At 65.5% G+C, this 56,067-nt stretch carries 52 protein-coding genes, 1 other RNA gene and 1 pseudogene (1 of these 54 only partly in view); 26 read left to right on the top strand and 28 right to left on the bottom strand.

The annotated features are described in order from the left end of the window. The first annotated feature begins 87 nt into the window (after positions 1-87). The 7 genes from ACOJB8_RS25045 (at position 88) to ACOJB8_RS25015 (ending at position 7,803) form a co-directional block, all read left to right on the top strand. Positions 88-1,890, top strand: a complete 1,803-nt coding sequence (locus tag ACOJB8_RS25045; RefSeq protein WP_475014849.1) for a tetratricopeptide repeat protein — start codon at positions 88-90, stop codon at positions 1,888-1,890. A 99-nt stretch (positions 1,891-1,989) separates the two neighbouring features. Further along, a complete protein-coding gene (locus tag ACOJB8_RS25040; protein WP_069268435.1) occupies positions 1,990-2,946 on the top strand; it encodes a LysR family transcriptional regulator in 957 nt (318 codons plus the stop codon). 201 nt (positions 2,947-3,147) lie between these two features. Further along, positions 3,148-4,434, top strand: a complete 1,287-nt coding sequence (locus ACOJB8_RS25035; RefSeq protein WP_069268469.1) for a Glu/Leu/Phe/Val family dehydrogenase — start codon at positions 3,148-3,150, stop codon at positions 4,432-4,434. Between the two features lie 246 nt (positions 4,435-4,680). Further along, entirely contained in the window at positions 4,681-5,574 is an 894-nt protein-coding gene (locus ACOJB8_RS25030) for a glutamate/aspartate ABC transporter substrate-binding protein (RefSeq protein WP_069268436.1), read from the top strand. Between the two features lie 89 nt (positions 5,575-5,663). Further along, a complete protein-coding gene (locus ACOJB8_RS25025) occupies positions 5,664-6,404 on the top strand; it encodes an amino acid ABC transporter permease (protein ID WP_475014847.1) in 741 nt (246 codons plus the stop codon). Then, a complete protein-coding gene (gltK, locus tag ACOJB8_RS25020) occupies positions 6,404-7,081 on the top strand; it encodes a glutamate/aspartate ABC transporter permease GltK (protein ID WP_069268438.1) in 678 nt (225 codons plus the stop codon). The genes ACOJB8_RS25025 and gltK overlap by 1 nt, the downstream gene beginning before the upstream one ends. Further along, the gene (locus tag ACOJB8_RS25015) at positions 7,078-7,803 is read left to right on the top strand and encodes an amino acid ABC transporter ATP-binding protein (protein ID WP_028209421.1); all 726 of its coding nucleotides are present in this window, start codon (positions 7,078-7,080) and stop codon (positions 7,801-7,803) included. The genes gltK and ACOJB8_RS25015 overlap by 4 nt, the downstream gene beginning before the upstream one ends. A 71-nt stretch (positions 7,804-7,874) precedes the next feature. Here ACOJB8_RS25015 and ACOJB8_RS25010 read toward each other — a convergent pair whose 3' ends face one another. After that, positions 7,875-8,783: a class II glutamine amidotransferase gene (locus tag ACOJB8_RS25010; RefSeq protein WP_368616746.1), complete on the bottom strand. Its 909-nt coding sequence runs from the start codon at positions 8,781-8,783 to the stop codon at positions 7,875-7,877. 77 nt (positions 8,784-8,860) lie between these two features. After that, positions 8,861-9,112, bottom strand: coding sequence for a hypothetical protein (locus tag ACOJB8_RS25005; RefSeq protein ID WP_475014844.1), 252 nt, complete (start codon positions 9,110-9,112; stop codon positions 8,861-8,863). Between the two features lie 36 nt (positions 9,113-9,148). Between ACOJB8_RS25005 and pyrC the strand changes: the two genes are divergently transcribed. From pyrC to rnpB, 3 genes are all read left to right on the top strand, one after another. After that, positions 9,149-10,204: a dihydroorotase gene (gene pyrC, locus ACOJB8_RS25000; RefSeq protein ID WP_475014843.1), complete on the top strand. Its 1,056-nt coding sequence runs from the start codon at positions 9,149-9,151 to the stop codon at positions 10,202-10,204. Further along, positions 10,201-11,151, top strand: coding sequence for a DUF3025 domain-containing protein (locus tag ACOJB8_RS24995; RefSeq protein ID WP_475014841.1), 951 nt, complete (start codon positions 10,201-10,203; stop codon positions 11,149-11,151). Before pyrC ends, ACOJB8_RS24995 begins: the two co-directional genes overlap by 4 nt. A 70-nt stretch (positions 11,152-11,221) precedes the next feature. Beyond that, an RNA gene (gene rnpB, locus ACOJB8_RS24990) (RNase P RNA component class A) lies at positions 11,222-11,632 on the top strand. 69 nt (positions 11,633-11,701) lie between these two features. Here the strand turns inward: rnpB and ACOJB8_RS24985 are convergent. Further along, entirely contained in the window at positions 11,702-12,124 is a 423-nt protein-coding gene (locus ACOJB8_RS24985) for an OsmC family protein (RefSeq protein ID WP_027795839.1), read from the bottom strand. A 634-nt stretch (positions 12,125-12,758) separates the two neighbouring features. Here ACOJB8_RS24985 and rplM point away from each other — a divergent pair. The 3 genes from rplM (at position 12,759) to erpA (ending at position 14,192) form a co-directional block, all read left to right on the top strand. Next, positions 12,759-13,187: a 50S ribosomal protein L13 gene (gene rplM, locus ACOJB8_RS24980; RefSeq protein WP_027795838.1), complete on the top strand. Its 429-nt coding sequence runs from the start codon at positions 12,759-12,761 to the stop codon at positions 13,185-13,187. Between the two features lie 11 nt (positions 13,188-13,198). After that, positions 13,199-13,591 (top strand): 30S ribosomal protein S9, encoded by a 393-nt coding sequence (gene rpsI, locus ACOJB8_RS24975; protein ID WP_028209425.1) that lies wholly within the window; start codon positions 13,199-13,201, stop codon positions 13,589-13,591. 235 nt (positions 13,592-13,826) lie between these two features. Further along, positions 13,827-14,192: an iron-sulfur cluster insertion protein ErpA gene (erpA, locus tag ACOJB8_RS24970; RefSeq protein WP_042262553.1), complete on the top strand. Its 366-nt coding sequence runs from the start codon at positions 13,827-13,829 to the stop codon at positions 14,190-14,192. A 59-nt stretch (positions 14,193-14,251) separates the two neighbouring features. Here erpA and ACOJB8_RS24965 read toward each other — a convergent pair whose 3' ends face one another. Further along, entirely contained in the window at positions 14,252-15,406 is a 1,155-nt protein-coding gene (locus ACOJB8_RS24965; RefSeq protein WP_342947649.1) for an anhydro-N-acetylmuramic acid kinase, read from the bottom strand. Positions 15,407-15,645: 239 nt separating this feature from the next. Here ACOJB8_RS24965 and tyrS point away from each other — a divergent pair, with 239 nt between their 5' ends. The 4 genes from tyrS (at position 15,646) to ACOJB8_RS24945 (ending at position 19,538) form a co-directional block, all read left to right on the top strand. Further along, complete coding sequence (tyrS, locus tag ACOJB8_RS24960; protein ID WP_342947650.1) at positions 15,646-16,911, top strand: tyrosine--tRNA ligase; 1,266 nt, start codon at positions 15,646-15,648, stop codon at positions 16,909-16,911. Further along, the gene (dtd, locus tag ACOJB8_RS24955) at positions 16,908-17,378 is read left to right on the top strand and encodes a D-aminoacyl-tRNA deacylase (RefSeq protein ID WP_342947651.1); all 471 of its coding nucleotides are present in this window, start codon (positions 16,908-16,910) and stop codon (positions 17,376-17,378) included. Before tyrS ends, dtd begins: the two co-directional genes overlap by 4 nt. Before the next feature lie 17 nt (positions 17,379-17,395). Further along, the gene (locus ACOJB8_RS24950) at positions 17,396-18,079 is read left to right on the top strand and encodes a histidine phosphatase family protein (RefSeq protein ID WP_475014838.1); all 684 of its coding nucleotides are present in this window, start codon (positions 17,396-17,398) and stop codon (positions 18,077-18,079) included. Between the two features lie 307 nt (positions 18,080-18,386). Continuing rightward, complete coding sequence (locus ACOJB8_RS24945; protein ID WP_368727218.1) at positions 18,387-19,538, top strand: branched-chain amino acid ABC transporter substrate-binding protein; 1,152 nt, start codon at positions 18,387-18,389, stop codon at positions 19,536-19,538. Between the two features lie 86 nt (positions 19,539-19,624). Here the strand turns inward: ACOJB8_RS24945 and ACOJB8_RS24940 are convergent, their stop codons facing one another. From ACOJB8_RS24940 to ACOJB8_RS24900, 9 genes are all read right to left on the bottom strand, one after another. After that, positions 19,625-20,569, bottom strand: coding sequence for an oxygenase MpaB family protein (locus tag ACOJB8_RS24940; protein WP_475014836.1), 945 nt, complete (start codon positions 20,567-20,569; stop codon positions 19,625-19,627). Positions 20,570-20,606: 37 nt separating this feature from the next. Continuing rightward, on the bottom strand, positions 20,607-21,683 hold the full coding sequence (gene ruvB / locus ACOJB8_RS24935) for a Holliday junction branch migration DNA helicase RuvB (protein ID WP_406953081.1): 1,077 nt from the start codon (positions 21,681-21,683) through the stop codon (positions 20,607-20,609). A gap of 99 nt (positions 21,684-21,782) precedes the next feature. Continuing rightward, positions 21,783-22,364 carry a Holliday junction branch migration protein RuvA gene (ruvA, locus tag ACOJB8_RS24930; RefSeq protein ID WP_069268447.1) on the bottom strand — a complete coding sequence of 194 codons (582 nt, stop codon included), beginning with the start codon at positions 22,362-22,364 and terminating at the stop codon, positions 21,783-21,785. A 107-nt stretch (positions 22,365-22,471) separates the two neighbouring features. Next, positions 22,472-23,014: a crossover junction endodeoxyribonuclease RuvC gene (ruvC, locus tag ACOJB8_RS24925; protein ID WP_028201962.1), complete on the bottom strand. Its 543-nt coding sequence runs from the start codon at positions 23,012-23,014 to the stop codon at positions 22,472-22,474. 189 nt (positions 23,015-23,203) lie between these two features. Beyond that, positions 23,204-24,769 carry a bifunctional phosphoribosylaminoimidazolecarboxamide formyltransferase/IMP cyclohydrolase gene (gene purH, locus ACOJB8_RS24920; protein ID WP_475014834.1) on the bottom strand — a complete coding sequence of 522 codons (1,566 nt, stop codon included), beginning with the start codon at positions 24,767-24,769 and terminating at the stop codon, positions 23,204-23,206. A 70-nt stretch (positions 24,770-24,839) separates the two neighbouring features. Next, positions 24,840-25,073: a Fis family transcriptional regulator gene (locus ACOJB8_RS24915; RefSeq protein WP_028216158.1), complete on the bottom strand. Its 234-nt coding sequence runs from the start codon at positions 25,071-25,073 to the stop codon at positions 24,840-24,842. After that, positions 25,070-26,137 (bottom strand): tRNA dihydrouridine synthase DusB, encoded by a 1,068-nt coding sequence (dusB, locus tag ACOJB8_RS24910; RefSeq protein WP_342947656.1) that lies wholly within the window; start codon positions 26,135-26,137, stop codon positions 25,070-25,072. The genes ACOJB8_RS24915 and dusB overlap by 4 nt, the downstream gene beginning before the upstream one ends. A 191-nt stretch (positions 26,138-26,328) precedes the next feature. Next, positions 26,329-27,618, bottom strand: a complete 1,290-nt coding sequence (locus tag ACOJB8_RS24905; protein ID WP_368683740.1) for a UbiH/UbiF/VisC/COQ6 family ubiquinone biosynthesis hydroxylase — start codon at positions 27,616-27,618, stop codon at positions 26,329-26,331. Between the two features lie 51 nt (positions 27,619-27,669). Further along, a complete protein-coding gene (locus ACOJB8_RS24900) occupies positions 27,670-29,076 on the bottom strand; it encodes an aminopeptidase P N-terminal domain-containing protein (RefSeq protein WP_475014857.1) in 1,407 nt (468 codons plus the stop codon). A 271-nt stretch (positions 29,077-29,347) separates the two neighbouring features. Here ACOJB8_RS24900 and ACOJB8_RS24895 point away from each other — a divergent pair, with 271 nt between their 5' ends. Beyond that, positions 29,348-29,959 (top strand): glutathione S-transferase C-terminal domain-containing protein, encoded by a 612-nt coding sequence (locus tag ACOJB8_RS24895; protein ID WP_069268450.1) that lies wholly within the window; start codon positions 29,348-29,350, stop codon positions 29,957-29,959. A gap of 95 nt (positions 29,960-30,054) precedes the next feature. On the opposite strand, the gene ACOJB8_RS24890 is transcribed toward ACOJB8_RS24895, so the two are convergent. From ACOJB8_RS24890 to ACOJB8_RS24880, 3 genes are all read right to left on the bottom strand, one after another. Beyond that, positions 30,055-31,662 carry an FMN-binding glutamate synthase family protein gene (locus ACOJB8_RS24890; RefSeq protein ID WP_342947658.1) on the bottom strand — a complete coding sequence of 536 codons (1,608 nt, stop codon included), beginning with the start codon at positions 31,660-31,662 and terminating at the stop codon, positions 30,055-30,057. Positions 31,663-31,908: 246 nt separating this feature from the next. Next, positions 31,909-33,105: a tRNA 2-thiouridine(34) synthase MnmA gene (gene mnmA, locus ACOJB8_RS24885; protein ID WP_368605669.1), complete on the bottom strand. Its 1,197-nt coding sequence runs from the start codon at positions 33,103-33,105 to the stop codon at positions 31,909-31,911. Positions 33,106-33,117: 12 nt separating this feature from the next. Beyond that, positions 33,118-33,612, bottom strand: a complete 495-nt coding sequence (locus ACOJB8_RS24880; protein WP_368727224.1) for an NUDIX hydrolase — start codon at positions 33,610-33,612, stop codon at positions 33,118-33,120. Positions 33,613-33,906: 294 nt separating this feature from the next. Between ACOJB8_RS24880 and ACOJB8_RS24875 the strand changes: the two genes are divergently transcribed. The 3 genes from ACOJB8_RS24875 to ACOJB8_RS24865 are packed head-to-tail and all read left to right on the top strand — an operon-like array spanning position 33,907 to position 36,874. After that, positions 33,907-35,058 (top strand): Re/Si-specific NAD(P)(+) transhydrogenase subunit alpha, encoded by a 1,152-nt coding sequence (locus ACOJB8_RS24875; protein ID WP_475014831.1) that lies wholly within the window; start codon positions 33,907-33,909, stop codon positions 35,056-35,058. Positions 35,059-35,075: 17 nt separating this feature from the next. Next, entirely contained in the window at positions 35,076-35,405 is a 330-nt protein-coding gene (locus tag ACOJB8_RS24870) for an NAD(P) transhydrogenase subunit alpha part 2 (protein WP_342947662.1), read from the top strand. A 14-nt stretch (positions 35,406-35,419) separates the two neighbouring features. Beyond that, positions 35,420-36,874, top strand: coding sequence for an NAD(P)(+) transhydrogenase (Re/Si-specific) subunit beta (locus tag ACOJB8_RS24865; protein ID WP_368605699.1), 1,455 nt, complete (start codon positions 35,420-35,422; stop codon positions 36,872-36,874). A 75-nt stretch (positions 36,875-36,949) separates the two neighbouring features. Here the strand turns inward: ACOJB8_RS24865 and ACOJB8_RS24860 are convergent. From ACOJB8_RS24860 to ACOJB8_RS24830, 7 genes and pseudogenes are all read right to left on the bottom strand, one after another. After that, positions 36,950-37,642 (bottom strand): annotated as a pseudogene (locus ACOJB8_RS24860) (helix-turn-helix transcriptional regulator); the annotation flags it as partial. A gap of 77 nt (positions 37,643-37,719) precedes the next feature. Beyond that, positions 37,720-38,109 (bottom strand): VOC family protein, encoded by a 390-nt coding sequence (locus ACOJB8_RS24855; protein WP_028201975.1) that lies wholly within the window; start codon positions 38,107-38,109, stop codon positions 37,720-37,722. A gap of 189 nt (positions 38,110-38,298) precedes the next feature. After that, positions 38,299-39,603 (bottom strand): THUMP domain-containing class I SAM-dependent RNA methyltransferase, encoded by a 1,305-nt coding sequence (locus ACOJB8_RS24850; RefSeq protein ID WP_475014829.1) that lies wholly within the window; start codon positions 39,601-39,603, stop codon positions 38,299-38,301. Positions 39,604-39,839: 236 nt separating this feature from the next. Beyond that, positions 39,840-40,547 carry a PqiC family protein gene (locus ACOJB8_RS24845; protein WP_475014827.1) on the bottom strand — a complete coding sequence of 236 codons (708 nt, stop codon included), beginning with the start codon at positions 40,545-40,547 and terminating at the stop codon, positions 39,840-39,842. Then, positions 40,544-42,157, bottom strand: coding sequence for a PqiB family protein (locus ACOJB8_RS24840; protein WP_069268458.1), 1,614 nt, complete (start codon positions 42,155-42,157; stop codon positions 40,544-40,546). Before ACOJB8_RS24840 ends, ACOJB8_RS24845 begins: the two co-directional genes overlap by 4 nt. Continuing rightward, positions 42,150-42,812, bottom strand: a complete 663-nt coding sequence (locus tag ACOJB8_RS24835) for a paraquat-inducible protein A (RefSeq protein WP_475014825.1) — start codon at positions 42,810-42,812, stop codon at positions 42,150-42,152. The genes ACOJB8_RS24840 and ACOJB8_RS24835 overlap by 8 nt, the downstream gene beginning before the upstream one ends. Further along, a complete protein-coding gene (locus ACOJB8_RS24830; RefSeq protein ID WP_083245607.1) occupies positions 42,809-43,618 on the bottom strand; it encodes a paraquat-inducible protein A in 810 nt (269 codons plus the stop codon). Before ACOJB8_RS24830 ends, ACOJB8_RS24835 begins: the two co-directional genes overlap by 4 nt. A 347-nt stretch (positions 43,619-43,965) precedes the next feature. Between ACOJB8_RS24830 and ACOJB8_RS24825 the strand changes: the two genes are divergently transcribed. After that, on the top strand, positions 43,966-44,565 hold the full coding sequence (locus tag ACOJB8_RS24825) for a YceI family protein (RefSeq protein ID WP_342947666.1): 600 nt from the start codon (positions 43,966-43,968) through the stop codon (positions 44,563-44,565). Positions 44,566-44,607: 42 nt separating this feature from the next. Continuing rightward, positions 44,608-45,177, top strand: a complete 570-nt coding sequence (locus ACOJB8_RS24820; RefSeq protein ID WP_368683851.1) for a YceI family protein — start codon at positions 44,608-44,610, stop codon at positions 45,175-45,177. Positions 45,178-45,269: 92 nt separating this feature from the next. On the opposite strand, the gene secF is transcribed toward ACOJB8_RS24820, so the two are convergent. The 5 genes from secF to queA all read right to left on the bottom strand — a co-directional run bounded on the left by secF (position 45,270) and on the right by queA (position 51,500). Then, positions 45,270-46,220, bottom strand: coding sequence for a protein translocase subunit SecF (secF, locus tag ACOJB8_RS24815; protein WP_069268461.1), 951 nt, complete (start codon positions 46,218-46,220; stop codon positions 45,270-45,272). A 15-nt stretch (positions 46,221-46,235) separates the two neighbouring features. Continuing rightward, positions 46,236-48,299: a protein translocase subunit SecD gene (gene secD, locus ACOJB8_RS24810; protein ID WP_069268462.1), complete on the bottom strand. Its 2,064-nt coding sequence runs from the start codon at positions 48,297-48,299 to the stop codon at positions 46,236-46,238. 167 nt (positions 48,300-48,466) lie between these two features. Then, positions 48,467-48,796, bottom strand: a complete 330-nt coding sequence (gene yajC, locus ACOJB8_RS24805; protein WP_042262488.1) for a preprotein translocase subunit YajC — start codon at positions 48,794-48,796, stop codon at positions 48,467-48,469. Between the two features lie 233 nt (positions 48,797-49,029). Then, positions 49,030-50,229, bottom strand: a complete 1,200-nt coding sequence (gene tgt, locus ACOJB8_RS24800; RefSeq protein ID WP_321930635.1) for a tRNA guanosine(34) transglycosylase Tgt — start codon at positions 50,227-50,229, stop codon at positions 49,030-49,032. 197 nt (positions 50,230-50,426) lie between these two features. Further along, entirely contained in the window at positions 50,427-51,500 is a 1,074-nt protein-coding gene (queA, locus tag ACOJB8_RS24795) for a tRNA preQ1(34) S-adenosylmethionine ribosyltransferase-isomerase QueA (RefSeq protein WP_475014821.1), read from the bottom strand. Positions 51,501-51,737: 237 nt separating this feature from the next. Here queA and recG point away from each other — a divergent pair, with 237 nt between their 5' ends. From recG to ACOJB8_RS24780, 3 genes are all read left to right on the top strand, one after another. Next, on the top strand, positions 51,738-54,029 hold the full coding sequence (gene recG, locus ACOJB8_RS24790) for an ATP-dependent DNA helicase RecG (protein WP_475014819.1): 2,292 nt from the start codon (positions 51,738-51,740) through the stop codon (positions 54,027-54,029). 174 nt (positions 54,030-54,203) lie between these two features. Further along, positions 54,204-55,163: a hydrogen peroxide-inducible genes activator gene (locus ACOJB8_RS24785; RefSeq protein WP_069268466.1), complete on the top strand. Its 960-nt coding sequence runs from the start codon at positions 54,204-54,206 to the stop codon at positions 55,161-55,163. 386 nt (positions 55,164-55,549) lie between these two features. After that, positions 55,550-56,067: the 5' end (the start) of a catalase gene (locus tag ACOJB8_RS24780; RefSeq protein WP_368683749.1), read on the top strand. Its footprint extends 922 nt past the window's final position; only the first 518 of its 1,440 coding nucleotides appear in the window; its start codon is at positions 55,550-55,552; its stop codon lies beyond the right edge, outside the window.

The following is a 56,067-nucleotide window of genomic DNA, read 5'->3' as shown; positions in this document are numbered from 1 at the left end:
TCGGCCTGTTAACGAGATGGCACGTTTTGAGACGGATATAGAGTGCGCTCACGTCAAAAGTTTGCGCTTAATCAAATACCTGCCGCCATGACTCCCGATGCTCCCATTCTCGCTACCGGCGAGGCCGCTGACCTGGTCGAAGCCGGCCTGGCTTGCCACCGCGCGGGCCGGATCGACGATGCCCACGCTTACTATCAGTCCGCGCTCGCGGCGCACCCCGAAGATCCCGGCGCACTGCACTATCTGGGCGTGATCGCGCTCGGCCGCGGCCAACTGCGGGATGCCGCCGCGCTGATGGATCGCGCGCTCGCGCAGAAGCCTGACAGCGCCGAATATCTGGCCAACCGTGGCGTGGTCGCGCACCGCCTTGGCGACCATGCAGGTGCCGCCGTCTTGCAGCGCAAGGCGCTGGGGCTCGCCCCCGGCTTCGCGAACGCGCACAACAATCTCGGCAATGCGCTGATGGAACTCGGCGATCTCGCGGGCGCGGCGCAGCATTATCGGCATGCGCGTTCGCTGGAGCCGCAATCCGCCCACTTCGCGTTCAACCTCGGGCGCGCGCTGGAAGCCACCGGCGAAAAAGACGCCGCACTCGCGCAGTTGCGCACCGCCGCCGCGCTCGATCCCCGCGATCCGAAGACGTTAATCCACATGGGCCGGCTGCTACGCTCAATGGAGAAGCACGCCGAAGCGGCCGCCTGCTTCGAGGCCGTGATCGCGCGCGAGCCCGACAACGCGCTCGCGCTCTTCGAACTCGGCTATGCCTACGACGCGATGCACCGCTACGAAGCGGCAATTCCGCTTTACCGGCGTGCCGCGGAACTCAAGCCCGATGGGGCGGGCATCGTCAACAATCTGGCCTTCGCGCTGACCGCGCTGGCGCGCTACGACGAAGCGGAGATCGGCTATCGCCGCGCACTGGCGCTGAACCCCGACTTGCCGGAATCGCGCTTTCAACTCGGCATGCTGATGCTGCGGCGCGAAGACTACGCCGGCGGCTGGCCGCTCTTCGAGAACCGCAAGCTCACCTCGACCGCGAGAGCCAACTACCGCAAGCTGCCGTGCCCGGAGTGGCAGGGCGAGCCGCTGCGAGGCAAGCGTTTCCTGATCTGCCGCGAGCAGGGCATGGGCGATCAGATCCAGTTCCTGCGCTATGCGAGCCTGCTGGCGCAGATGGGCGCGCGGGTTCACGCGTGGGTCGCGCCGGAACTGGCATCGCTCGCGGCGACGGTGCCGGGCGTCGCACGCGTGCTCGACGCCGCGCCGAGCGACGGCGCCATCGCCTCGCAATACGACTACTGGTGCGACGTAATGAGCCTGCCGCTGAGGTTTCCCGGCCGGCCGATCTACGCCGACACGCCATACATGCGCGCCGATCCTGTGCGGGCCGCCGCCTGGCGCGCCCGCGTGAACGCGCTGGCCGGCGCCGCGCAGCGCCGTATCGGGCTCGTCTGGGCGGGCAACCCGCGCCATCAATTCGACGCTTTCCGTTCCGTGCCGCTCAAGTCGCTTCTGCCGCTGGCCGCGCTCACCGGCAACGCCTGGTTCGCGCTCCAGAAAGGCCCTGCGGCCGCGCAACTGGAGGCGATCGCGGGTCGCTGGCCGATGGATGCGCCAGGCGACGATCTGCACGACTTCGCGGCCACGGCGGCGCTCATCGAGACGCTCGATCTCGTCGTCACGGTAGATACGTCGGTCGCGCACCTCGCCGGCGCGCTCGGCAAGCCCGTTTGGGTGCTGCTCGCCGCGCAGCCCGACTGGCGCTGGGGCAAGGATCGCGCCGATTCGGTCTGGTATCCGTCGGCGCGCGTGTTTCGCCAGTCCACGCTCGGCGACTGGCGCGGCGTGGTCGCCGAACTGGAAGCCGCGCTTTCCGGGGCTTCCCGCTAAGGCGCCCGGCCGGCGCGCCGCGCGAAATTCGCCTGTGGGCGCCCAGGCGTGCGCTCGCGGGCCTAGAATGCGGACTTCTCATCCGCTCGCTGGCCCCGCATGGAACTCAAATGGCTCGAAGACTTCGTTTCGCTCGCGGAGACGCATAGTTTCAGTCGCTCGGCCGAACTGCGCCACGTGACGCAGCCGGCTTTCTCGCGCCGCATCCAGGCGCTCGAAGCGTGGCTTGGCACCGAGCTGATCGATCGTTCGGTTTATCCAACGCGCCTCACGGCTGCGGGCCAGGTCTTCTACGAGCAGGCGCTCGCGATGCTTTCGCAGTTTCACGAGGCGCGCACCCTGTTGCGCGGCCACACGGCCACGCCCGCGGCGACGATCGAGTTCGCGGTGCCGCACACGCTTTCGCTCACGTACTTTCCGCGCTGGCTGCAGCGCATCGAGGCGAAGCTCGGCCGCATCCACACGCGCCTGCGCGCGCTGAACGTGCACGACGCCGTGCTGTCACTCGTGGAAGGCGGCTGCGACCTCGTGATGGGCTATCACCACCCGAGCCACCCCGTCACGCTCGACCCCGCGCGCTACGACACGCTGACGCTCGGCATCGAGTCGATCAGCCCGTACTCGGCGCCGCAGCGCGCGGGGCGTGCGCGTTACACGCTGCCCGGCACGCCCGATGCGCCCGCACCGTATCTCTCCTATACGCCGAACGCGTATCTCGGCCGCATGACCGAGGTGATCGTTGCCAACGCACCGGCGCGGCTCTATCTGGATCGCGTGTACGAAACGGACATGGCGGAAGGCCTCAAGGCGATGACGCTGGCGGGTCACGGCATCGCCTTCTTGCCGCACAGCGCGGTGGAAGACGCCGTGGCCCAGGGCGAACTGATCCGCCTCGACCGCGGCACGCGCGGCGTGCCGGAGGGCCAGTTCACGCTCGACATGGAGATCCGGCTCTATCGCGACAAGCTCGCGACGCAGGGCGACGATGCGCGCCAGGCGCTCGTGCGCGAACTGTGGGAGGCGGTCAGCGAGGAACTTGCGCAGGGCAGGCGCTGACGAAGCGCAAGCTGCACACACACAACAGCCACGCAAACAGTCAGGCTATTTCAGTCTGTAAGGCCTCAACACTAGCCGCGCGACACGTTTTTTCGACTTCGGGGATGTTATGCACGAAAAGCATAACGGGATGATCAAACGGCATTGGATTTCACGTGGGCGTTTTCTGACAATGGCACCACTTGTTCGATCGGAGCGTTCATGTCATCCCAACTGCAGTCGGTTCCTTCCTATCTCCACGCCGACGATCTCGGCCCCTGGGGCAACTATCTTCGTCAGGTCGACCGCGTGGCGCCGTATCTCGGCTCGCTCTCGCGCTGGCTCGAAACGCTCAAGCGTCCGAAGCGTATCCTGATCGTCGACTGCCCCATCGAACTCGATAACGGCACCGTCGCGCACTTCGAAGGCTATCGTGTCCAGCACAACGTTTCGCGTGGTCCCGGCAAGGGCGGCGTGCGTTATCACCAGGACGTTACGCTCTCCGAAGTAATGGCGCTGTCCGCGTGGATGTCGGTGAAGAACGCTGCAGTGAACGTGCCGTACGGCGGCGCGAAGGGCGGTATCCGCGTCGATCCGCGCACGCTGTCGCGTGGCGAGCTCGAGCGCGTGACGCGTCGCTACACCAGCGAAATCGGCATCATCATCGGACCGAACACCGACATTCCTGCGCCGGACGTCAACACGAACGAGCAGATCATGGCGTGGATGATGGACACCTACTCGATGAACCAGGGCCAGACGGCCACGGGCGTCGTGACGGGCAAGCCCATCTCGCTCGGCGGCTCGCTCGGCCGTCGCGAAGCCACGGGCCGCGGCGTGTTCGTGGTCGGCTGCGAGGCTGCGCGCCGCACGGGTCTTTCGATCGACGGCGCACGCATTGCCGTGCAGGGCTTCGGCAACGTGGGCGGCATTGCCGCGCGCCTGTTCCAGGAAGCCGGCTCGAAGATCGTCGCAGTGCAGGACCATACCGGCTCGCTCTACAACTCGAGCGGCATGAGCGCGGAAGCGCTGCTCGAGCACGTTGCCAAGACGGGCGGCGTGGCAGGCTTTGCGGGCGCTGAAGTCATGGCGAACGACGAATTCTGGACCGTCGAAACCGACATCCTCATTCCGGCCGCGCTGGAAAACCAGATCACAGAGAAGAACGCGGGCAAGATCCGCACGAAGATCATCGTGGAAGGTGCGAACGGCCCGACCACGACGGCAGCCGACGACATCCTGCACGACAAGGGCGTGCTCGTGATCCCCGACGTGGTGGCGAATGCGGGCGGCGTGACCGTTTCGTACTTCGAGTGGGTGCAGGACTTCTCGAGCTTCTTCTGGACCGAGCACGAAATTAACGAACGTCTGGAACGCGTGATGCGCGAAGCCTTTACGGCGGTGTGGCAAGTGTCGAGCGAGCAGAAGGTCTCGATGCGTACCGCGGCGTTCATCGTGGCATGTAAGCGCATCTTGATGGCGCGCGAAATGCGCGGTTTGTATCCCTGATCGCACCCGGTTGGCAGGCGTCGCGACGCTGCACGCGGCGCCAGGCAAGGCGCACAGCGAAGTGACGAAACCGTGACTGCACCGTGACAGGTTTTTGCGCTGCACATCAAGGCGCATAGAAGGCGGACGTCCTCCACAAGGGGGCGTCCGCTTTCGCACATTCAGGCGTTGCGCCAGGGTCACTCTTGATGCTTTCAAAAAAATTACTTTGATAAACTGGCGGCGGTTCTTGTACCGGAGAAAACAATGCAAATGAAAAAGACCGCCGCACTGCTCGCACTCCTTGGTTGCGTCGCCACCAGCGCTTTCGCGCAGGACGCGGGCACGCTCAAGAAGATCAAGGACACGGGCGTCATCTCGCTGGGGCACCGCGAGTCGTCCATTCCTTTTTCGTACTACGACGACAAGCAGAATGTGATCGGCTACTCGCAAGACTACGCGATGAAGATCGTCGAGGCCGTCAAGCAGAAGCTGAACATGCCTAACCTGAAGGTCAAGATGGTGCCCATCACGTCGCAGAACCGTATTCCGCTCGTGCAGAACGGCACGGTGGACATCGAATGCGGCTCGACCACGAACAATGCCGAACGTCAGCAGCAGGCCGCGTTCTCGAACACGATCTTCGTGATCGGCACGCGCCTCATGACAAAGAAGGATTCGGGCGTCAAGGACTTCGCCGACCTCAAGGGCAAGACCGTCGTGACGACGGCGGGCACGACGTCCGAGCGCCTGCTGCGCAAGATGAACCAGGACAAGAGCATGGGCATGAACATCATCAGCGCGAAGGACCACGGCGAGTCGTTCATGACGCTCTCCACGGGCCGCGCAGTGGCGTTCATGATGGACGACGCGCTGCTCGCGGGCGAGCGCGCCAAGTCGAACAATCCGGGCGACTTCGTGATCGTCGGCCAGCCGCAGTCGCGTGAAGCGTACGGCTGCATGATGCGCAAGAACGACCCCGAGTTCAAGAAGGTCGCCGACGACGCCATCGCCAAGGTCCAGACCTCGGGCGAAGGCGAAACGATCTACAAGAAGTGGTTCGAGTCGCCGATCCCGCCGAAGGGTCTCAACCTGAACTTCCCGATGAGCGAGGACATGAAAGCGCTGTTCAAGAACCCGAACGACAAGGCGATCGATTAACACGGCCCCGGCCGTTCGACCCGCATTTAGCGTTTAGCACGGAACGGAAGAAGCGCCGCTTCTTCCGTTCTTTTTCTTGGAGTCTCTTGATGTCCTATCACTGGAACTGGGGCATTCTGCTCAGCCCGGTCTCGACGGGCGAACCCACCACGTACCTCGGCTGGATCCTCTCCGGCCTCTGGGTGACGGTCTCGGTGTCGCTGTGCGCGTGGGTGATCGCGCTCATCGTCGGGTCGTTCTTCGGCGTGCTGCGCACGGTGCCGAACAGGTTTCTCGCGGGCGTCGGCACAGTTTATGTGGCGATCTTCCGCAATATTCCGCTTATCGCGCAGTTCTTCATCTGGTACTTCGTGCTGCCGGAAATCGTGCCGCAATCGATAGGCAATGCGTTCAAGCAATCGACGCCGGGCGTGCAGTTCTTCTCGGCGTCGGTCGTGTGTCTCGGGCTCTTTACCGCGGCGCGTGTATGCGAACAGGTGCGCTCGGGCATCAACGCGCTGCCGCGCGGCCAGCGCGCAGCCGGCCTCGCCATGGGCTTCACGCAGTGGCAGACGTACCGCTATGTGCTGCTGCCGGTGGCGTACCGCATCATCGTGCCGCCGCTCACCTCGGAGTTCCTCAACATCTTCAAGAACTCGGCGGTCGCCTCGACGATCGGCCTGCTCGATTTGTCGGCCCAGGCGCGTCAGCTCGTCGACTACACGGCGCAGACCTATGAGTCGTTCATCGCCGTCACGCTCGCTTATGTGCTCATCAACCTCGTCGTCATGACGCTCATGCGCTGGGTCGAGGCGAAGTCGCGTCTGCCCGGCTACATCGGAGGCAAGTGATGCATCATTTCGACTGGAGCGGCATTCCGGGCGCGCTGCCCACGCTGTGGACGGGCGCGATCATCACGTTCAAGATCACGCTGTGCGCGATCGTGGTCGGCATTCTCTGGGGCACGCTGCTCGCGCTCATGCGGCTTTCCAGCGTGAAGCCGCTCGAATGGTTCGCCAAGGGCTACGTCACGGTCTTCCGCTCGATCCCGCTCGTGATGGTCCTGCTGTGGTTCTTCCTGATCGTGCCGCAGGTGCTGCAAAACGTGCTGGGCCTGTCGCCCGACATCGACATTCGCCTCGCGTCCGCGATGATCGCGTTCTCGCTGTTCGAGGCCGCGTATTATTCGGAGATCATTCGTGCGGGCATTCAGGCGGTGCCGCGCGGGCAGGTGAACGCTGCATTCGCGCTCGGCATGCGCTATGGCCGGGCCATGCAATACGTAGTGCTGCCGCAGGCGTTCCGCGCGATGGTGCCGCTGTTGCTTACGCAGGCCATCGTGCTGTTTCAGGACACCTCGCTCGTGTACGTGATCAGCCTCGCCGACTTCTTCCGCACATCCACCAATATCGGCGACCGTGACGGCACGATGGTCGAGATGGTACTGTTCGCGGGCGCGTGTTATTTCGTGATTTGCGTGATCGCGTCGAGCCTCGTGAAAGGTCTTCAGAAAAAGGTCGCAAGATGATTTCAATTAAGAACGTTTCGAAGTGGTACGGCCAGTTCCAGGTGCTGACCGACTGCACGACGGAAGTGAAGAAGGGTGAGGTGGTGGTGGTGTGCGGGCCCTCGGGCTCGGGCAAGTCCACGCTCATCAAGACCGTCAACGGGCTCGAACCGTTCCAGCAGGGCGAGATTCTCGTGAACGGCGAGTCGGTGGGCGACAAACGCACCAACCTCTCGAAGCTGCGCTCGAAGGTGGGCATGGTGTTTCAGCACTTCGAGCTGTTCCCGCATCTGTCGATTACCGAGAATCTCACGCTCGCGCAGATCAAGGTGCTCGGCCGCGGCAAGGACGAGGCCACGCAAAAGGGCCTGAAACTGCTCGACCGCGTGGGCCTGCGTGCGCATGCCGACAAGTTCCCGGGTCAGCTCTCGGGCGGCCAGCAGCAGCGCGTGGCGATTGCACGCGCGCTGTCGATGGACCCCATCGCCATGTTGTTCGACGAGCCAACTTCGGCGCTCGACCCCGAGATGATCAACGAGGTGCTCGACGTGATGGTGGAGCTGGCCCAGGAAGGCATGACCATGATGTGCGTGACGCACGAAATGGGCTTTGCGAAGAAGGTCGCGCACCGCGTGATCTTCATGGACAAGGGCGCCATCGTCGAAGACGACCAGAAGGAAGCCTTCTTTGCGAGCCCGAAGTCGGATCGCGCGAAGGACTTTCTGGCGAAGATCCTGCACTGAGGCTTCACACGCTTCGAAAAAAAAGCCGCGCTCGATGATGCGCGGCTTTTTTGTTTTGGGCGTGGCCCGGCTTACTCGCCCCAGGTCTGCAGTGCGTCCACCGCTTCCGGGTCGATCTCGCGCGGCTGCCCGGCGCACGGTGCGCTGGCCGACGCGTCGAGCGACGGGTTGGCGAGCCTGTCGAGCACCTTTTGCGGCACCGGCACGCTTGTCCTGGCGATCACGTCGCCGTGCTGGAACATCAGCAGGTCGCCGGGGGCGAAGCGCGTCCAGACCTCGTTGTCGGTGAGCGGCGCGGTGGCGATCACGGCCACGCGGTCCTCGGGCGTCGTGTACTTGGCGAAGTCGATGGAGACATCGGCATCGACGAGATGGGCCGTCGAGAACGGCCAGCGTCGCACGAGATAGTAGAGATGCGTCGAACAATGCGCGAACAGCGCCTGGCCGTTCGACATCAGGAAGTTGAAGACACCGAACTGCGTGACCTCGCGCGTGAGCGACTCCAGCGCGGCGAACAGCTCGGCGAGCGGCGGCTGCGCACCGGGGAACGCCTTGCGCAAGCCTTGTAGCAGCAGGCAGAACGCGCGCTCGCTATCGGTCGTGCCAACCGGTTGGTAGACGCCCGACATCACCGGATTGAAGTCCTGAAGGTCGCCGTTGTGCGCGAAGATCCAGTGCCGGCCCCACAGCTCGCGCTGGAACGGATGACTGTTTTCGAGCGCGCAGTTGCCCTGCGTGGCCTTGCGGATGTGTGCGATGGTGTTGCGCGACTTGATGGGATAGTGCTTGACCATCTCGGCGATCGGCGAACGTGCCGAGGCCTCGTTGTCGATGAAGAGGCGGCAGGCCTTGTCCTCGAAGAACGCGATACCCCAGCCGTCGGCGTGGTGATCGGTGGCGCCGCCGCGCGCCGCGAATCCTGTGAAGGAGAACGTGACGTCCGTCGGCGCGGCGCAATTCATTCCGAGAAGTTGGCACATGGTGCTGATGGTGCGTAATGCGACTGGGACGGCTGAGGCGGCGGCTGCAGTGGTAGGCGGGACCCGCCGTCGACCCGTTACAATGATGATTTTCCAAGCATATCACCGGCCTGCGGGTCGCCAATACGAAATTTGTCGGATGCATTGCAGGCCTGCATAGAAGGGCGCGTGCCGGGGGCGATGCAGCGCGGATTGTCGTGTGTACGCGACGGTGCGGGCAATGCACAGGTTGGATCGGCATCGATCGTCGCCGCGTTTTTCCCCGTGATATGCCCGGAATTTCCGGCAGCCTGAGCGTGTTTCAAGCGAACTTGCCGCCGTTCATTCATACCGCTGTTGGTTCACTACCGCGCCTGACTCTTGCCATGAACGCCTCTTCCCCCTCGACTCTCACGCTCGCCCGCCCCGACGACTGGCACCTGCACGTGCGCGACGGCGCGATGCTCGCGGCCGTGCTGCCGCATACGGCGCGCCAGTTCGGCCGCGCGATCATCATGCCGAACCTCAAGCCGCCGGTCACGACGACCGAGCAGGCCGCCGCCTACCGCGAGCGCATTCTCGCGGCGCTGCCGGCGGGCTCGACGTTCGAACCGCTGATGACGCTCTATCTCACCGACAACACGCCGCCCGAGGAAATCCGCCGCGCGAAGGCGAGCGGCTTCGTGCACGGCGTGAAGCTGTACCCGGCGGGCGCGACGACGAATTCGGACGCCGGCGTGACCGACATCCGCAAGTGTGCGAAGACGCTCGAAGTCATGCAGGAAGTGGGCATGCCGCTGCTCGTGCACGGTGAAGTGACGAGCGCCGACATCGACCTGTTCGACCGCGAGAAGGTCTTCATCGACCGCGTGATGATTCCGACGCGCCGCGATTTTCCGGGTCTCAAGGTGGTGTTCGAGCACATCACGACGAAGGACGCCGTCGACTACATCCGCGCCGATCATGCCACGCCCGGTCTACTCGGCGCGACGATCACCGCGCATCATCTGCTCTACAACCGCAACGCGATCTTCCAGGGCGGCATTCGTCCGCATTACTACTGCCTGCCCGTGCTCAAGCGCGAGACGCATCGCGTGGCGCTCGTGGACGCGGCGACCTCGGGCGATCATCGCTTTTTCCTCGGCACCGACAGCGCGCCGCACCCGAAGGGCCTGAAAGAGCACGCGTGCGGCTGCGCGGGCTGCTACACGGCGCTGCACGCGCTCGAGCTGTACGCCGAAGCGTTCGACAATGCGGGCGCGCTCGACAAGCTCGAGGGCTTCGCGAGCTTTTACGGCGCGGACTTCTACGGCCTGCCGCGCGCGACGGAAACGGTCACGCTGCGTCGCGAGAGCTGGACGCTGCCCGCCGAAGTCGAGGCGGGCGGCACGCCCGTCGTGCCGCTGCGCGGCGGCGAGACGATCGGCTGGAAACTCGCTTGAACGAGGCGGGGCAGGGTGTGGCTGCGGGCGCAACGGTCGGCCCGACCGGGGCTGTCGATGCGCCCGCACCGATGCCCGCGCGCGCCCCGCGCCGGACCATGCCGCTGGGCAGTTTCAGCGACATCGACTGGGCCCGCCCGTGGTTCGCGCAACACGAAGCGCGCGGCCGGCGCTGGCAGCAGGCCGCGCTGGCGGGATACGCGGCGTACCTGGATGCGCTGAACGCCGATGCGCTGGCCGCCGTCCAAAGCACGGGCCGCGGCCGGCCGCTGCGCTTCATCGCCCAGGACGACCTGCCCGAAGGCTCGGCCTATGAGGCGCATATCGCGGCGACGGGCTGCGTGCCGACGCGTCACAACCTCCACGACTTCTTCAACGCGCTCGCCTGGTTCGCGTTCCCGCGCATCAAGGCGACGCTGAACGCGCGCCAGGCCGCGGCGATCGACGTGCTGGGCGTGGGCCCCACGCGCGGCGGCGTGCGCGACGCGCTCACGCTGTTCGACGAGAACGCGGTGCTCTTTGCCTCATCGGATGCGCCGCTGGTCGCGGCGTTGCGCGGCTTCGACTGGCGCACGCTGTTCGTGGCGCAGCGCGCTGGCTGGGAAGCGGCTTTCGGGGAGACGATCGGCGCGGCGCGCTGCGAAGTCCGCGTATTCGGCCATGCGCTGCTCGAAAAGATGATCTCGCCTTATGCGGCGTGCACGGCGCACGCCTGGGTGGTCGAGGTGCCGCAAGCGTATTTCACGTGGCCGCGCGCGCAACGCGACGCGTATCTGGACGAGACAGTGAGCGTCTCGCTCGCCGCCGATGCCACGCATGAAGCGCTCAATGGGCGCAGCTTTGCGCCGCTGCCGGTGCTCGGCATTCCGGGCTGGTGGGCGCAAAACGAGCACCCGTCGTTCTACGACGACACCACAGTCTTTCGCGCCGGCCGCCGGACTCGCTAAATGCCAGGCAGGCGGCAATCGATCCGGCCCCCGGCGCGGCGCGCCAGCCCGTGCTAATATCGCGCCTCGCAAAGCAGGCCAGGCAGTCGCGGCTCCGAGGTTTCGGCCAAAGAGGCGAGGAAAGTCCGGACTCCACAGGGCAGGGTGATGGCTAACGGCCATCCGTGGCGACACGCGGAACAGGGCAACAGAGAACAGACCGCCGATGGCCCGATTTCGGTCGGGATCAGGTAAGGGTGAAACGGTGCGGTAAGAGCGCACCGCGTCTGCGGTGACGTAGACGGCACGGTAACCTCCACCCGGAGCAATTCCAAGTAGGCAGGCGCGCATCTTCGGGATGCAGGATGGGGCCCCCATTCCGTCTGCGGGTAGGAAGCTTGAGCGCGTCAGCAATGGCGCGCCTAGAGGAATGGCTGCCACGCGCGGCGCGTCTTCGGACGCGGCGTGTGCACAGAATCCGGCTTATCGGCCTGCTTTGCAGCCTCATTCATGCAAAAAGCCGGCGCGGTTCTTCGCAGAACCGCGCCGGCTTTTTCTTTTGCCGCCGATATCAAGCCGCGACGATCTCGAACGTATGTGTGATCTCGGCAGTCTTGCCGATCATGATCGACGCCGAGCAGTACTTGTCGTGCGAGAGGTTGATCGCGCGCTCCACGGTGGCCGGGTTCAGGTTCTTGCCGGTCACGGTGAAGTGGAAGTGGATCTTCGTGAAGACCTTGGGGTCTTCGCTCGCGCGCTCGGCCTTGAGCGTCACGCTGCAGCCGCTCACTTCCTGGCGGCTCTTCTTGAGGATCAGCACTACGTCGTAGGCCGTGCAACCGCCCGTGCCGAGCAGCACCATTTCCATCGGCCGCGGCGCGAGGTTGTGGCCGCCGCCTTCCGGTGCGCCGTCCATGTTGACGAGATGGCCGCTGCCCGTTTCGGCTGCGAACGCCATGCCGTCCTGACCCATCCAGCTAACTTTGCATTCCATATGCGTATGCCCCTGCGCGGTTTCTTGATTCAGACGGCATTGTAGCCCGCCCCTTACTGGTATGTCCGGGGGGCACGGCGGCGCGCGCCTTATGCCACGTGCTGGAATGTTGCGTCGCGACATCCTATCGACAAGGCGGATTTCCCTTACGCAATTAGGGGTTTCGCTCTAGCTGTCCTGGATGCTTTTCGCGGGCAGGATTTTCAACCCACTGATTTTTAAGAAATTCTCTTCCAGTACGTCGTTTCGATTGGATTTCACATTGTGGTGTTAGATTTCGCAATGCAAATGTCCTTGCGCCGCACAAGGCCCATCCGTATAATTCGTCTCATTGGTTGTCGTGCTTCACGACACCTCAGCATGTCTCCTCCACCCTCCTCAAAAGAGTGGATTAAGCCCGAACAAACGCGTTCGGGCTTTTTTTCGTCTGCCGCCCTCGGCTTGTCCCGTCAGTAACGCGCCGCAAGCAATTTTTGACTCGCAACTGAATTTCCCTTTATAATCGTAGGTTCTCCGCATCCATGTCCGCGCGGAGACGGGGAAACTCGAACCAGGGAGAGCCTGCGCCGACGTCGACGAGCGTCACCATATAAGCAGGACCAAAACAGGGCACAGCATTTTTTTTGGATCGATCATGAAGACTTTTTCCGCCAAGGCACATGAAGTGCAGCGCGAATGGTACGTGATTGACGCGACGGATAAGGTTCTCGGCCGTGTCGCCAGCGAAGTGGCACGCCGTCTTCGCGGCAAGCACAAGCCTGAGTTCACCCCGCACGTCGACACTGGTGATTTCATCATCATCATCAACGCCGGCAAGCTGAAGGTCACGGGCAACAAGACCACCGACAAGAAGTACTACCGTCACTCGGGTTACCCGGGCGGTATCTACGAAACGACGTTCGGCAAGATGCAGGAACGCTTCCCGGGCCGCGCGCTCGAGAAGGCCGTCAAGGGCATGCTGCCGAAGGGCCCGCTCGGCTACGCGATGATCAAGAAGCTGAAGGTCTACGCTGACGCAACGCACCCGCATTCGGCGCAACAGCCGAAGGCGCTCGAGATCTAAGGGGAGCCCACATGATCGGTAACTGGAATTACGGTACGGGCCGCCGCAAGAGCGCCGTCGCTCGTGTCTTCATCAAGTCGGGCAAGGGCGAAATCGTCGTCAACGGCAAGCCCATCGCTGACTACTTCTCGCGCGAAACGTCGCTGATGATCGTGCGTCAACCGCTGGAACTCACGAACCACGGCACGACGTTCGACATCAAGGTGAACGTGACGGGCGGCGGCGAAACCGGCCAGGCCGGCGCAGTTCGCCACGGCATCACGCGCGCGCTGATGGACTACGACGCAACGCTCAAGCCGGCACTGTCGCAAGCTGGCTTCGTCACCCGTGACGCACGTGAAGTGGAACGTAAGAAGGTCGGTTTCCACAAGGCACGTCGCCGCAAGCAGTTCTCGAAGCGTTAATTTCGTATTGGCGCTTTGCGCCTGCGCCCCTCGCGGGGTGCAGCGCAGCTGCAAAAGCCGTCCGCGCTTCGTGCGCCGGGCGGCTTTTTCGTTTGTTTTTTCGTTTTCGTCGGCGCGCCGAACGTGTGGCGCGCAAGCTGCGACAAGCTGGAGAAACCCCTTGATTTCGTGGGCTTAAGCACGATATCGGGAAGAGCCCTACAATAGCGGCTAGAAGCTTTTTTGGAGAGTTCGAATGAGCGCTGTCACCGAAACTACCGCGACCGAAATGCCCGGTCCCTTCGTTTTCACCGAAGCAGCGGCTGACAAGGTCAAGCAACTGATCGACGAGGAAGGCAACCCGGAGCTGAAGCTGCGCGTATTCGTGCAGGGCGGCGGCTGTTCGGGCTTCCAGTACGGATTCACGTTTGACGAAACGGTCAACGAAGACGACACCGTGATGAACCGCAACGGCGTCCAGCTTCTGATCGACTCGATGAGCTATCAGTACCTCGTCGGCGCCGAGATCGACTACAAGGACGATCTGAACGGCGCGCAGTTCGTCATCAAGAACCCGAACGCGACCACCACGTGCGGTTGCGGCTCGTCGTTCTCGGTCTGATCGATTTGCTGTAATAAGAAACGGGGCTTCGGCCCCGTTTCTTATTGGTGCGCGCCTGCTTAGCGCGGATAAATCGCACCCAGCACGCGCTCGCCGGCAGCCCCGGTTACGGCCGCGAGATTGCCAGGTTCGCGTGCCACGCAGCGCATGGCGAGCCACGCGAAGGCAAGCGGCTCCACCTGATGCGGCGGGACGCCGAGCGCTTCGGTGGTCGTGACCGGTACGCCCGCCACACCGCCCGTTTCAAGCGCCTTTTGCAGCGCGGCCATCAATGCGGCATTGCGCGCGCCGCCGCCGCAGACATACACGGCACGGCAATCGCTTGCGTGACGCTCGATCTCGCGTGCCACGCTCACGGCGGTCAGGGCGACTAGCGTGGCCTGCACGTCGGCGGGTGTCAGCGACTCGAAGCCCTTGAGCTTGTCGTCGAGCCACTGGGCGTTGAAAAGATCGCGACCGGTGCTCTTGGGCGGCTGCTGTTCGAAGAACGGTTCGTCCAGCAGGGCATTCAGAAGCGGCTGATGCAGATTGCCGCTCGCGGCGAACTTGCCGTTCTCGTCATAGGGCTTGCCAAGGTGCCGTTCGGCCCAGAGGTCGAGCAGAGCGTTGGCCGGGCCGCAGTCGAAGCCACGCACGGCGCCCGTCGACGAGAGCACCGTGATGTTGCTGATGCCGCCGAGGTTGCAGACCACGCGCGTTTCTTCCTGCGAACCGAACAGCGTCGCGTGGAACGCGGGCACGAGCGGTGCACCCTGGCCGCCCGAGGCGACGTCGCGGCTGCGGAAGTCGGCGATCACGTCGATATGCGTGAGTTCCGCAAGCAGCGCCGGGTTCTGGATCTGCACGGTGTAGCCTTTCTCCGGCCGATGCCGCACGGTCTGGCCGTGCGCGCCGATCGCGCGCACCTCGGCGGGAGGCACGGTGCTTCCGCGCAGCAACTCGTGGCAGCACACCGCATAGCGGGCAGCCAGCGCGTTGCCGGCGAGCGCTTCGCGTTCGATCTCGTTCTCGCCGGGCTGCTGCAACGAAAAGAGCGCCTCGCGTAGCCCCTGTGCGAAGCCGACGAACGCCTCGGCCAGTACCACTGGCCGCTTGCCCGCCTCGAAGCGCACGGCAATGCCGTCCACGCCATCCATGCTCGTGCCCGACATCAGGCCGAAATACACGCCGTCGGCGGCGTGTGCGCTCTCGTTTCGTGCGTCGCGTGGCGCCACGTTGTGCTCCTATGTCAATGCAATTCAGTGTCCTGCGAGGCAATTATCGGCGTAATGCGTCTCGAGCGTAAGCCGAACGGCTGACTACGCACCGGCGCAGGCGAGTCTGGCACCCAATTCCCGTTCCGAGGGCGGTGCAGCCTGGCTTCGCGCGCACAAACCGCAAACCTCGGCCCGGCGAGTCGAATCACGTAAAATTGCGGCCTAGACCCAGACTTAACGACAGAACCGATCGAAGCATGAGCAACGAGTCCACCTCCAGCAACGGCGCCAGCACCGGCGCAAAAGACGCCTTTCCGGTCACCGACGAAGTCCGTCACGCGCTCGCCGTCACGAAGCGCGGCGTGGACGAACTGCTGATCGAAGAAGAATTCGAGCAGAAGCTCGCCCGCAGCGCGGCCACCGGCAAGCCGCTGCGCATCAAGCTCGGCCTCGACCCGACCGCGCCCGACATCCACATCGGCCATACGGTCGTGCTCAACAAGATGCGCCAGCTGCAGGATCTCGGCCACAACGTGATCTTCCTGATCGGCGACTTCACTTCGCTCATCGGCGACCCGTCGGGCCGCAACGCCACGCGCCCGCCGCTCACACGCGAGCAGATCGAATCGAACGCGAAAACGTATTTCGAGCAGGCCGCGCTCGTGCTCGACCGCGAAAAGACCGAAATTCGCTACAACAGCGAATGGTCGATGCCGCTCGGCGCCGACGGCATGATCAAGCTCGCGTCGCGCTACACGGTGGCGCGTATTCTCGAGCGCGAGGACTTCACCAGGCGCTTCCAGAGCGGCGTGCCCATTTCGATCCACGAATTCCTGTATCCGCTCATGCAGGGCTACGACTCGGTCGCGCTCAATGCGGACCTCGAGCTCGGCGGCACGGACCAGAAGTTCAACCTGCTCGTTGGCCGCGAACTGCAGAAGCAGTACGGCCAGGAGCAGCAGTGCATTCTCACGATGCCGCTGCTCGAAGGCCTCGACGGCGTCGAGAAGATGTCGAAGTCGAAGAACAACTACATTGGCATCAGCGAGAAGCCCAACGACATGTTCGGCAAGCTCATGAGCATTTCCGACGTGCTGATGTGGCGTTACTTCACGCTGCTCTCGTTCCGTCCGATGGACGAAATCGAAGGGTTCAAGCGCGAAATCGAAGCGGGCCGCAACCCGCGCGACTTCAAGGTGCTGCTCGCGCAGGAAATCGTCGCGCGCTTTCACTCGCAGGCCGACGCCGAGCGCGCGCTCGAAGACTTCAACCATCGCGCCAAGGGCGGCGTGCCGGACGACATTCCGTCGATCACGCTCGCGGGCGCGCCCCTCGCCATCGGCCAGTTGCTCAAGCAGGCGGGGCTCGTGCCGTCCACGAGCGAAGCGCTGCGCAACATCGAGCAGGGCGGTGTGAAGATCGACGGCGCCACCGTCTCCGACAAGGGCCTCAAGGTCGAAGCGGGCGAGTTCGTCGTGCAGGTGGGCAAGCGCCGCTTTGCGCGCGTGACGCTCACGGCATGATTGCGCTGATCCAGCGCGTGCGCCGCGCCGAAGTGCGCGTGGCGGACGGCGGCAGCGAGCGCGTGACCGGCGCGATCGGCCAGGGGCTGCTCGCGCTGGTTTGCGCCGAGCGCGGCGACACCGAGGCGAACGCCGACAAGCTGCTCGCGAAGCTGCTCGGCTACCGCGTGTTCAGCGACGCGGCGGGCAAGATGAACCTGAGCGTGCAGAATATCGACGGCAACGGCACCGCAGGCGGCCTGCTGCTCGTCTCGCAGTTCACGCTGGCGGCCGACACGAACAGCGGTTTGCGTCCGAGCTTCACGCCGGCCGCGCCGCCCGATGAGGGGCGGCGTCTGTTCGATTATTTCGTCGCCGCCGCGCGCGAGAAGCATACGAGCGTCGAGACCGGCGAGTTCGGCGCCGACATGCAGGTGTCGCTCGTCAACGACGGCCCTGTCACGTTCTGGCTGCAAGTGCGCAACTGAACCATGCGCTTTTGACTATGAACACGGAAATTCTCTTTATCCGCCACGGCGAAACGGACTGGAACCGCATCAAGCGCATCCAGGGCCATATTGACATTCCGCTCGCGGAAAGCGGCCTCACGCAGGCGCAACAACTCGGCGCCCGGCTCGCGAACGAAGTGCAATCGGGTGCTCGGCTCGACGCAATCTGGTCGAGCGATTTGTTGCGCGCGCAACAGACGGCACAGCCCATTGCCGAAGCCCTGGGTCTGCCGATTCAACTCACCGAAGGGCTGCGCGAGCGCAACTATGGCGCGTTTCAGGGCCACGGCAGCGACGAAATCGCCGAGCGCTTTCCGGACGAGTACGCGCACTGGCAAACGCGTGACCCAGGCTTTGCGCCGCCGGAAGGCGAGTCGCAGCGCGAGTTCTACCACCGTGTGCTGCACGCGCTCGAGCCGATCCTGGCCAGGCACCCGGGCGGCCGTATTGCGTGTGTCGCGCACGGCGGCGTGCTCGACTGCGTGTACCGCTTCGCGAACGGCCTCGCACTGGACGCGCCGCGCGCGTGGTCGCTCCTCAACACGAGCGTCAACGTCGTCGATTTCGAACGCGGCGAGTACGTGACGCAGGCGCGCGTCGTCGCATGGGGCGACGTGGTGCATCTGGGCGGCGTCAGCGCCGACGACGGCTTCAAACGCACGCCCGAGGCGGGGCGCTAACGTACATTTTTGGCAGCGCGGGGCCTGGCCGCGCTGTCCTGTTCTTCCTGTCTTCCCCTCCCAGCGTCGCTCGTGTGCCTCGCCAACGCCACGGCCCGATCGATTTCCTTTCCGCTTGCTTGCGGCTTCTTTCTAAAGCCCAACCACAAAGTTAAGCGTCCTGCTAACATTTGCCCTACCTTTGGGCGCGCTGGCCACCGGGCTCCAGGCCCGGCCCTGCGTTGAAGAGGGACGCGCGCGCATGACAAGCGTGAGGCCGCGTGCCGAAGGTACGGGTATTCCAAGAAAACACGCAGGAGAAAGTCCAATGACGTTCAAGCTTCACAAGCTGCTGCCGGTGAGCGCAGCGGTCATGGCGCTCGCAGCGCTGTCGGCCAGCAACACGGCGTCGGCCGACCAGGTCGTCAAGATCGGCCACGTCGGTCCGCTCACGGGCGGTTCGGCCCACCTCGGCAAGGACAACGAGAACGGCGCGCGCCTCGCCATCGAGGAAATCAATGCCAAGGGCCTGACGATCGACGGCCAGAAGATCACGCTCGCGCTCGACGCTCAGGACGACGCCGCCGACCCGCGCCAGGCCACCCAGGTCGCGCAGAAGCTGGTAGACGACAAGGTCGTGGCGGTGATCGGCCATTTGAACTCGGGCGCGTCGATCCCGGCATCGAAGATCTACAGCGACGCCGGAATCGTGCAGATCTCGCCGTCGTCGACCAATCCTTCGTACACGCAGCAGGGCTTCAAGACCACGTACCGCGTGGTCGCGACCGACGCCCAGCAAGGCCCTGCGCTCGCCGATTATGCGGCCAAGAGCCTGAACGTGAAGACCGTGGCTGTGGTCGACGACTCGACCGCCTATGGCCAGGGCCTCGCGAACGAGTTCGAGAAGACGGCGAAGTCGCTCGGCATGAAGGTGCTCTCGCACGACGCGACCAACGACAAGGCCGTCGATTTCCGCGCGATCCTCACGAAGATCAAGGGCGAGAACCCCGACGCCATCATGTACGGCGGCATGGACGCCACGGGCGGCCCGTTCGCAAAGCAGGCCCGCCAGCTCGGTCTGCGCGCGAAAGTGCTGTCGGGCGACGGCGTGTGCACGGAAAGCCTCGCGGACCTCGCGGGCGCGGCGACGGACAATATCGTCTGCTCGCAGGCCGGCATGGCGGTCGAGCGTATGAACGGCGGCGCGGCGTTCGCGGCGAAGTACCAAAAGCGCTTCGGTCACCCGATCGAATTCGATGCGCCGTTCACGTATGACGCGGTGTACATCGTCGTCGACGCGATGAAGCGCGCGAACTCCATCGACCACGCGAAGATCCTCGCGCAGATCCCGGGCACCGACTACAAGGGTGTGATTGGCGAGACGACCTTCGATTCGAAGGGCGACCTCAAGCACGGCGTGATCTCGCTCTACAACTACAAGGGCGGCAAGAAAACGCTGCTCGACGTGGTGAAGATGTAAGCACGCGGTCGCGCGCAGCCGCTTCGGCGCGCCGCACATGAAACGGCCAACCTGCGCAGGGTTGGCCGTTTTTTATTCCGTAGCGCTTATTTCGCGGCTTGCGCCGCGGCCCGCCGCCGCGCGCGTTTCGAGACGCCGTTGACGAGCGCCCAGCGCAAGACCGGCGCGACGGCGAGCATGCCGGGCTGGACCATGGCGCGGCGCGCGAAGGCGAACGAGTCGAAGCCGAGCATCTGCTGCGCAAAGGGCGGCAACAGGTCGATGCCTGCGTTCCTGATCAGCGCGCTAGCGGGGCGCATCCCCGGGCGCGGCGCGGGCGCTTGCATGAGTACGCGCACCACTTCGAACGTGCGGTCGCTCGCGACGAGTTCGGGCTGCATCGATTGCAGATACGCAGCGATTTCGGCGCGCGAGCGCGGCACCTTCGCAGCGCCGAGCAGTTCGGCAATGCGCGCGACTTCGGCGTAGTACTGATCCTGCATCTCACCGGGCAGCGCGGGATTCACGAAGCGCAAATACGCGCCGATAAAACTCGAAACTTCGGCCACGTGCACCCAGGTCAGCAGCGCAGGATCGCTCGCGCGATAGGGACGGCCATCGGGTGCGGTGCCCGTCACGGCGAGGTGGATCCGTTTGACGCGTTCGATCAGCGCCAGCGCGTCGGCGCGGCTGCCGTAAGTCGTGCCGGCGATGAAGGTCGCGGTGCGCCGCAGCCGCCCGAGGATGTCGATGCGAAAGGTCGAATGGTCCCACACACCGGCGAGCGCGAGCGGATGCAGCGCCTGCAGCAGCAGCGCGCTGACGCCGCCCGCCATCATCGCGGCGAAATCGGCATGGACTTTCCAGCAAACGGCGTCGGGGCCGAAGAGGCCCGGGTCGCCGGGCGGATTCGAGTAATCGAGTTTCGGGCCGCTGCCCGTGGTGAGATGCGTGATGTTTTCGGCGAGCGTCATGCGCAGGCGGCGCACGAGCTGACCGGCAAGGCCGGTCGGTTCAGGCGCGTTGGGAGGAAGGCCGGCGTGATCGGACATCGTGCTCTCGCTCGCGCTGCGTTGGGGCTTGCGCGCCCTACGACGCGTCCGGTTCCCAGTCGCCGCCCGCCGACGCGTCGTCCGGCACCGTGAGGCCGAAGTGGCGGTAGCTCAGTTGCGTGGCTACGCGCCCGCGCGGCGTGCGCTGCAGATAGCCTTGCTGGATCAGGTACGGTTCGAGCACGTCCTCGATCGTGTCGCGTTCCTCGCCGATGGCGGCGGCAAGGTTGTCCACGCCTACCGGACCGCCGTCGAACTTGTGCAGGATGGCTTCGAGCAGCTTGCGGTCCATCAGGTCGAAGCCCACGGGATCGACGTCGAGCATGCGCAGCGCAGCGTCGGCGACCTTCGCGGTGATCGCGCCGTCGGCCTTCACCTCCGCGTAGTCGCGCACGCGGCGCAGCAGGCGGTTGGCGATACGCGGCGTGCCGCGCGAGCGGCGTGCGATTTCCAGCGCGCCGTCCGGGTGGATCTGCGCGCCGAGCAGCGAAGCCGAGCGCTGCACGATGCGCGAGAGTTCGCCCGCGTTGTAGAACTCGAGGCGCGAGACGATGCCGAAGCGGTCGCGCAGCGGGTTCGTGAGCATGCCCGCGCGCGTGGTCGCGCCCACCAGCGTGAACGGCTGGAGGTCGAGCTTCACGCTGCGCGCGGCCGGTCCTTCGCCGATCATGATGTCGATCTGGTAGTCCTCGAGCGCCGGATACAGGATTTCCTCGACGACCGGCGAGAGCCGGTGAATTTCGTCGATGAAGAGCACGTCGTTGGCTTCGAGGTTGGTGAGCAGGGCCGCGAGATCGCCCGCGCGCTCCAGCACGGGGCCCGACGTCTGCCGCAGATTGACCCCCATTTCGCGCGCGATGATATGCGCGAGCGTGGTCTTGCCGAGGCCCGGCGGGCCGAACAACAGCACGTGGTCGAGCGGTTCGGACCGGCGCTTCGCAGCCTCGATGAAGATCTCCAGCTGGCCGCGCACCTTTTCCTGGCCGACATATTCGTCGAGCTGGCGCGGGCGCAACGCGCGTTCGAACGCTTCCTCGTGAGTCGAGGCGGGCGTGGCGGCGATCACGCGGTCGGCGCCGGCGTGGTTGGCGGCGAGTTTGTCGGTTTCGATCATGCAGCGATTGTACCGCGCAGACTCTGCGGCGGCGGGGCCGTCCCGGTCATCACGATGGCACCGCAACTAACAGCACGCCTCGAGCGTGCGCGTGGGCGATCAGGCCTTGGAGAGCGCCTTGAGCGCGAGCTTGATGCCTTCCGAAACGCCGGTGCCGGCGGGCACGTTCTTGATCGCGGCCAGCCCTTCCTTCTCCGAATAGCCGAGCGCAAGCAGCGCGTTGAGGATGTCGTTCGCGTGGTCGGAAGGCGAAGCGGCGGCGGCCATTGCGCCGAGGTCCGCGCCGAGCTTGCCCTTGAGTTCGAGCAGCAGGCGCTCGGCCGTTTTCTTGCCGATGCCGGGCACGCGCGTGAGACGCGCCGCGTCCTGCTGCGTGACCGCTTGCGCGAGGTCATTCACGCTCATGCCGGAAAGCACGGCGAGCGCCATGCGTGCACCGATGCCGCTGATCTTGAGCAGCTCGCGAAACGTCGAGCGCTCCTCATGCGAGCCGAAGCCGAAGAGCAGATGCGCGTCTTCGCGCACGATCATCTGCGTGAGCAACACGATTTTCTCGCCGGTGCCGGGCAGGTTGTAGAACGTGCTCATCGGCACGTCGACTTCGTAGCCGACGCCGTTGCAGTCGATGAGCAGGTGCGGCGGGTTCTTTTCCAGCAATACGCCGGCAATGCGACCGATCATGGCGGGTTCTGTGATGAGGGAAAGCTCAAGAGTGTAGCGGAGGGCAGGGCAGTCCGGAGCGCGCGGCCCGAACGTTCGCCGCCCGGCCAGGCGCATCGGCCACGTATTCAGCCTATCAACCGTCCGCGGCGTACCCGCATGCCCTTCTTCGCGAGCGCAGGCGCGAGCCCGCCGAGCGTGGCGAGGGCGTCGCCGCCGTGCGCGTGGCAGATCGCCATGCCGAGCGCGTCGGCGGCGTCGGTGCCGGGCGTGCCGGTGAGGGCGAGCAGGCGCACGACCATCTGCTGCATCTGTTCCTTGGTCGCGCGTCCGTAGCCCACCACGGCCTGCTTGAGCTGCAGCGCGGTGTACTCGGCCACCGGTACGCCGCCCGACACCAGCCCGCAGATGGCCGCGCCGCGCGCTTGCCCAAGCAGCAGGGTCGACTGCGGATTGACGTTGACGAAGACCTTTTCGATTGCGGCCTGGTCGGGCGCGTGCTGACGGATCAGCGTGGAAACGCCCTCGAAGATGGTGCCGAGGCGCGTGGGCAGATCGGCATCGGCGGTGCGGATGACGCCGCTTGCGACGTACGTGAGCTGATGGCCGTGACGTTCGATCACGCCGAAGCCGGTGACGCGCAAGCCGGGGTCGATGCCGAGAATTCTCATGAAATGCGGGGAAGACGGATGTGCCTGCGATGGTACAACGAACGGCACAGATGCCGCGAGCCTTGAAGGCGCGGGCGAACGAGGCGCGCCGCGCAAAGAAAAAGCCCGCGAGACGCAAGTCCGGCGGGCTTTGCACAAGCGACGCGTCACGTGCAGGTGACGCGCCGCACGCAACCAGTGCGGCGAAGATCAGTGACGGAAGTGGCGGATGCCCGTCATCACCATCGCGATGTTGTGCTCGTCGGCGGCGGCGATCACTTCGTCGTCGCGCATCGAGCCGCCCGGCTGGATCACGCAGGTCGCGCCCGCGTTCACCACCACGTCGAGGCCATCGCGGAACGGGAAGAACGCGTCCGAGGCGACTGCCGTGCCCGCGAGCTTGAGGCCCGCGTTTTCGGCCTTGATGCTGGCGATGCGCGCCGAGTCCACGCGGCTCATCTGGCCCGCGCCGACGCCCATCGTCATGCCGTTCGCGCAGAACACGATGGCGTTCGACTTCACGAACTTCGCGACGCGCCATGCGAACAGCAGGTCGTCCATTTCCTTCGGCGTCGGGTGGCGCTTCGTCACCACGCGCAGTTCGTGCGGCTGCACGTTCTTCGCGTCGAGCGATTGCACGAGCAGGCCGCCGCCCACGCGCTTCAGATCGAATGCGTTATGGCCGTCGCCCAACGCGATCTCGAGCAGACGCACGTTCTGCTTCGCGGCGAACACGGCCTTCGCGGCTTCCGAGAACGACGGCGCGATCAGCACTTCGACGAACTGCTTGGCGACAGCCTGCGCCGCGGCTTCGTCCACTTCGCGGTTGAACGCGATGATGCCGCCGAACGCCGAGGTCGGGTCGGTCTGGAACGCCTTCGAGTAGGCTTCGAGCGCGTTCGCGCCGATCGCCACGCCGCACGGATTCGCGTGCTTGATGATCACGCACGCCGGGGCATCGAACGTCTTCACGCATTCCCATGCCGCGTCCGAGTCGGCGATGTTGTTGTACGACAGTTCCTTGCCCTGCAGTTGCGTGTAGTTCGCGAGCGCGCCGGCGGGCGTCGTGAGGTCGCGGTAGAACGCGGCGCTCTGGTGCGGGTTTTCGCCGTAGCGCAGGTCCTGGACCTTGTCGAACGCGAGGTTCAGCACGGCCGGGTAGGTGTTGCGCGACTTGTGCTCGAGCGCTTCGGTGAGGCTCGTGAGGTAATTCGTGATCGCGCCGTCGTATTGCGCCGTGTGCGAGAACACCTTGGTCGCGAGGCGGAAGTTCGTGGCGTAGCTCACGCTGTTGCCGTTCGCGCGCATTTCTTCCAGCACCAACGCGTAGTCGGCCGGGTCGACCACCACGGTCACGTCGCGATGGTTCTTCGCCGCCGAGCGCAGCATGGTCGGGCCGCCGATATCGATGTTCTCGATTGCGTCTTCGAGCGAGCACTCTTCCTTCGAGATCGTCTGGACGAACGGGTAGAGGTTCACGACGAGCAGGTCGATCGTCGGGATGTCGTGCTTTTCGAGCGCGGCCATGTGCTCGGGCAGGTCGCGGCGCGCGAGGATGCCGCCGTGCACCTTCGGGTGCAGCGTTTTCACGCGCCCATCGAGCATTTCCGGGAAGCCGGTGTAGTCGGCCACTTCGGTGACGGAAAGGCCCGCGTCCGCGAGCAGTTTCGCGGTGCCGCCGGTCGAGAGGATCTTGACGCCGAGGTCCGACAGCGACTTCGCGAAGTCGACGATGCCGGCCTTATCGGAAACGGAGATGAGCGCTTGCCTGATCATGATGGGTAACGAGGTAGATTGCCGAGAGATCGAGGGGGCTGCGCCGAAGGTCCAGATAAACGCAGCGGCGTTACAGCAGGCCGTGCTGCTGGAGCTTCTTGCGCAGCGTGTTGCGGTTGATGCCGAGATACTCGGCGGCGAGCGACTGATTGCCGCCTGCCTGCTCGAGCACCACCTCGAGCATCGGTTTTTCGACGCACGCCATCACCATTTCGTAGACGTCGTGCGGATTGCTGCCGTCGAGGTCCTGGAAGTAGATGCCAAGGCTCTCGCGGACGGATTGTTCGATGTTGTGCTTGCTCATGCTGCCAGTCGATCGGTTGATTCGTCGCTGCCGTCGCTGTCGTTGTTCTCGTCGTCGACGTAGACGAGGCGCTCGGAGCGCGCCTTCTGTTCGTCGAAGAACTGATTGACGGCGACGAGCTGCTCGCGCGTGGTGTCCAGCGTATTCATGCGGTGCCGGAACGTATTGGCGCCGCAAAGGCCGCGAGTGTACCAGCCGATATGCTTGCGCGCAGTACGCACGCCCGTAAATTCACCGTAAAAAGCGTAGTGGTCCTCCAGATGCTCGTTCATGATCGACTGGATTTCGTCTACGCGCGGGGCCGGCAGCTGCTCGCCCGTCGCCAGGAAATGCTCGATTTCGCGGAACAGCCACGGGCGCCCCTGCGCCGCGCGGCCGATCATGATGGCGTCGGCGCCCGTGAGTGCGAGGACCTCGCGCGCCTTTTGCGGCGACGTAATGTCGCCGTTCGCGACCACCGGAATGCGCGCGGCGGCCTTCACCGCGGCAATCGTTTCGTACTCCGCTTCACCGTGATAGAGATCGGCGCGCGTGCGGCCATGCACGGTGAGCATGGCAATGCCGCTTTCTTCGGCAATGCGCGCGATGGTAAGTGCGTTGCGGTTGTCGCGGTCCCAACCCGTGCGGATCTTGAGCGTGACGGGCACGGCGTCGGGACCCACGCCCACGGCGTCGACCACGGCCTTGACGATGCGCGCGACGAGCGGCTCGTTCTGCAAGAGCGCCGAGCCGGCCGCGACGTTGCAGACCTTCTTGGCCGGGCAGCCCATATTGATGTCGATGATCTGCGCGCCGTTCGCGACGTTGTAGCGCGCGGCTTCGGCCATCATTTCCGGATCCGCCCCGGCGATCTGCACCGAAATGGGTTCCACTTCGCCCGCGTGATTGGCGCGGCGCATGGTCTTTTCGCTCTTCCAGAGCTGCGCGTTGGACGCGACCATTTCGGAGACCGCATAGCCCGCGCCGAGGCGCTTGCACAGCTGGCGGAACGGCCTGTCCGTGACACCCGCCATGGGGGCGACGAACAGGTTGTTACGCAAGGTGTGACGGCCGATAGTGAACATGACGCGCGGGCGAGGCCGGTACCGCGACCCGGATGGCAATCCGGCCGGCGCGGCGATCGGCGTGAACTTGAAAAAGGGGAAACGCATATTTTAGCGTAAGCGGGATGCGAGGTCGCGCTGCGCGGACCCTGGTCTTGTCCCGGGGCGGCGTTGCCGCGCTCAAAGAAAAGCGATGCGACCCTTAGTTCGCCTCAACTCCGCTGCCCGAACATCATCTGCCGCGCGAGCGCCGTCTTCACGGGCGGTGCGAATTCGAGCGCCGTGAGCGCGAGCCCGCGCAGCGTGGCGAGTGGGCCGAAATCGACGGTGAACAAGCGGGCGAGCGTATCCGTCGCGCCGATCGTCATGCGGCGGTCGAACGCGCGACGGCCGGCGAACTCGGCGAGTGCGCGCGGCGTGGCACCGTGCTGCGCGAGCGAATCGGCGAGCGCGTGGGCGTCGCGCAGACCGAGATTGAGACCCTGGCCCGCCACGGGATGCAGTGTTTGGGCCGCATTGCCGACCGCCGCGATGCGGCCGTGGCCGCAAACGAGGGCGTCGAGCGCGTTCAGGCCGAGCGCAAAGGCCGCGCGGCCGTGAACATGCGTGAAGCGGCCCATGCGCGCCCCGAACGCCACGCCGAGTTCGGCGAGGAAATCGGCGTCCGAAAGCTGCGCGCGGCGCTCGGCCTGCGCCGGGGAGCAGCACCACACCAGCGCGTAATCCGCGCCGCGCACGCCGCCCATCGGCAGGAGCGCGATCGGGCCTTCGCTCGTGAAGCGCTCCCACGCGACGTGCGGTTGCGGGGCAGCTAGCGTCACCACGCCGACCAGCGCCGTTTGCCCGTAGTCGCGCGTCCGTTTGGTTTCGGCGGCCGGCAGTGCGGCCTTGGCATCGGCTTCGTCGGCCTCTTCTGCATCGTCTTGCGCGTCGCGTGGCGGCGGCGTGCGATACAGGCCGCCCTCGGCGTTCACGAGGATGCGCGTGCGCAGATGGCGCTCGACGCCCGCGCTCACGACCGGCAGCGTCACGCCGTCGTTCTCCACGACGGGATCGTGCGCCTGCGTGTGATGCAGCCAGTGCACCCGCGTGCCGCGCACGGCCTGCGCAAGCGCCTGAACGATCGCGCCGTAGCGCGCCACGTAGCCGAGCGCGGGCAAATCGTAATCGTGGCGGTCGATCAGCGTGCGCCCGAAATGGCCGCGCTGCGAAACATGGATGCGCTCGATGGGCGTCGCGTCGTGCGGCCACGCGAGCGCTTCGAGCAGCGTGCGGCTGCCCTGCGAAACGGCGATGGCGCGCGGATCGCCGGCGCTGTCCTCGGGTTCGCGCGCGTCGATCAGCGCAATCGAGAGCCCTTGCGTGGCGCTGCGCCGCGCGAGCCAACCTGCGAGCGCGAGACCTACCGGCCCCGCGCCGACGATCGTCACATCGTGGTCGAATTGAGCGGGCGCGTTCGCGCCGGTGGGAGTGTCGTTCGCGCTGCCGGAAACTGCGTTCATGTCGTTTGCTTCGCTTCGTGTGGAATCTTCGCGTCTGCGTTTCCGTCTGCGTCAGGCGCCGCGTTGCGCGCCCTGCATGAGCGCTTCGATTTCATCGGCGGCAACGGGCACGCCGCGCGTGATCAGCTCGCAGCCCGTTTCGGTGACGATGGCGTCGTCCTCGATGCGGATGCCGATGTCCCAGTAGCGCTCGGGCACGTCCTCGGCCGCGCGGATGTAGAGACCCGGCTCGATCGTGAGCGTCATGCCGGCGCGCAGCGTGCGCCACGGCGGCGGGGCGTCGGGCTTTTCGGTGCTTGCCGCAACGCCGCGTTCACCGCGTTCCCTGTAGTCGCCCGCGTCGTGCACATCCATGCCGAGCCAGTGCCCGGTGCGATGCATATAGAAGCGCGCGTAGGCGCGCTCGGTAATCACGTCGTCGACGCTCGCAAAGCGCTGCCGGTCGATGATGCCGGTATCGAGCAGCCCCTGCGCGAGTACGCGCACCGCGGCGTCATGCGGCGCCTCGAAATTCACGCCGGCGCGCGTGGCGTCGATCGCGGCCTGCTGCGCGGCGAGGACGATGTCGTACAGCTCGCGTTGCGCGCTCGTGAAGCGGCCGCTCGCGGGGAAGGTGCGGGTGATGTCCGAGGCATAGCCGTTCAACTCGCACGCGGCGTCGATCAGCACGAGGTCGCCTTCGCGCGCCACCGCGTTGCCCGCTGGGTAGTGCAGCACGCACGCGTTCGCGCCTGCCGCGACGATCGAGCCGTAGGCGGGCGCCTGCGCGCCGTGCTTGCGGAACGTGTAGAGCAACTCCGCCTCGATTTCGTACTCGCGCATGCCGGGCCGGCATGTCTGCATCGCGCGAGCGTGCGCGAGCGCCGAAATTTTTGCGGCGCGGCGCATCGTGTCGAGTTCGTGCGCATCCTTGATCACGCGCATGTCGTCGAGCAGCGGCAGCAGGTCGTACGCGGCGGCCGGCGCCGTGACGCCGCTGCGCCCCTGCGCGCGCACCGCGTCGATCCAGCGCTTCACCTGCGCGTCGAAGCGATCGGAGGCCGCGAGCGCGTAGTGCAGCGCCGGACGGTTGGCGATGAACTGCGGGGTGCGCGCATCGAGTTCGTCGGCAGGAAACGCGGCGTCGAAGCCAAACGCTTCGCGCGCGGCGTCCGGGCCGAAGCGAAAGCCTTCCCACGTTTCGCGCTCAACGTTCTTCGCGCGGCAGAACAGAATGGCGGCGGGCTGGTTCTCGCCCGCGTTCGCGTCGAGCACGAGCAGCGCCTCGGGCTCGGTGAAGCCGGTGAGGTAGTAGAAGTAGCTGTCGTGCCGATACGGATAGTCCGCGTCGCGGTTGCGCAGCGCTTCGGGCGCGGTCGGCACGAGCGCGACACCGCCGCCCTGCGCACGCAGCGCTGCAAGCACACGTTCGCGGCGCGCGCGATAGAGCGCCGCGCCGCCGTCGGGGCCGCGCTGCATGTCGGCTGCGTCGGCCACGCTGGCCGCAGGTTGGGCTTCGCTCGAGGCGGCCGGGGCGCTTTGCTTGAGGGTCGAGTCCATCGTGAGATTGTAGCGCTGGCTACAAAGGCGCGCGCTGGCTCGCGGTGACCCGACCCGCGCGCCGCTATGGCCGGCTGTTGTCTCTTGCTGACATCATTTGTAGGAAAAATCCTGCACTGCAACAGACGGCGCGTCAGAAAATTACGAATCCAACGTATACTTCGGCCGGATTCCAGAAAAGGCAGGTGGTATGAAACTTATCGGTTCGCTCGGCAGCCCGTATGTCCGCAAGGCGCGGATCACGCTCGCCGAAAAGAAAATCGACTACAAGCTGGTGCTCGAAAACGTGTGGGGCGAGGAAACGGCGATTCACGATTTCAACCCGCTCGGCAAGGTTCCGTGTCTCGTGATGGACGACGGCGAGGCCGTGTTCGACTCGCGCGTGATCTGCGAGTACGTCGACATGCTCTCGCCCGTGGCCAAGCTCATCCCGCCCGCAGGACGTGAGCGCATTGAAGTGCGTTGCTGGGAGGCGCTCGCCGACGGCATGCTCGACGCCACCGTGCTGATCCGCCTCGAAGGCACGCAGCGCACGCCGGAACAGCGCAACGAGGCGTGGGTGAAGCGCCAGGAGCGCAAGATCCACGAGAGCCTCGCCGCGATGGCCAAGGGGCTCGACGGCAACCCGTGGTGCGCGGGCAACCGCTACACGATCGCGGATATTGCCGTGGGCTGCGCACTCGGCTATCTCGACTTCCGCATGCCGGAGCTGAACTGGCGCGAGGCGCATCCGAATCTCGCGCGCCACTTCGAGAAGCTTTCGCAGCGTCAATCGTTCGTCGACACGGTGCCGCAAGGCTGACGTCCAGTCCATCTGCAACTGACGTGACTTAAACAAAACGCCCGACGGCATGATGTGCCGTCGGGCGTTTTCGTTCAAGCCGCGGATCGCCTTCCTCAGACGATCTTTTCCTCGGCCGGCGCGAACGAATCGCTGCGTGCAACCGGCCACCACTTCTCGTACAGCTGATAGCGATAGCGGCCTTCGAGCAGATCGCCGGGCTTGAGGTACTTGAGCAGTTCCGACATCAGCTTTACTTCATACGACGACACGCGCCGCACGATGTGATGCGCGCGCAGATCCGATGGGCTCGCGAGACCCGCGGCCTGAATCAGCTCCTGCAGCGCGTGCAGCGTGTTGTGGTGGAAGTTGAAGACGCGCTCGCCCTTGTCCGGCACGTTCAGCGCGCGCTGGCGCACGGGGTCTTGCGTGGCGACGCCGGTGGGGCAGCGGTCCGAGTGGCACTTCTGCGCCTGGATGCAGCCCACGGCGAACATGAAGCCGCGCGCCGAGTTCACCCAGTCCGCGCCGATCGCGAGCGTGCGCGCGATATCGAACGCCGTGATGATCTTGCCGCTCGCACCGATCCTGATCTTGTCGCGCAGGCCGATGCCCACGAGCGTGTTGTGCACGAGAAGCAGCCCTTCCTGCAGGGGCGTGCCGATGTGATCGGTGAACTCGAGCGGCGCTGCGCCCGTGCCGCCTTCCGCGCCGTCCACGACGATGAAGTCGGGCAGGATGCCGGTTTCCAGCATCGCCTTGGCGATGCCGAAAAACTCCCACGGATGGCCGATGCACAGCTTGAAGCCCGTGGGTTTGCCGCCCGAAAGCTTGCGCAGGCGCTCGATGAATTCGAGCAGGCCGCGCGGCGTGGAGAACTCCGAGTGGCGCGCAGGCGAGACGCAATCCTTGCCGATGGGAATGCCGCGCGTTTCGGCGATCTCGGGCGTGACCTTGGCCGCGAGCAGCATGCCGCCGTGGCCAGGCTTCGCGCCTTGCGAGAGCTTCACCTCGATCATCTTCACCTGCGGCTCGTTCGCGAGGCGCTGGAATTTATCGGCGCTGAAGGTGCCGTCGTCGTTGCGGCAGCCGAAGTAGCCCGAGGCGATCTCCCAGATGATGTCGCCGCCATTTTCGCGGTGATATTTCGACATCGAGCCTTCGCCGGTGTCGTGCGCGAAGCCGCCTTTCTTCGCGCCCATATTGAGCGCGCGGATGGCATTCGCGGACAGCGCGCCGAAGCTCATCGCCGAGATGTTGAAGATCGACATCGAATACGGTTGCGCGCGGTTGGCGCCCACGAGCACGCGGAAGTCGCTGCCCGCGAGCTTCGTCGGCGCGAGCGAATGGCTGATCCACTCGTGGCCCACGGCCTTCACGTCGAGTTCGGTGCCGTACGGGCGGCTGTCCACAGCGTTCTTCGCGCGTTGGTAGACGAGGCTGCGCTGGGCGAGCGAGAACGGCTTTTCGTCGGTGTCGTCCTCGACGAAGTACTGGCGGATCTCGGGCCGCACGAACTCGAACAGGAAGCGCAGATGACCCCAGATCGGGTAGTTGCGCAGGATCGCGTGGCGCTCCTGGAACATGTCGTAGAGGCCGAGCGCGACGAGCAGCGCGGGCACGATCATGCAGTACCACGACAGGCGATGGAGCGCGGCAGCGGCGGCACAGGCCGCGAGCAGCAGCACCGCGCCCCACATGGCGAGATAACGTCGGGAAAACATTGGGGGGAACTCCTCGAACTTGATGTAATGCGCGCGCCTGCTCTCCTCTTGTGAAGGGGCGGCGCGCGTGAGCCGCGCGATTGCTGGGCGCGGCTTGCGGGAATGATGCCGCAAGTTCGTGAAACTGGCAGGCAAGCGGGCAGTGTCGTTCGAGCGGCCTGTGGGAGGCGTCGAAAGTCGGATAAAAAACGCGGCGCCCAGGGCGCCGCGCGGTGTTTTCTTACGTTTTGCCTGACGCAGCTTGCGTCACGCGGCCGTCGCCGCAGCAGGCTTCTTGCGCGGGACGCGCTTCCTTTTCTTCGGCGCTTCGGGCGGCAGCACGGCGGGCACGTGCGGCGCGAGTGTCGTTACCGCCTCGATGATGCCGCCGCCCAGGCAAACGTCGCCGTCGTAGAGCACCGCCGACTGGCCGGGCGTCACGGCCCATTGCGCGTCGGGAAAACGCAGCGTGAACTGGCCCGCGCCGAATTCGTCTGCGGTATGGAACGAGCAGGGCGCATCGGCCTGGCGATAGCGCGTTTTCGCGCCGCATGCATGGTCCTGCGCCGGCGGCTCGCCCGCCACCCAGCTCACGTTGCCTGCGCGCAGCTCGTGCGCGAGCAGCCACGGATGATCGTGGCCCTGCACGACGTAGAGCGTGTTCGAGGCCATGTCCTTGCCCGCCACGAACCACGGATCGCCGCTGCCGTCCTTGCTGCCGCCAAGTCCAATGCCCTTGCGTTGCCCGAACGTGTAGAACGCGAGGCCGATATGCTCGCCGACCACCTTGCCGTCGGGCGTCATCATCGGGCCGGGTTGGGTCGGCAGATAGCGGTTGAGGAAGTCGCGGAACGGCCGCTCGCCGATGAAGCAGATTCCTGTGGAATCCTTCTTTTTCGCGTTCGGCAGGCCGATCTTTTCGGCGATCTCGCGCACCTTCGTTTTGGGGATCTCGCCGAGCGGGAACATCGTCTTCGAAAGCTGCGCCTGGTTCAGGCGATGCAGGAAGTACGACTGGTCTTTCGTGTGGTCGAGCGCCTTCAGCAGTTCGAAGCTTCCGTTGCCCTCGTTCTGGCGCACGCGCGCGTAGTGGCCCGTGGCGATCGTTTCCGCGCCGAGCGACATGGCGTGGTCGAGAAAGGCCTTGAACTTGATCTCGGCGTTGCACAGCACGTCCGGGTTCGGCGTGCGCCCCGCGGAATACTCGCGCAGGAACTCCGCGAACACGCGGTCCTTGTATTCGGCGGCGAAGTTCACGGCCTCGACGTCGATGCCGATCAGGTCCGCGACCGACACCACGTCGATCCAGTCCTGACGCGTCGAGCAGTACTCGCCGTCGTCGTCGTCTTCCCAGTTCTTCATGAAGAGACCGACGACGTCGAATCCCTGCTCCTTGAGCAGCCATGCGGTAACCGACGAATCGACGCCGCCCGACATGCCTACTACGACCTTACGTTTGCTCATTTCGTTGCTGCCTTAGTTCATCCTGGGTGCTGCCTTCGGTGCCGTCGCGTGCGTCTGGATGAAATCCAGCGGCACGCGCTTGCCGGCGAGGTAATCGTCGACACAGCGCATCACGAGCGGCGTGCGATGGCGCTCGCTTGCCGCGCGCATCTCGTCAACGCTCATCCACACCGTGCGGACGATATCCGGATCGAGCGCACGGTCTTCCGCCTCGGCTGCGACTCTGCCGCAGTACGTGAAGCGCACGTACGTCGCGCCGCTCTCGCCGGGTTTGCCGAAGTGCGTCATGTACACGCCGACCAGCGCTTCGGGCGTGAACGCATGTGCGGTTTCCTCGAGCGTTTCGCGCACTACGGCCTCGTGCAGCGTTTCGCCCGCTTCCAGATGGCCGGCGGGCTGGTTCAGACGCAGTCCAGATGGCGTGTGTTCCTCGACGAGCAGAAAACGCCCGTCGCGCTCGACGATCGCGGCCACGGTGACGTGGGGTGCCCAGGTTTCCTCATTCATGGGCCGGTATTTTACCGGGACGGCGCGAACGCTGCCCGGGGCCGGATCGGGCCCCAGAGGGCACTTGCCCGGATCGGCTGGCACTGCCGACCGTCCGGTCGGACGACACGGCGTGTTGTGTGCATCGCACAAAAACGGGCAATTCCCGCTACAAAGGCGTCGCTGCTTTCGGTTAAAGTGGTGCCGTCGTTTGCCGTTGCAATGGATGCCGGCGCTTGAACGCCGTTTGTCGGCCTCCCTTCGCTCGATTCGAGCCAGAACAGCTAGAACAAGAAGGTCGAGGAGGAAACAACGATGCATATCGGAGTGCCCGCAGAGACGCGGGCGAACGAAACCCGCGTGGCCGCGACGCCGGAGACAGTCAAGAAGTACGTCGCCCAGGGCCACACGGTTACGATCCAGGCCGGCGCCGGCACTGGCGCGAGCTATCCCGACGAGGCCTACACGGCCGTGGGCGCGCAGGTCGCCGATGCGGCCATGGCCTTCGGCGCGGACCTCGTGCTCAAGGTCCAGTCGCCCACCGTCAGCGAATTGCCGTTCATGAAGCGCGGCGCGGTGCTGGTCGGCATGCTCGATCCCTTTAATGCGGAAAACGCCGCGAAACTCGCCGAGGCAGGCGTGACGGCGTTCGCGCTCGAAGCCGCGCCGCGCACCACGCGCGCGCAAAGCCTCGACGTGCTGTCGTCGCAGGCGAACATCGCCGGGTACAAGGCGGTGCTCGTGGCCTCGAACCTCTATCCGCGCTTCATGCCGATGCTCATGACCGCCGCCGGCACCGTGAAAGCCGCGCGCGTACTGATTCTCGGCGCGGGCGTGGCGGGCCTGCAGGCCATCGCCACGGCGCGGCGCCTGGGCGCGGTGATCGAGGCTTCGGACGTGCGCCCGGCCGTCAAGGAGCAGATCGAGTCGCTCGGCGGCAAATTCCTCGACGTACCCTACGAAACCGATGAGGAGCGCGAAGCGGCCGTCGGCGTGGGCGGCTATGCCCGGCCCATGCCGCCGTCGTGGCTCACGCGCCAGTCGGCGCTGGTGCACGAGCGCGCGAAGCAGGCGGACATCATCATCTCGACCGCGCTGATTCCGGGCCGCGACGCGCCGACGCTGCTGCCTTCGGAAACCGTGCAGGCGATGAAGCCGGGGTCGGTGGTGATCGACCTCGCGGCAGGACGCGGTCCCGTTGCCGACGAGGCAAGCGGCCGACGCGGCGGCAACTGCCCGCTCACGGAGGCCGACAAGGTGGTGACGCACCACGGCGTGCAGATCTGCGGCTACACGAACCTCGCCTCGATGGTCGCCGCCGACGCCTCCGCGCTCTACGCGCGCAACCTGCTCGACTTCCTGAAGCTCATCGTCACGAAGGAAGCCACGCTCAACATCGATCTCGCGGACGACATCGTCGCGGCCACGCTGTTGGCCCGCGACGGCCAGGTCACGCGCAAGGCATGACGAGGAGGAGAACAAGAATGGAAGTCATCAACCATACCGTCATCAACCTGATCATCTTCGTGCTGGCCGTGTACGTGGGCTATCACGTGGTCTGGAACGTCACGCCCGCGCTGCATACGCCGCTCATGGCCGTGACCAACGCGATTTCCGCAATCGTGATCGTCGGCGCGATGCTCGCCACGGGCCTGACCGTGGGCGGACCGGGCAAGTTCTTTGGCACCTTCGCCGTGCTGCTCGCGGCCGTGAACGTGTTCGGCGGGTTCCTTGTCACACGGCGAATGCTGGAGATGTTCCGCAAGAAGGAGCCGAAAAAGCTCTCCGCCCCTGGCGGCAAGGAGGGCGCATGATGGGGCTGAACTTCGTGAGTATGAACGTCGTTACGCTGCTTTATCTGGTGGCGTCGGTCTGCTTCATCCAGGCGCTCAAGGGGCTGTCGAATCCGAAGAGCGCGCGCGCCGGCAACGTGTTCGGCATGGTCGGTATGGCCATCGCCATTCTCACGACCCTTGCGCTGATCGTGAAGGAGTCCGCACAGTTCGGCTCGAACCTCGGCCTGGGGCTTGCGCTGTTGTTCGCGGCGCTCGTGGTGGGCGGCGGCCTCGGAGCGTACGTCGCCGCGCGCGTCGAGATGACGAAGATGCCCGAACTCGTCGCGGCCATGCACTCGCTGATCGGTCTGGCGGCGGTGTGCATCGCGTATGCGGTGGTCTCCGAACCGGCCGCGTTCGGACTGGTTGCAGAAGACGCGCCGTATCCGGGCTTCCTGCCGTACGGCAACCGCATCGAACTCTTTATCGGTACGTTCGTCGGTGCGATCACCTTCTCGGGTTCCGTGATCGCCTTCGGCAAGCTCTCCGGGAAGTACAAGTTCCGCCTGTTCCAGGGCGCGCCGGTGGTCTATCCGGGCCAGCATCTGATCAACCTGATGCTCGCGCTCGGCATGATCGGCTTCGGCGTCCTGTTCTTCCTCACGCAGTCGTGGCTGCCGTTCATCATCATGACGCTGATCGCGTTCGCGCTGGGCGTGCTCATCATCATCCCGATCGGCGGCGCGGACATGCCCGTGGTCGTGTCGATGCTGAACTCGTACTCGGGCTGGGCGGCGGCGGGAATCGGCTTTTCGCTGAACAACGCCATGCTGATCATCGCGGGGTCGCTCGTGGGCTCTTCCGGCGCGATCCTCTCGTACATCATGTGCCACGCGATGAACCGCTCGTTCTTCAACGTGCTGCTGGGCGGCTTCGGGGGCGAGGCGGGTGCGGCGGCGGCAGGCGGCGCGCAGGAGCAGCGTCCGGTGAAGTCGGGTTCGGCTGACGACGCCGCGTTCATGCTCGGCAACGCCGAGAGCGTGGTGATCGTCCCCGGTTATGGCCTTGCGGTGGCACGCGCGCAGCATGCGCTGAAAGAACTCACGGACAAACTCGTGGAGAAGGGCGTGGACGTGCGTTACGCGATTCACCCGGTGGCGGGCCGCATGCCGGGCCACATGAACGTGCTGCTCGCGGAAGCCGAGGTGCCGTACGACATGGTGTTCGAAATGGAGGACATCAACAACGAGTTCGGCCAGACCGACGTGGTGCTGGTGCTCGGCGCGAACGACGTGGTGAACCCGGCGGCGAAGAACGATCCGAAGTCGCCGATCGCGGGCATGCCGATCATCGAGGCGTACAAGGCGCGCACGATCATCGTGAACAAGCGCTCGATGGCGGCGGGCTACGCGGGCCTCGACAACGAACTCTTCTACATGGATAAAACCATGATGGTGTTCGGCGACGCGAAGAAGGTGATCGAGGAGATGGTGAAGGCGGTGGAGTAGGCGCGGCTCGCATCAGACCCACGCGAAAGGCGCGCAGCGATGTGCGCCTTTTTCATTTGCGGCTGTGCTGAGCGCTCAGAGCGAAGGCGCATTCACGCGGCGCAGATAGTCGGCGAGGCGCCGCCCGCTTACATCGGGAAACTGCTCGAGCACTTCCACGTTCTCCATGCGCGCGATGTTGAAGTTGCGGAAGTCCTCGCGCATTTCGCACCAGGCGCCCACGGTCCATTGCGCGCCCCAGTACACGAGCCCGAGCGGCCAGATGCGCCGCTGCGTATGCGCGCCGATGCGGTCGCAGTACGCGAAGCGCACGACGAGCCGCGTGTCGACGGCGCGATGCAGCGCGTCGAGCTTGTCCGAAAACGCGTGATCCATGTGATACGCGGGCGCGAACACGGCAAGCCGTTCCAGCACGGCGCGCTTTTCCGCGGGCATCGCGGCGGCGATCTTCGCCAGCGCGCCGCGTGCGCCGCTCGCGAGCGCCGCGCCGCCCCACGATTCGGCCATGCGCGCGCCCACCGCGAGCGCGGTGAGTTCGTCGGCGGTGAAGGTGAGCGGCGGCAGACTCGCGGTGCGCGCGAGACGGTAGCCAATGCCCGCCTCGCCCTCGATCGGCACGCCCGAGAGCTGCAGGTCGCGCACGTCGCGATAAACCGTGCGCGGCGAAACTTCGAGCCATTCTGCGAGCTGCTGCGCCGTGGTGAGACGCCGGCCGCGCAGCAGTTCGGCGATGCGAAAAAGGCGGTCGGCACGGCGGGTCATGGCAGGGCAGTCGCGAAGGCGGGCGCGGTGACTGGGATAAGCACAGATGATAGCGCCGGGCGCGCGTGGCGCCCGGCCGCGGCTTAGCCGAGCTTCGGCGCGTGCAGACCGACGCGGTTGCCTTCGGTATCGATGAAGAAGCCGATATAGCCGTAATTGTTCGGCAACTCCACCGCTGGCCCTTGCTGCTTGCCGCCGGCTTTTTGCACGCGGTCGAGCACGGCGGTGACCGATGGCTGCGCGTTCAGATACACGAGCACGCCCTTCGGGTCGGGCTTGGCGTCATGCGGATTGAACACGATGCAGCCGCCGGTTTCCGTATCGGTGTGAGCGAACAGCGCCATCGGCACGCCGCCGACCACCTCGCGCTGCAGCGCGGTGTCGAAGGCGGTTTCGTAAAAACGGGCGGCACGCTCCAGGTCGTGCGCGGGAATTTCGAACCACGAGATCACACGGGACAGATCGGTAGACACGGTGCAGCTCCTCGAAGACAACGGCGGACGTTGAATGGCGGCAGCCGGGCGGCGGCAGCCTCGCCGGATGGCGTAGAAGCAGTGTGCCAGGGGGCTGCTGACAGCGTGTTGTCAGTAGGTTTGACGCGCCGTGACGGGCGAGTCGAGGCGGCGGGTGGGAAGGCCACCCGCCGTGCGCGTTTGCCAATGTCAGCTGGCGTCGTCGCTGCTGGCGGCGGGGTTCGCTGGACGCTGGCGCACGCTGCCCGCGATCAGGTCGAAGCGGAACAGGCGGCATTCGAGCGCGCCGTTGTAGAGCGGCGTCTTGGCAGCTTCGCGCAGGCGCAGCTGGCCTGGCAGCTTGCGGTCCGACGTGAGGACGAACGCGCGCCAGCCCGTGAAGCGCTGCTTGAGCGCGTCGCCGAGCGCCTGGAAGAATTCGGCGTCGGGCGCCTCGTCCTTGGCGCGGCGAAAGCCTTCGTCGTCGTCGCCGCGCAGCTCGCGCGCCGTAGGGCGTGCCTCGCCGCGCGCGTTGCGCCCGCGCACCTCGATACGTTCGCCGTACGGCGGATTCGCCACGAGAATGCCGGGCGCAGCCGAGGGAGGCGTCATGTTGCGCGCGTCGAGCTGCTTGAGCGTCACGCTGCCAAAGCCCGCGCGCTTGAAGTTCGCACGCGCCTTTTCCAGCATGACATCGGAGATGTCGCTGCCGTAGATCAGCAGATCGCTGGTCTTGCCTTGGGCGAGATTGCGCGCCGTGTTCGCCTCGCTCTTGAGGTGTCGCCACGCGGCCATGTCGGCCTGCTTGAGCGACTCGAAGCCGAAGCGGCGATCGAGTCCCGGCGCGATGTCGAGCGCGACTTGCGCGGCTTCCGCGAGAAAGGTGCCGCTGCCGCACATCGGGTCGTAGAGCGGCGTGCCGGGCGTCCAGCCCGTGAGGCGCAGGATGCCCGCGGCGAGGTTCTCGCGCAGCGGGGCGGCGCCCTTGTCCAGACGCCAGCCGCGCTTGAAGAGCGGCTCGCCCGAGGTGTCGAGATAGAGCGTGCATTCGTTCGCCGTGAGGAAGGCGAAGACGCGCACATCGGGATAGGCGGTATCGACGCTCGGACGCGCACCGGCCTTGTCGCGCATGCGGTCGCAGATCGCGTCCTTCACGCGCAGCGTGGCGAATTCGAGGCTGCGCAGCGGCGACTTGATCGCGGTGATGTCGATGCGGATCGTCTCGTTCGCCGAGAACCACTGCTCCCACTGCTGCTCGCGCGCGAGCGCATAGATGTCCTGTTCGCTGCGGTACGGGCGCTGGGCGATCTTCAGGAGCACGCGGCTCGCAATGCGCGAATGGAGGTTGGCGGCGATGCCGCCGGCCCAGTTGCCGCGGAAATGCACGCCGCCGGGCACCTCGGCGCCGACCTGAAGTGCGCCGGGCGGCAGGCGCCGTTGCGCGGTTTCGGCCAGTTCGGCGGCGAGCGTGGCTTCGAGGCCGCGCGGGCAGGGGGCAAAGAAATCGAAAGACATGAAGGAGGATGGGACGCTGCGGGGAAGGCGCTATTGTACGCGGGTTGCGGGAGCGGCCAGGCGTGCATGCCGCCAGCGCCGCTGGAGACCGCTCGATAGCCGCACCTGGCCGCCATTTGCCTCGTCGCGGACGCCTCCTCCAAGAGCGTGACGTGCGGACCTTTATCGGCTCTGGATCGCCTTTGGGGCGTGGCGATCAGGTGCGCCGCAGACTCGCCTCAGCAAAAAACGCCGCCTCAGCCGCCGGCGGCCGCCATCTGCGGACACGCGATGCTCGCCGCCGTCTTCGCACGCACACCAGCCTTCGTGCCATTCGAGGCCACACTCACGCGCGGCGCGGCCGCGAGCGCGCGCACGCCGCTCGCGATCGACTGCGAGAGCGCCTCGACCGCCTGCCGGTGGCCGATGACGAGCGCGTCGTAGCCGTCGCCCACCTTTTCGTTGAGCACGCTGCGGCAGGTCAGGACCGTTTGCGAGTCGAGCGCGCGCACGCTCCACACGGCGTCGATGAGCGCGTGCGAGCCCGGCCACGATTCGAAGCGCTGCACGTTCACGCTCACGCGATAGACGGGCACGCCCTCGGGATGCGGCGAGCCGTACACGTCGATGGTGCCGAGCTGCTGCGTGAGGTCGCCCGAGAGCGCCCGGCGGATCTCGTCGCCGGGCATCGAGGACCAGCGCTCCTGCTCGAGTACGCGCACCTGGTTGGCGTCGGTTTGCACGACGAACTGTGCCTTTGCGACCTGCGGCGGCACGTCGACAGGCGCCAGTTCGATCAGCCATTGGGCGTTGCCCGCGCTCGGCGCGGCGGCGGCGGTGCGACTCGTGTCGTCGCTCGGGCTGAGCGTGTAGAACCGGCTGGCGGGCGAACTGCAGCCCGCCAGCGCGGCGGCTATGACCAGCGCGCCGAGCGCGGCAAGGGCGGGGACGCGTCGGAACGTCATGGCTTGTCTCCAGATTTGCCGCGCAGCAGCGATTCGGGATGGCGCTCCAGATAATCGGAGAGCGCGTTGAGCGATTGCAGCGTACGCGTGAGTTCCTGCATCGCCTGATGCACGTCGGACTGCAGCGGCGAATCTTGCTGCAGCGTGGACTGCGCGGCGTTGAAGGTCTTCTGCGCCTGGTCGAGCGTGCCTTGCAGCTGCGGCAGGATCTGGTCGTTCACCTTGCCGAACAGCTGGTTGGCGTTCTTGAGCGAGTCGTTCAGGTTGTTGCCGATCTTGTCGAACGGGATCTGATCGAGCTTCTTCGCAATGTCCGCGACCTGCAGCTGCAGTTCTTCGAGCGAGTTCGGCACCGTGGGCAGCTCGAGCGGGTCGTGGTTGAAGTCGACCGTCGCGGGGCCCGCCTTCGGGAAGATGTCGAGCGCGATGTAAAGCTGACCCGTGATCAGGTTGCCGGTGCGCAACTGGCCGCGCAGGCCGCGCGCGACGAGCCGCTTGATCAGTTCCTCGCTTTGCGGCGTATGCGGCGCGGGCGCTTCGCCGCGGATGCGGCGCGACAGGCGCAGCGGATAGAGGTCGATCGTCACTGGCATCGTGAAGTTGTGCTGTTTCGGGTCGTATTCGATCCCGATGTCGGTGACCTGGCCGAGCGCGATGCCGCGGAAATCGACCGCCGCACCCACCGAAAGGCCGCGCAACGACTGGTTGAAGTACATGACCACGCGTTGCGGCGCACCGTCCGGCTCGCGCATTGCCTCAGCCTCGTCGGAGGCCAGCGCGAAGGTGGCGCTGTCGGGCGCCTGGGGGCCCATGGACTGCCCGGGCGGAGCCTGGAACGCGAGGCCGCCCACCACGATCGTGGCGAGGGATTGCGTGTTGACCTTGATGCCGTTCGAATCGAGCTGCACGTTCACGCCGCTCGCGTGCCACCAGCGCGTGTTGGTGCCCACGTACTGGTCGAAGGGCGCGCTCACGAACACCTGCACCGTCACGCCGGTGCCGTCCTTGTCGAGCGAATAGCCCGTCACCTGGCCGACCTGGATGCGCCGGTAGAAGATCGGCGTGCCGATGTCGAGCGAGCCGAGCGTCGCACTGTGCAGGGTATAGCGATGGCCCTTCTCGTCGATGGTCACGGCAGGCGGCGCCTCCAGCCCGACGAAGTCGCTTTGCGACTCCTGCGAGCGGCCCGCGTCCGCGCCGATGTACGAGCCCGACAGCAGCGTGGTGAGGCCCGAAACACCACTAGCGCCCACGCGCGGGCGCACGACCCAGAAGCGGCTGTCCTTCACGGCGAAGCGTTCGGCGTCCTTGGTGAGCTCGACCGTAACGATCACATGTGAAAGGTTGGGCGAGAGCTTGATGGCGCGCACCGAGCCGATGTCCACGTCCTTGTACTTGACCTTGGTCTTGCCGGGCTCGAGTCCTTCGGCGCTCACGAAGCTGATCGTGATGGTCGGGCCGCGCGTGGCGACCGACTTCACGACGAGCGCCACGCCGATCAGCGCCGCGACGATCGGCACGATCCAGACGAGCGAGGGCAGCCAGCGCCGCGGCTTGACGATCTCCGGCTCCGGCAGATTGGGCGGGGTCGGTCCTTTCGGACTATTCATGGGGTTGATCCTGTGTGTGTTGCGCAGGTTTGTGTTTGTCTTCGTCCACCGGATCCCAGATCAAGCGCGGATCGAACTGCATCGAGGCGATCATCGTCAGGATCACGACCGAGCCGAACGCGATCGCGCCGGGGCCCGCCGTGATGACCGCAAGGGACTGGAAGCGTACCAGCGCCACGGTTAGCGTGACAACGAACACGTCGAGCATCGACCAGCGCCCGATGAATTCGACGAGCCGGTAGAGCTTCGTGCGTTCCACGGGCCGCCAGGTCGAGCCGCGCTGCGAGGTGAACGCGAGCAGCGCGAGCACCGAGAGCTTGAGCATCGGCACGAGAATACTGGCGATAAAGACGATCACGGCAAGCGGCCAGTCGCCCGAGGTCCAGAAGTAGACCACGCCGCTCATGATGGTGTCGTCCTCTTCGCCGACGAGCGAGGTCGTATGCATCACGGGCAGCAGGTTCGCGGGGATGTAGAGCAGCGCCGCGGCAATCAGGAGCGCCCACGTACGCATGATGCTGTCCGGGTTGCGCTCGTGCATGGGCGAGCCGCAGCGTGCGCAGCGCACGTGGCCATGCGCGCGCACATTCGCCTGCACGTGCCCGCAGGCGTGGCAGGAGATGTAGCCGGCGTCGCTGGCGGTCTGGTATTTCATCGGGGCCCCTTGGGCAGCGGGCGGCCGCGCGGCGCTGCCGGGTCTTGCGCGCCTGTACCGGGCTCGCGGATCTCGGGCTCGGAGAGCGGGTGCGCCGGTGACGGCGAGGCGGGCGAATGCGGCGTGTGCGGTCCGCCCGAGCCGGCGTCGCCGGCGAGGCCGCCCGGACCCGCACTGCCCCCGCGGGCCGCGCGGGCGGCGTCGCGCAGGCCGTCGGCAATGTCCCAGAGCGTGCGCGCATCGAACGTGACGACCACGGTGAACATCAGCGTGAGCGCGCCGAAGGCGAAGAGCGCGGTTTCGGGAATCACCCGCGCGAGGCTCACCATTTTCACGATGGTGATGAGCACGCCCAGCATGAAGACCTCGAGCATGCCCCAGGGCCGCACGAACTGGATGCAGCGCAGCACGTAGTCGAAGCCCGGTGGAATGAAGCCGCGCCGCACAGGCAGCAGGACGTAAAGCAGCGCTACCATCTCCGTGAGCGGAAAGAGGATGGTTGCGCAGAACACGATCACCGCGATGACCTCCATGTCCTCGTGCCACAGCACCACGAGGGCGCCGAACAGGCTCGACTCCGTAGTGATACCGTTCGCATCGAGCTCGATGATCGGGAACGACTGGGCGATGATGAAGGTGACGAGCGCCGCGAGCGTGATGGCGCAGATGCGGTCGAGCTGGGACGCGGCGCTGCTGTAGAGCGTGGCGCCGCAGCGCGAGCAACGCGCTGACTGGCGGCCGAGCAGCCGCGGTTTGCGGTAGAGCGCGTCGCAATCGTGACACGCGATCAGTTTGTCCTGGGCCATGCGGGCAGGTGTTGCAAAACGACGTGAACGAAGGACGCGCTGCGGCGGCACACAGGCCGAAAGGTGCCGACAGCGCTTCGCGCCATGTTACCAAACGCGCCCGGCGGCGTGCCGGAACGAGCCGCGGGCCCCGCACGGGGCGGCTGCCGGAGCTGCGAACGGGCTGCGAAGTGTGCCACGTTTGTGACGTGAGCGTGTGCGAGCCCGGCGGGGACCCGGCCCTTATCTCCAGATGTTTGCAGTCACCCATTTTGGACTATCTTTCGGGCATGGAGCATGCATGGCTGCGCAAGGTGGCCGCTGCCCATCCACGAAGTCAATGACTACGCAATCAAAGCGAGACGATCATGGAAGCCTTGTCGAGGTGGATTCGTTCTTATCGGTGGCGCCCGGCGGTCGGGGCCGCGGCAGTGTGGGCCGGCGCCGCTGCGGCGCTGCTCGCGGGCGCAGCCGCGCATGCGCAGCTCGACGCGGCGAAGAGTACGATCGTCGCTGTCTCGCGCCAGATGAACGTGCCGGTCCAGGGCAGCTTCACGAAGTTCGACGCGCAGATCGCCTTCGATCCGGCCAAACCCGCGGGCGGCAGCGCGAAGATCACGGTCGACACGGCGAGCTATGATCTGGGCGACCCGACCTACAACGATTCGGTGCACGGGCCCGAATGGTTCGACGCGAAGACGTTCCCGCAGGCAACGTTCGTCTCGACGGCCATCGCGCCGACCGCAACGAACCAGTACAGCGTGAGCGGCAAACTGACGATCAAGGGGCACACGCAGAACGTGGCGGTGCCCGTCGTGCTCACGCAGCAGGGCGGGACGCAGACTTTCGACGGCACGTTGCCGATCCACCGGCTCGCCTTCGACATCGGCACCGGCGAGTGGAAGGACACCTCAATTGTGGCCGACGAAGTGCTCATCAAATTTCACATCGTCGTCGCGCACAAGTAGAGCGACGACCCCGAGGAGGCGCTTTTGAACAAGCTCGTACTGATGGCCGCAGGCTGCGCCGTGTCGCTCGCCGCTCTGATGACGCAAGCCGCGCACGCCGCCGATACTTACCAGCTCGATCCGAATCACACGTTTCCGAGCTTCGAAGCCGACCACTTCGGCGGTCTGTCCACGTGGCGCGGGAAGTTCACGAAGACCACGGGCATGGTCACGCTGGACCGCGCGGCGAAGACGGGCACCGTAGACGTGACGATCGATCCGGCGTCGATCCAGACCGGCAATCCGCAGCTCGACCAGCATCTGGTGGGCGACGACTTTCTCGATGTCGCGAAGTACCCCACGGCCACCTACAAGGGCACGCGCATCGTCTTCAATGGCGATACGCCCAAGGAGGTGATCGGCGACTTCACCCTGCACGGCGTGACGCGGCCGCTCAAGCTCGAGATCGCGTCGTTCAAATGCATGCAGCACCCCGTGCTCAAGCGCGAGGTATGCGGCGTGGAGGCCGAAGCCGCATTCAACCGCGACGACTTCGGCATGGACTCGGGCAAGAAGTACGGCTTCCAGATGAAGACCACGCTGCACATCCAGGCCGAAGGGATCAAGCAGTAGGCAAGCGCGGCGGCGCGGCGAAGACCGTTGCGTTGCGCAGGCACGAAAAAAAAGCCGGTTCGCGAGAACCGGCTTTTTTGCTGGTGCGCCGCTTACACCTGCGCGCCCGCGTTCGGATCGTTCGGATCGAACTTTTCCTTCTTGTCCTTGATGAGGTCTTCGCGCTTCACGCCGAGCCACATGGCAAGCGCCGCGGCAACGAACACCGACGAGTAGATACCGAAGAGAATACCCACCGTCAGCGCCAGGGCGAAGTAGTGCAGCGTCGGGCCGCCGAAGAAGAACATCGAGAGCACCATCATCTGCGTACAGCCGTGGGTGATGATGGTCCGCGACATCGTGCTGGTGATCGCGTGGTTGATGACTTCGGTCACGCTCATCTTGCGCTCGCGCCGGAAGGTCTCGCGAATCCGGTCGAAGATAACGACCGATTCGTTGACCGAGTAGCCGAGCACGGCGAGCACGGCCGCGAGCACCGAGAGCGAGAACTCCCACTGGAAGAACGCGAAGAAGCCCAAAATGATCACGACGTCGTGCAGGTTCGCGATCACGCCGGCCACGGCGTACTTCCATTCGAAGCGGAACGACAGGTAGATGACGATGCCCGCCACCACGCAGGCGAGCGCGAGCAGGCCGTCGGTGGCGAGTTCCTTGCCGACCTGCGGGCCGACGAACTCCACGCGCTGCAGCTGCACCTGCGGCTCAGCCGCCTTGAGCGTGGACATCACCTGGTCGCTCTGCTGCGCGGAGCTCAGGCCCTGCTTGAGCGGCAGGCGGATCAGCACGTCGCGCGAAGTGCCGAAGTTCTGCACCTGGGCGTCGCCGTAGCCGATCTTCGTGAGCGAGTCGCGCAGCGGCTCGAGCGGCACCGCCTGCGGATACTGCACTTCAATGACCGTGCCGCCCGTGAATTCGATCGACAGGTGCAGGCCACGGTGGAAGAGGAAGAACACCGCCGCGATGAAGGTAAGAAGCGAGATCGCGTTGAAGATCAACGCGTGCTTCATGAACGGGATGTCCTTGCGGATGCGGAAAAATTCCATGTTCGTGACTCCGTATCAGCGGGACGAGCCGGTGTTGTTGCCGGAGCCGCCAGTGCCGCCCTGGGCATCGCGGCGGCGTACGACCGGTTTGGCGCGTGCGGCGCCCTTCGCGCCGGCCTTGGCCGGTTCGCGCCGGGCGGCGCCGGTGGTGGCCGCAACGGCGCGGCCCGTGTCCGTGCCGGCATCGGCGCCGGCGAGCGCGGGCGTGCCTTCATCCGGCTCCGGACGCCACACCTGACCCACCGCGAGCGACTTGAGCTTCTTCTTGCCGCCGTACCAGAGGTTCACGAGACCGCGCGAGAAGAACACGGCCGAGAACATCGACGTGAGAATGCCGATACAGTGCACGATCGCGAAGCCCCGCACCGGGCCCGAACCGAACGCGAGCAGCGCGAGACCGGCGATGAGCGTGGTTACGTTCGAGTCGAGAATCGTCGCCCAGGCGTGTGCGTAGCCGTTCTGGATGGCCAGTTGCGGCGGCGCGCCGTTGCGCAGTTCTTCGCGCACGCGCTCGTTGATCAGCACGTTCGCGTCGATCGCCATACCGAGCGCCAGCGCAATAGCCGCGATACCCGGCAGCGTGAGCGTGGCCTGCAGCATGGACAGCACGGCGACGAGCAGCAGCAGGTTCACCGACAGGCCGATCATCGAGATCGCGCCGAACAGCATGTAGTACGCGATCATGAACACGGCGATGGCGGCGAAGCCGTAGATCACCGAGTCGAAGCCCTTGCGGATGTTGTCCGCGCCAAGGCTCGGGCCAACCGTGCGTTCCTCGATGATGTCCATCGGCGCGGCAAGCGAACCTGCGCGCAGCAGCAGTGCGAGGTCGGCGGCGGCCTGCGGCGTGGGCTGGCCCGTGATCTGGAAGCGGTCGCCCAGTTCCGACTGGATGGTCGCCACCGTCAGCACTTCGCCCTTGCCCTTTTCGAACAGCACCATCGCCATCGGCTTGCCGATGTTGTCGCGCGAGACGGCGCGCACCGCGCGGCCGCCCGCCGAATCGAGGCGGATGTTGACCGACGGACGCTGATGCTCGTCGAAGCCCGCCGAGGCGTCGATGATGCGGTCGCCGGTGAAGATCACCTGCTTGCGCAGCAGCACCGGCGCGGCATTGCCTTGCGTGAAGAGCTCGTCGCCCGGCGGCACCGGCGCGTTCACGTCCGGATGCAGGCCCATCGGGTCGGCGAGGCGCGCTTCGAGCGTCGCCGTGCGTCCGATGATGTCCTTCGCCTTGGCGGTGTCCTGCACGCCCGGCAGCTCGACCACGATACGGTCGTCGCCTTGCTGCTGGATCACGGGCTCGGCCACGCCGAGTTCGTTCACGCGGTTGTGCAGCGTCTGGATGTTCTGCTTGAGCGCGGCTTGCTGAACCGCCGTCTTCACGGCCGGCGTGAACGTGCCGACGAGCTGTACGCCGCCTTCGGGGTTGTTCTGCGAGGACCACTGCAGTTCGGTGATGCCGCCCGAGCCCGCGAGAACCTTGCGCGCCTGCTCGGCCGTATCGGCGTCGGCGAAATTGACGACCACCGACTGGTTGACGCGGTTCACGCCGCCGTCGCGGATGTTCTTGTCGCGCAGGAGCGTGCGCACGTCCGAAGCGTCGGAGTCGAGCTTCTTGTTGAGCGCGCCGTTCATGTCGACCTGGAGCAGGAAGTGCACACCGCCGCGCAGGTCGAGGCCGAGGTACATCGGCAGCGCGCGCAGCGACGTGAGCCAGCGCGGCGAGGCGCTCTGCAGGTTCAGGGCGACGATGTACTGCGGGTCGTTCAGGTCGGCGTTCAGCGCCTTGTTCAGCGCGTCTTTCAGGCGCAGCTGCGTGTCCGTGTCGGCGACGCGCACGCGGATGTTCGCGTTCATCGACGAGTTGTCGAACGTCACGTCGGTCGCGCGGATATTGTTCGCGGCGACCGCGGCCTCGACCTGGGCGAGCGTGCCCGAGTCGAGCTTGACGGTGGCTTTACCGCTCGACACCTGGACCGCGGGCGCTTCGCCGAAGAAATTGGGCAATGTGTACACGAAGCCGATGACGAGCGCCACCAGCATCACGACATATTTCCAGAGGGGATAACGGTTCATTGGTTGACCCAACGGGGGAGGGGAATGGCCTTAAGCGCTGCGTGCGCGTCCGGCGTTGCCTTCGGGGCGTACCTGCATTGACGTTTGCCGGTCAGTGGCTGCGAGGGCGGGTCGGATGCGCGAGGCCGTTCTTTCGGAGGCAACGGCCTCGGGGAAACCGTGAAGCTTTACAGCGACTTGATCGTGCCCTTCGGCAGGATGGTCGAGACCGACGACTTCTGCACGGTGATTTCCGTGCCATCGGCGATTTCGACGCCGACGTAGGCTTCGCTGACCTTGGTCACCTTGCCGACGATGCCGCCGCTCGTGATCACTTCGTCGCCCTTGGCCATGGCCGCGAGCATGTTGCGATGTTCCTTCTGACGCTTCATCTGCGGACGGATCATGATGAAGTACAGCACGGCGAACATCAGAATGAGCGGCAGGAAGCTCATGAGGCTCGATTCGGCACCACCTGCTGCACTGCCTTGCGCGAAGGCATTGGAAATGAACGACACGTTGGTCTCTCCGTTTTTTACGATCAAAAAGCGAGCCGGTTATTCTACCACCGGCATTCATCGCGACGATGACGCAAAATTGGCTTTGCGATCAAGTGCTTATCGCGGATCCCGCCCCGACGCGACATGCATGCGCGTGAAAACCGGGGCGGCGCGAGCGGACCGCATGCCTTGTCCGCACCATTGTCGTGAAAGGTTATTGTAATATTCCGCGGGCGGCAGGTAACACCGTCTCAGTCCACGCCGCGTGCGCGCTGCTCGGCGAAGCGCTGGCGGAACGCCGCGAACGTCTTCGTCTCGATCGCCGCGCGCATCTCGCTCATCAGCTCCAGGTAGTAGTGCAGATTGTGGATCGTGTTGAGCTGCGCGCCGAGGATCTCGCCCACGCGGTGCAGGTGGTGCAGGTAGCCGCGCGTGAAGTTGCGGCAGGTGTAGCAGCCGCATTGTTCGTCGAGCGGGCGCAGCGAGTTGCGGTGCACGGCGTTGCGGATCTTGATGTCGCCGAAGCGCGTGAAGATCCAGCCGTTGCGCGCGTTGCGCGTGGGCATCACGCAGTCGAACATGTCGACGCCCGAGGCCACGCCCGCCACCAGGTCCTCCGGGGTGCCGACGCCCATCAGATAGTGCGGCTTGTCGGCAGGCAGCTTCGGCGCGATGTGTTCGAGCACGCGCATCATGTCTTCCTTCGGTTCGCCCACCGAAAGACCGCCGATCGCGTAGCCGTGGAACGGCATCTGCGAGAGGCCGGCGAGCGATTCGTCGCGCAGGTCCTCGAACATGCCGCCCTGCACGATGCCGAAGAGTGCATTCGGATTGCCGAGACGGTTGAACTCGTCGATCGAGCGCTGCGCCCAGCGCATCGACATGCGCATCGAATCCGCGGCTTCCTTGTGCGTGGTGGGCACGCCGTTGGTCGCGTAGGGCGTGCACTCGTCGAACTGCATGACGATGTCGGAGTTCAGCACCTTCTGGATCTGCATCGACACTTCGGGCGAGAGGAACAGCTTGTCGCCGTTCACGGGCGAGGCGAAGCGCACGCCGTCTTCCGAGATCTTGCGCAGGTCGCCGAGTGAGAACACCTGGAAGCCGCCCGAATCCGTGAGGATCGGCCGGTTCCAGCCCATGAAGCGATGCAGGCCGCCGTGCGCCTCGATCGTTTCCAGGCCCGGGCGCAGCCAGAGGTGGAAGGTGTTGCCGAGGATGATCTGCGCCTTCATCTCTTCGAGCTCGCGCGGCTGCGTGGCCTTCACGGTGCCGTACGTGCCCACGGGCATGAAGATCGGCGTTTCGACCACGCCGTGATTGAGCGTGACGCGGCCACGGCGGGCGAGGCCGTCAGTGCCGAGCAATTCGAATTTGAGGCCGTTCTGCGGGCGTTCGCCCAGATACGTGCCGTGTTCGGCGCGTGCGTTGCTTTGATGACCGTCGGTCATGCGGTTGACTCCTGTGCCACCGGAAAATGCTTTGCATGGGACCGGAGTATGCGCTAAAGCGCCAACTCCGGATCGCGTGCTTTGCATGGGACCGGAGTAAGCGCTAAAGCGCCAACTCCGGATCGCAAGTCCGGCGCAGATGGTGAAAGGCCGCCGCGCGTTGGTTGTGTCGCGCGGAGGCTTGGGAAGCGCAAGTGTTACTTGTTGAGCGCGTCGTCGGTTCGGGTCAGCAGCATGGCGTCGCCGTAACTGAAGAAGCGATACCGTTCCGCAATCGCGTGACGATACGCAGCGCGTATCGTTTCGATGCCCGCGAACGCCGAGACGAGCATCAGAAGCGTGGACTTCGGCAGGTGGAAGTTCGTCACGAGCCGATCGACCACACGGAACTTGTAGCCAGGCGTGATGAAGATATCGGTTTCCGCCTGCGTTGCCGCGAGTGCGTGGCCTGCGCGGTCGGCGTCGCGCGCGGCGGCTTCGAGCGCGCGCATCGAGGTCGTGCCCACCGCAATCACGCGGCCGCCGCGCGCCCGCGTGGCCGCGATCTTGTCGACGAGCGATTGCGGCAGTTCGTACCACTCGCTATGCATCTTGTGCTCGGCGATGTTCTCCACGCGCACCGGCTGGAACGTGCCCGCGCCCACGTGCAGCGTGAGCGTGGCGCGCTCCACGCCATGCGCGTCGAGTTGCGCGAGCAGGGCGTCGTCGAAGTGCAGGCCCGCCGTGGGCGCGGCCACCGCGCCCGGATTCTGCGCGAACACCGTTTGATAGCGCGTTTCGTCGCTCGCGTCGGCGTCGTGCGTGATGTAGGGCGGCAGCGGCAGACGCCCGTGCTGCTCGATCAGCGTGAGGCCGTCGTCCGGAAAGTGCAGCGTATAGAACTGATCGACGCGCTCGCCCACCGTCACGTCGAACGCATCGGCGAGGCGCAGCACCGTGCCGGGGCCGGGGCTCTTGCTCGCGCGGATCTGCGCGAGCGCCGTGCGCGCGCCGGTCAGGCGCTCCACGAGCACCTCGATCTTGCCGCCGCTCGCCTTCTGGCCGAAGAAACGCGCCTTCAGCACCTTGGTATCGTTGAAGACGAGCAGGTCGCCCGGCGCGATGCGCGCGGGCAGGTCGGAAAAGCGGCGGTCGGTCAGACGCGCAGGTTGGCCTGGCAACTGCGTCGTGTTATCGACCTCGAGCAGACGGCTCGCGCTGCGCTCGGGCAGGGCGGTCTGCGCGATCAGTTCCTCGGGGAGGTCGAAATCGAAATCGGAAAGCTTGAACATGCGGCCTGAAGTAACGGAAATGCGCCGGAGGCCCGGCGCGCGGCGGCTTCGCGGAGCCGAACCGTCAAGCGGTTGTGCCCCAAAAAGCGGCTGCAATGGCCGTTCGTGCGTGACGAAAGGCTATGATTGCGGGACGTGCGCGATAGCGATGCGCGCGGCGTGCCCGATGGCAGAGGCCGTCGCGCTGCACGCGCCGCGCCATACCGGAAAGCCGATATTGTACTTGCGAAGCTGCCCATGCCCCCATCCGTTAGCCGATTGATGTCCGAAGCCGATACCGCGAGCGAGGCGCCCGACGACGCGCGCAAGCCCGAGGACGGCGAGCGCAAGCGGCAAGCGGACCCGACGCAAGGGGCCGCAGCGCCCGCGCGCAAACGCGCCGCGAAGAAGTCCGCGGACAAGGCCGTGGAAGAAGCCGTAGAAAAAGCCGCGGCCAAAGACAAGCCCAAGCTCACCAAAACCGCCGACCGGCTCGCCAAACTCGGTCTGCGCAGCGACATCGATCTCGTGTTGCATCTGCCGATGCGCTACGAGGACGAAACCACGCTCACGCCCATCGGCGAACTGCTGCCGGGCGGCATCGCGCAAACCGAAGGCGTGGTGTTCGACAACGAGATCGCCTACCGCCCGCGCCGCCAGCTCGTCGTGAAGCTGGAGGATCACAACGGCGACCAGCTTCATTTGCGCTTCCTGAACTTCTACGGCTCGCAGGTCACGCAGATGGCGATCGGCAAGCGTCTGCGCGTGCGCGGCGACGTGCGCGGCGGCTTCTTCGGCATGGAGATGGTGCATCCGGCGGTGAAGGTCGTAGAGGGCGACGCGCCGCTGCCGCAGGCGCTTACGCCGGTATATCCCTCCACGGCGGGCGTGAGCCAGGCGTATCTGCGCAAGGCGATCGACAACGCGCTGTCGCGTGCGCATCTGCCAGAACTGCTACCGGATGCGGTGGCGCAAGAATTCATGGAGCCGCTGAATCTGCCGCCCTTGATGGACGCCGTGAAGACGTTGCACCACCCGCCCGTGAACGCCGACGAGCACGAGCTGATCGACGGCACGCATCCCGCGTGGACGCGCATCAAGTTCGAGGAACTGCTGGCGCAGCAACTGTCGCTCAAGCGTGCGCACGAAGAGCGCCGCACCCGCGCCGCGCCCGCGATGGCTCGCCACGTCGCAGGCCGCAAGAGCGACGAGACGCTGCTCGCGCGGCTGCGCGGCGCGTTGCCGTTCACGCTCACCGGCGCGCAGGAGCGCGTGGTGGCGGAAATCGCGCACGATCTCGAACAGCCGCACCCCATGCAGCGTCTGCTGCAAGGCGACGTGGGCAGCGGCAAGACCGTGGTCGCGGCGCTCGCGGCGGCGCAGGCGATCGACGCCGGCTACCAGGCCGCGCTCATGGCCCCCACCGAAATCCTCGCGGAACAGCACGCGCGCAAGCTGCGCGGCTGGCTCGAGCCGCTCGGCGTGCAGGTGGCGTGGCTCGCGGGCAGCCTCAAGGCGAAGGAAAAGCGCGCGGCGCTCGAAGCCGCGGCGCTCGGCACGGCGCAGCTCGTGATCGGCACACACGCGATCATTCAGGAGGCCGTGGAATTCGCGCGGCTCGGCCTCGTGATCGTCGACGAACAGCATCGCTTCGGCGTCGAGCAGCGGCTCGCGCTGCGTGCCAAGGCGCAGAACGCGAAAGCGCCGGGCGAGACGCATCGCGAGTTCCAGCCGCATCAGCTGATGATGTCGGCCACGCCGATCCCGCGCACGCTCGCCATGACCTACTACGCGGATCTCGACGTCTCCACCATCGACGAGCTGCCGCCCGGCCGCACGCCGATCCTCACGAAGCTCATTTCCGACGCGCGCCGCGAGGAAGTGATCGCGCGCGTGCGCGCAGCGGCGCTCACGGGTCGTCAGGTGTACTGGGTATGTCCACTGATCGAGGAAAGCGAGACGCTGCAGCTGCAAACGGCCGTCGAGACTTACGAAACGCTGGTAGCCGCGCTGCCGGAGCTCACCGTCGGGCTCGTGCACGGCCGCCTCGCTTCCACGGACAAGGCCGCCGTCATGGATGCGTTCTCACGCAACGAGGTGCAGCTGCTCGTGGCGACGACGGTCATCGAAGTGGGCGTGGACGTGCCCAATGCGTCGCTGATGGTGATCGAGCACGCCGAGCGTTTCGGCCTCGCGCAATTGCACCAGTTGCGCGGGCGCGTGGGGCGGGGCAGCGCCGCTTCGGTGTGCGTGCTGCTCTATACCGGGCCGTTGTCGCTCACGGGCCGCGCGCGCCTGCAAACCATGCGCGAGACCACCGACGGCTTCGAGATCGCGCGCAAGGACCTCGAAATCCGCGGCCCCGGCGAATTCCTGGGCGCGCGTCAATCTGGCGCGGCAATGCTGCGCTTCGCGAACCTCGAGACCGACGCATGGCTCATCGAGCCTGCGCGCGGCGCGGCCGATCGGCTGCTGCACGAGTTTCCGCTCGTCGTCACGCAGCATCTGAATCGCTGGCTCGGCGCCCGCGAGCAGTATCTAAAAGCGTGAAAAGTCCAACTGCGAGCCCAACTGCGAGTCCATTGCGCGGAACCTGCGCGCGCCTACGCCGTCTGACCCTTTTGTCATGATCACGCCCCGCATAGGGGTGTTGATTATTGGCGAATCACCGCCATAGGTGTATAACTACAAACTATTGATTCACCTTTTTTGATTGGTCCCCGAATGACGCTCACTGAATTGAAATACATTGTCGCGGTAGCTCGAGAGCGCCACTTCGGACGGGCCGCGGAAGCCTGCTTCGTGAGCCAGCCGACCCTTTCGGTCGCCATCAAGAAGCTCGAAGACGAACTGAACGTGCAGATCTTCGAGCGCGGCACGAGCGAGGTGAGCGTCACGCCGATCGGTGAGCAGATCGTCACGCAAGCCCAGCGCGTGCTCGAACAGACGCTCGCGATCAAGGAAATCGCCAAGCAGGGCAAGGACCCGCTCGTGGGACCGCTGCGCCTTGGCGTGATCTATACGATCGGGCCCTACCTGCTGCCCACGCTCGTCAAGCAGATGATCAAGCGCGTGCCGCAAATGCCGCTGATGCTGCAGGAGAACTACACGCTCAAGCTCATCGAGCTGCTCAAGCAGGGCGAAATCGACGTGGCGATCATGGCGTTGCCGTTCCCCGAAACCGGCCTCACGCTGCGCCCGCTCTACGACGAACCGTTCGTCGTGGCGCTGCCATCGGGCCACGCGTGGGAACAGCGCCCGAAGATCGACCCGGACGACCTCAAGCAGGAAACCATGCTGCTGCTCGGCAGCGGTCATTGCTTCCGCGACCACGTGCTGGGCGTGTGCCCCGAACTGATGCGCTTCTCGCAGAACGCTGACGGCATCCAGAAGACGTTCGAAGGCTCGTCTCTGGAGACCATACGTCATATGGTCGCGAGCGGCGTGGGCATTACCGTGCTGCCGCGCATGTCGGTGACCGAGGTGAAGCCGCACGCGGGCGGCGTGGATTCCGGGCTGCTGTCCTACGTGCCGTTCGACGAACCCGTGCCGGACCGCCGCGTGGTGCTCGCGTGGCGCAAGAGCTTCACGCGCATGCCGGCGATCGAGGCGATCGTCGACGCCATTCACGCCTGCGAGCTGCCCGGCGTGAAGAAGATCGAGGCGCCTGCCGAGGCTGCCTGACGTATCTCGCGCCGTGCGCTTTCGGGCTGCGCGGCGGTTTTCCTTTCGAGCGAGGCATCCGCCCGCGCCACCATCCCCAGCCTTACGTTCCTTGCGACCCTAATAATCAACGCCTATTTGATAGATTGAATAAATCAAATTACAGATATCGATAGTCGTTGATAGAGTTTCCTCTAACCGATCTCAACCGGAAACCCCTGGAGGAAGCGATGCAAACCACCACTCCGAACACCCCCAGCACCTCGGCACGCACCCATTCTGGCCTTCGCACCGTGTGGTTCTCGCTGCTCGTCGACCGCGCGCTGTCCGCCTGACGGCCTCGCGCCATCCCGAAGCAGATTTCACTGAATTCCAGAACACACACGCAAGCAAGGAAGGAATCCAGCATGACCGACCGTACTCTCACCTCGGCAGCCGGCGCACCCGTCGTCGATAACCAGAACTCGCTCACCGCCGGTCCGCGCGGCCCGGTGATGCTCCAGGACGTGTGGCTGCTCGAAAAGCTCGCGCACTTCGACCGCGAAGTGATTCCCGAGCGCCGCGTGCACGCGAAGGGCTCGGGCGCGTTCGGCACGCTCAAGGTCACGCACGACATCTCGCGCTACACGAAGGCGAAAGTGTTCGGCGAAATCGGCAAGGAAACGCCGCTCTTCATCCGCTTTTCGACCGTGGCGGGCGAGCGCGGCGCGGCGGACGCCGAGCGCGATGTGCGCGGCTTCTCGATCAAGTTCTACACGGAAGAGGGCAACTGGGACATCGTCGGCAACAACACGCCGGTGTTCTTCATTCGCGATCCGCTCAAGTTCCCGGACTTTATCCACACGCAAAAGCGCGATCCGCGCACCAACATGCGCAACAACGTGGCCGCGTGGGACTTCTGGTCGCGTCATCCCGAGTCGCTGCA

The organism is Paraburkholderia sp. BR10141 (genome assembly GCF_056155635.1).
This window is presented reverse-complemented; position numbering and strand designations above follow the sequence as displayed.

Coding starts and splice junctions, on each gene's coding strand:
- ACOJB8_RS25045 (WP_475014849.1), top strand. CDS start 88: ATGACTCCCGATGCTCCCATTCTCGCTACCGGCGAGGCCGCTGACCTG.
- ACOJB8_RS25040 (WP_069268435.1), top strand. CDS start 1,990: ATGGAACTCAAATGGCTCGAAGACTTCGTTTCGCTCGCGGAGACGCAT.
- ACOJB8_RS25035 (WP_069268469.1), top strand. CDS start 3,148: ATGTCATCCCAACTGCAGTCGGTTCCTTCCTATCTCCACGCCGACGAT.
- ACOJB8_RS25030 (WP_069268436.1), top strand. CDS start 4,681: ATGCAAATGAAAAAGACCGCCGCACTGCTCGCACTCCTTGGTTGCGTC.
- ACOJB8_RS25025 (WP_475014847.1), top strand. CDS start 5,664: ATGTCCTATCACTGGAACTGGGGCATTCTGCTCAGCCCGGTCTCGACG.
- gltK (WP_069268438.1), top strand. CDS start 6,404: ATGCATCATTTCGACTGGAGCGGCATTCCGGGCGCGCTGCCCACGCTG.
- ACOJB8_RS25015 (WP_028209421.1), top strand. CDS start 7,078: ATGATTTCAATTAAGAACGTTTCGAAGTGGTACGGCCAGTTCCAGGTG.
- ACOJB8_RS25010 (WP_368616746.1), bottom strand. CDS start 8,783: ATGTGCCAACTTCTCGGAATGAATTGCGCCGCGCCGACGGACGTCACG.
- ACOJB8_RS25005 (WP_475014844.1), bottom strand. CDS start 9,112: ATGAATGAACGGCGGCAAGTTCGCTTGAAACACGCTCAGGCTGCCGGA.
- pyrC (WP_475014843.1), top strand. CDS start 9,149: ATGAACGCCTCTTCCCCCTCGACTCTCACGCTCGCCCGCCCCGACGAC.
- ACOJB8_RS24985 (WP_027795839.1), bottom strand. CDS start 12,124: ATGGAATGCAAAGTTAGCTGGATGGGTCAGGACGGCATGGCGTTCGCA.
- rplM (WP_027795838.1), top strand. CDS start 12,759: ATGAAGACTTTTTCCGCCAAGGCACATGAAGTGCAGCGCGAATGGTAC.
- rpsI (WP_028209425.1), top strand. CDS start 13,199: ATGATCGGTAACTGGAATTACGGTACGGGCCGCCGCAAGAGCGCCGTC.
- erpA (WP_042262553.1), top strand. CDS start 13,827: ATGAGCGCTGTCACCGAAACTACCGCGACCGAAATGCCCGGTCCCTTC.
- tyrS (WP_342947650.1), top strand. CDS start 15,646: ATGAGCAACGAGTCCACCTCCAGCAACGGCGCCAGCACCGGCGCAAAA.
- dtd (WP_342947651.1), top strand. CDS start 16,908: ATGATTGCGCTGATCCAGCGCGTGCGCCGCGCCGAAGTGCGCGTGGCG.
- ACOJB8_RS24950 (WP_475014838.1), top strand. CDS start 17,396: ATGAACACGGAAATTCTCTTTATCCGCCACGGCGAAACGGACTGGAAC.
- ACOJB8_RS24945 (WP_368727218.1), top strand. CDS start 18,387: ATGACGTTCAAGCTTCACAAGCTGCTGCCGGTGAGCGCAGCGGTCATG.
- ACOJB8_RS24940 (WP_475014836.1), bottom strand. CDS start 20,569: ATGTCCGATCACGCCGGCCTTCCTCCCAACGCGCCTGAACCGACCGGC.
- ruvB (WP_406953081.1), bottom strand. CDS start 21,683: ATGATCGAAACCGACAAACTCGCCGCCAACCACGCCGGCGCCGACCGC.
- ruvA (WP_069268447.1), bottom strand. CDS start 22,364: ATGATCGGTCGCATTGCCGGCGTATTGCTGGAAAAGAACCCGCCGCAC.
- ruvC (WP_028201962.1), bottom strand. CDS start 23,014: ATGAGAATTCTCGGCATCGACCCCGGCTTGCGCGTCACCGGCTTCGGC.
- purH (WP_475014834.1), bottom strand. CDS start 24,769: ATGATCAGGCAAGCGCTCATCTCCGTTTCCGATAAGGCCGGCATCGTC.
- ACOJB8_RS24915 (WP_028216158.1), bottom strand. CDS start 25,073: ATGAGCAAGCACAACATCGAACAATCCGTCCGCGAGAGCCTTGGCATC.
- dusB (WP_342947656.1), bottom strand. CDS start 26,137: ATGTTCACTATCGGCCGTCACACCTTGCGTAACAACCTGTTCGTCGCC.
- ACOJB8_RS24905 (WP_368683740.1), bottom strand. CDS start 27,618: ATGAACGCAGTTTCCGGCAGCGCGAACGACACTCCCACCGGCGCGAAC.
- ACOJB8_RS24900 (WP_475014857.1), bottom strand. CDS start 29,076: ATGCAGCGCGGCCCCGACGGCGGCGCGGCGCTCTATCGCGCGCGCCGC.
- ACOJB8_RS24895 (WP_069268450.1), top strand. CDS start 29,348: ATGAAACTTATCGGTTCGCTCGGCAGCCCGTATGTCCGCAAGGCGCGG.
- ACOJB8_RS24890 (WP_342947658.1), bottom strand. CDS start 31,662: ATGTTTTCCCGACGTTATCTCGCCATGTGGGGCGCGGTGCTGCTGCTC.
- mnmA (WP_368605669.1), bottom strand. CDS start 33,105: ATGAGCAAACGTAAGGTCGTAGTAGGCATGTCGGGCGGCGTCGATTCG.
- ACOJB8_RS24880 (WP_368727224.1), bottom strand. CDS start 33,612: ATGAATGAGGAAACCTGGGCACCCCACGTCACCGTGGCCGCGATCGTC.
- ACOJB8_RS24875 (WP_475014831.1), top strand. CDS start 33,907: ATGCATATCGGAGTGCCCGCAGAGACGCGGGCGAACGAAACCCGCGTG.
- ACOJB8_RS24870 (WP_342947662.1), top strand. CDS start 35,076: ATGGAAGTCATCAACCATACCGTCATCAACCTGATCATCTTCGTGCTG.
- ACOJB8_RS24850 (WP_475014829.1), bottom strand. CDS start 39,603: ATGTCTTTCGATTTCTTTGCCCCCTGCCCGCGCGGCCTCGAAGCCACG.
- ACOJB8_RS24845 (WP_475014827.1), bottom strand. CDS start 40,547: ATGACGTTCCGACGCGTCCCCGCCCTTGCCGCGCTCGGCGCGCTGGTC.
- ACOJB8_RS24840 (WP_069268458.1), bottom strand. CDS start 42,157: ATGAATAGTCCGAAAGGACCGACCCCGCCCAATCTGCCGGAGCCGGAG.
- ACOJB8_RS24835 (WP_475014825.1), bottom strand. CDS start 42,812: ATGAAATACCAGACCGCCAGCGACGCCGGCTACATCTCCTGCCACGCC.
- ACOJB8_RS24830 (WP_083245607.1), bottom strand. CDS start 43,618: ATGGCCCAGGACAAACTGATCGCGTGTCACGATTGCGACGCGCTCTAC.
- ACOJB8_RS24825 (WP_342947666.1), top strand. CDS start 43,966: ATGGAAGCCTTGTCGAGGTGGATTCGTTCTTATCGGTGGCGCCCGGCG.
- ACOJB8_RS24820 (WP_368683851.1), top strand. CDS start 44,608: ATGGCCGCAGGCTGCGCCGTGTCGCTCGCCGCTCTGATGACGCAAGCC.
- secF (WP_069268461.1), bottom strand. CDS start 46,220: ATGGAATTTTTCCGCATCCGCAAGGACATCCCGTTCATGAAGCACGCG.
- secD (WP_069268462.1), bottom strand. CDS start 48,299: ATGAACCGTTATCCCCTCTGGAAATATGTCGTGATGCTGGTGGCGCTC.
- tgt (WP_321930635.1), bottom strand. CDS start 50,229: ATGACCGACGGTCATCAAAGCAACGCACGCGCCGAACACGGCACGTAT.
- queA (WP_475014821.1), bottom strand. CDS start 51,500: ATGTTCAAGCTTTCCGATTTCGATTTCGACCTCCCCGAGGAACTGATC.
- recG (WP_475014819.1), top strand. CDS start 51,738: ATGCCCCCATCCGTTAGCCGATTGATGTCCGAAGCCGATACCGCGAGC.
- ACOJB8_RS24785 (WP_069268466.1), top strand. CDS start 54,204: ATGACGCTCACTGAATTGAAATACATTGTCGCGGTAGCTCGAGAGCGC.